The 57671-nt window shown below is 61.8% G+C and carries 44 protein-coding genes, 1 tRNA gene and 2 pseudogenes (1 of these 47 running past the window's edge); 26 read left to right on the top strand and 21 right to left on the bottom strand.

Going from position 1 to position 57671, the window contains the following annotated elements; translation table 11 throughout:
- Positions 1–315 precede the first annotated feature (315 nt).
- Both VGE08_RS18305 and VGE08_RS18310 read right to left on the bottom strand, forming a co-directional pair.
- Positions 316–804, bottom strand: coding sequence for a nuclear transport factor 2 family protein (locus tag VGE08_RS18305; protein ID WP_331069356.1), 489 nt, complete (start codon positions 802–804; stop codon positions 316–318).
- Between the two features lie 80 nt (positions 805–884).
- On the bottom strand, positions 885–1805 hold the full coding sequence (locus VGE08_RS18310; protein WP_331069357.1) for a ketopantoate reductase family protein: 921 nt from the start codon (positions 1803–1805) through the stop codon (positions 885–887).
- 267 nt (positions 1806–2072) lie between these two features.
- Here VGE08_RS18310 and thrS point away from each other — a divergent pair, with 267 nt between their 5' ends.
- From thrS to VGE08_RS18365, 11 genes are all read left to right on the top strand, one after another.
- Positions 2073–4001, top strand: a complete 1929-nt coding sequence (thrS, locus tag VGE08_RS18315; protein WP_331069358.1) for a threonine--tRNA ligase — start codon at positions 2073–2075, stop codon at positions 3999–4001.
- Between the two features lie 3 nt (positions 4002–4004).
- Entirely contained in the window at positions 4005–4529 is a 525-nt protein-coding gene (gene infC / locus VGE08_RS18320) for a translation initiation factor IF-3 (RefSeq protein ID WP_331069436.1), read from the top strand.
- Positions 4530–4666: 137 nt separating this feature from the next.
- On the top strand, positions 4667–4864 hold the full coding sequence (rpmI, locus tag VGE08_RS18325) for a 50S ribosomal protein L35 (RefSeq protein ID WP_116810930.1): 198 nt from the start codon (positions 4667–4669) through the stop codon (positions 4862–4864).
- An 11-nt stretch (positions 4865–4875) separates the two neighbouring features.
- Positions 4876–5244, top strand: a complete 369-nt coding sequence (gene rplT / locus VGE08_RS18330) for a 50S ribosomal protein L20 (RefSeq protein WP_293866559.1) — start codon at positions 4876–4878, stop codon at positions 5242–5244.
- Between the two features lie 190 nt (positions 5245–5434).
- Positions 5435–6463, top strand: a complete 1029-nt coding sequence (gene pheS, locus VGE08_RS18335) for a phenylalanine--tRNA ligase subunit alpha (protein ID WP_331069359.1) — start codon at positions 5435–5437, stop codon at positions 6461–6463.
- 22 nt (positions 6464–6485) lie between these two features.
- A complete protein-coding gene (pheT, locus tag VGE08_RS18340; RefSeq protein ID WP_331069360.1) occupies positions 6486–8855 on the top strand; it encodes a phenylalanine--tRNA ligase subunit beta in 2370 nt (789 codons plus the stop codon).
- 15 nt (positions 8856–8870) lie between these two features.
- Entirely contained in the window at positions 8871–9170 is a 300-nt protein-coding gene (gene ihfA, locus VGE08_RS18345; protein WP_066919939.1) for an integration host factor subunit alpha, read from the top strand.
- Positions 9151–9507 (top strand): MerR family transcriptional regulator, encoded by a 357-nt coding sequence (locus VGE08_RS18350; protein ID WP_129649508.1) that lies wholly within the window; start codon positions 9151–9153, stop codon positions 9505–9507. Before ihfA ends, VGE08_RS18350 begins: the two co-directional genes overlap by 20 nt.
- Before the next feature lie 623 nt (positions 9508–10130).
- The gene (locus VGE08_RS18355) at positions 10131–10346 is read left to right on the top strand and encodes a hypothetical protein (protein ID WP_331069361.1); all 216 of its coding nucleotides are present in this window, start codon (positions 10131–10133) and stop codon (positions 10344–10346) included.
- A 23-nt stretch (positions 10347–10369) separates the two neighbouring features.
- Complete coding sequence (locus tag VGE08_RS18360) at positions 10370–11452, top strand: FecR family protein (protein ID WP_331069362.1); 1083 nt, start codon at positions 10370–10372, stop codon at positions 11450–11452.
- 236 nt (positions 11453–11688) lie between these two features.
- Positions 11689–13680 (top strand): S9 family peptidase, encoded by a 1992-nt coding sequence (locus VGE08_RS18365; RefSeq protein ID WP_331069363.1) that lies wholly within the window; start codon positions 11689–11691, stop codon positions 13678–13680.
- Positions 13681–13800: 120 nt separating this feature from the next.
- Here the strand turns inward: VGE08_RS18365 and VGE08_RS18370 are convergent, their stop codons facing one another.
- Positions 13801–16539: a LuxR C-terminal-related transcriptional regulator gene (locus tag VGE08_RS18370; RefSeq protein WP_331069364.1), complete on the bottom strand. Its 2739-nt coding sequence runs from the start codon at positions 16537–16539 to the stop codon at positions 13801–13803.
- A 225-nt stretch (positions 16540–16764) separates the two neighbouring features.
- Between VGE08_RS18370 and VGE08_RS18375 the strand changes: the two genes are divergently transcribed.
- The 6 genes from VGE08_RS18375 (at position 16765) to VGE08_RS18400 (ending at position 24341) form a co-directional block, all read left to right on the top strand.
- A complete protein-coding gene (locus VGE08_RS18375; RefSeq protein WP_331069365.1) occupies positions 16765–18951 on the top strand; it encodes a TonB-dependent receptor in 2187 nt (728 codons plus the stop codon).
- A 41-nt stretch (positions 18952–18992) separates the two neighbouring features.
- On the top strand, positions 18993–21056 hold the full coding sequence (locus VGE08_RS18380; protein ID WP_331069366.1) for a hydantoinase/oxoprolinase family protein: 2064 nt from the start codon (positions 18993–18995) through the stop codon (positions 21054–21056).
- A gap of 13 nt (positions 21057–21069) precedes the next feature.
- Positions 21070–22863, top strand: a complete 1794-nt coding sequence (locus VGE08_RS18385; protein WP_331069367.1) for a hydantoinase B/oxoprolinase family protein — start codon at positions 21070–21072, stop codon at positions 22861–22863.
- Positions 22864–23382: 519 nt separating this feature from the next.
- Positions 23383–23459 (top strand) — tRNA-Pro (locus tag VGE08_RS18390).
- A gap of 319 nt (positions 23460–23778) precedes the next feature.
- On the top strand, positions 23779–23970 hold the full coding sequence (locus VGE08_RS18395) for a hypothetical protein (protein ID WP_331069368.1): 192 nt from the start codon (positions 23779–23781) through the stop codon (positions 23968–23970).
- Positions 23967–24341, top strand: coding sequence for a helix-turn-helix transcriptional regulator (locus VGE08_RS18400; RefSeq protein ID WP_331069369.1), 375 nt, complete (start codon positions 23967–23969; stop codon positions 24339–24341). Before VGE08_RS18395 ends, VGE08_RS18400 begins: the two co-directional genes overlap by 4 nt.
- 279 nt (positions 24342–24620) lie before the next feature.
- On the opposite strand, the gene VGE08_RS18405 is transcribed toward VGE08_RS18400, so the two are convergent.
- Complete coding sequence (locus tag VGE08_RS18405) at positions 24621–25484, bottom strand: phage integrase N-terminal domain-containing protein (protein ID WP_331069370.1); 864 nt, start codon at positions 25482–25484, stop codon at positions 24621–24623.
- Positions 25485–26216: 732 nt separating this feature from the next.
- Here VGE08_RS18405 and VGE08_RS18410 point away from each other — a divergent pair.
- The gene (locus tag VGE08_RS18410) at positions 26217–26720 is read left to right on the top strand and encodes a hypothetical protein (protein WP_331069371.1); all 504 of its coding nucleotides are present in this window, start codon (positions 26217–26219) and stop codon (positions 26718–26720) included.
- 518 nt (positions 26721–27238) lie between these two features.
- Here VGE08_RS18410 and VGE08_RS18415 read toward each other — a convergent pair.
- The 9 genes and pseudogenes from VGE08_RS18415 to VGE08_RS18460 form a co-directional block, all read right to left on the bottom strand.
- Positions 27239–28537 (bottom strand): tyrosine-type recombinase/integrase, encoded by a 1299-nt coding sequence (locus VGE08_RS18415; RefSeq protein ID WP_331069372.1) that lies wholly within the window; start codon positions 28535–28537, stop codon positions 27239–27241.
- Positions 28538–29019: 482 nt separating this feature from the next.
- On the bottom strand, positions 29020–29523 hold the full coding sequence (locus VGE08_RS18420; RefSeq protein ID WP_331069373.1) for an arsinothricin resistance N-acetyltransferase ArsN1 family B: 504 nt from the start codon (positions 29521–29523) through the stop codon (positions 29020–29022).
- Positions 29524–29644: 121 nt separating this feature from the next.
- On the bottom strand, positions 29645–30085 hold the full coding sequence (gene arsN2 / locus VGE08_RS18425; RefSeq protein WP_331069374.1) for an arsenic resistance N-acetyltransferase ArsN2: 441 nt from the start codon (positions 30083–30085) through the stop codon (positions 29645–29647).
- Positions 30082–30546: an ArsI/CadI family heavy metal resistance metalloenzyme gene (locus VGE08_RS18430; protein ID WP_331069375.1), complete on the bottom strand. Its 465-nt coding sequence runs from the start codon at positions 30544–30546 to the stop codon at positions 30082–30084. The genes arsN2 and VGE08_RS18430 overlap by 4 nt, the downstream gene beginning before the upstream one ends.
- A complete protein-coding gene (locus tag VGE08_RS18435) occupies positions 30543–30911 on the bottom strand; it encodes a metalloregulator ArsR/SmtB family transcription factor (protein WP_331069376.1) in 369 nt (122 codons plus the stop codon). Before VGE08_RS18435 ends, VGE08_RS18430 begins: the two co-directional genes overlap by 4 nt.
- Before the next feature lie 264 nt (positions 30912–31175).
- Positions 31176–31388 (bottom strand): annotated as a pseudogene (locus tag VGE08_RS18440) (Fic family protein); the annotation flags it as partial.
- 137 nt (positions 31389–31525) lie between these two features.
- Positions 31526–31728: pseudogene (locus VGE08_RS26405) on the bottom strand (ArsR/SmtB family transcription factor); the annotation flags it as partial.
- The gene (locus VGE08_RS18455; protein WP_331069378.1) at positions 31725–32936 is read right to left on the bottom strand and encodes an NnrS family protein; all 1212 of its coding nucleotides are present in this window, start codon (positions 32934–32936) and stop codon (positions 31725–31727) included. The pseudogene VGE08_RS26405 and the gene VGE08_RS18455, both read right to left, overlap by 4 nt.
- A 190-nt stretch (positions 32937–33126) precedes the next feature.
- Entirely contained in the window at positions 33127–33693 is a 567-nt protein-coding gene (locus VGE08_RS18460) for a YceI family protein (protein WP_331069379.1), read from the bottom strand.
- A gap of 182 nt (positions 33694–33875) precedes the next feature.
- On the opposite strand from VGE08_RS18460, the gene VGE08_RS18465 reads away from it, so the two are divergent.
- Positions 33876–34226, top strand: a complete 351-nt coding sequence (locus VGE08_RS18465; RefSeq protein WP_331069380.1) for a hypothetical protein — start codon at positions 33876–33878, stop codon at positions 34224–34226.
- Positions 34227–34280: 54 nt separating this feature from the next.
- On the opposite strand, the gene VGE08_RS18470 is transcribed toward VGE08_RS18465, so the two are convergent.
- Complete coding sequence (locus VGE08_RS18470) at positions 34281–35456, bottom strand: PLP-dependent aminotransferase family protein (RefSeq protein WP_331069381.1); 1176 nt, start codon at positions 35454–35456, stop codon at positions 34281–34283.
- Between the two features lie 808 nt (positions 35457–36264).
- On the opposite strand from VGE08_RS18470, the gene VGE08_RS18475 reads away from it, so the two are divergent.
- Both VGE08_RS18475 and VGE08_RS18480 read left to right on the top strand, forming a co-directional pair.
- Positions 36265–37206 carry a hypothetical protein gene (locus tag VGE08_RS18475; protein WP_331069382.1) on the top strand — a complete coding sequence of 314 codons (942 nt, stop codon included), beginning with the start codon at positions 36265–36267 and terminating at the stop codon, positions 37204–37206.
- 132 nt (positions 37207–37338) lie between these two features.
- Positions 37339–38859 carry an aldehyde dehydrogenase family protein gene (locus tag VGE08_RS18480; protein ID WP_331069383.1) on the top strand — a complete coding sequence of 507 codons (1521 nt, stop codon included), beginning with the start codon at positions 37339–37341 and terminating at the stop codon, positions 38857–38859.
- Positions 38860–38878: 19 nt separating this feature from the next.
- Here VGE08_RS18480 and VGE08_RS18485 read toward each other — a convergent pair whose 3' ends face one another.
- Positions 38879–39571 (bottom strand): GntR family transcriptional regulator, encoded by a 693-nt coding sequence (locus tag VGE08_RS18485; RefSeq protein ID WP_331069384.1) that lies wholly within the window; start codon positions 39569–39571, stop codon positions 38879–38881.
- Positions 39572–40201: 630 nt separating this feature from the next.
- Here VGE08_RS18485 and VGE08_RS18490 point away from each other — a divergent pair.
- Positions 40202–41440 (top strand): acyltransferase family protein, encoded by a 1239-nt coding sequence (locus VGE08_RS18490; RefSeq protein WP_331069385.1) that lies wholly within the window; start codon positions 40202–40204, stop codon positions 41438–41440.
- A gap of 29 nt (positions 41441–41469) precedes the next feature.
- On the opposite strand, the gene VGE08_RS18495 is transcribed toward VGE08_RS18490, so the two are convergent.
- The gene (locus tag VGE08_RS18495; RefSeq protein WP_331069386.1) at positions 41470–41823 is read right to left on the bottom strand and encodes a RidA family protein; all 354 of its coding nucleotides are present in this window, start codon (positions 41821–41823) and stop codon (positions 41470–41472) included.
- Positions 41824–41893: 70 nt separating this feature from the next.
- Positions 41894–44095, bottom strand: coding sequence for a glycogen debranching protein GlgX (gene glgX / locus VGE08_RS18500; RefSeq protein WP_331069387.1), 2202 nt, complete (start codon positions 44093–44095; stop codon positions 41894–41896).
- Between the two features lie 215 nt (positions 44096–44310).
- Between glgX and VGE08_RS18505 the strand changes: the two genes are divergently transcribed.
- Entirely contained in the window at positions 44311–46671 is a 2361-nt protein-coding gene (locus VGE08_RS18505; protein ID WP_331069388.1) for a DNA polymerase II, read from the top strand.
- Here the strand turns inward: VGE08_RS18505 and VGE08_RS18510 are convergent, their stop codons facing one another.
- The 4 genes from VGE08_RS18510 to VGE08_RS18525 all read right to left on the bottom strand — a co-directional run bounded on the left by VGE08_RS18510 (position 46672) and on the right by VGE08_RS18525 (position 50737).
- Positions 46672–47433, bottom strand: coding sequence for a FadR/GntR family transcriptional regulator (locus tag VGE08_RS18510; RefSeq protein ID WP_331069389.1), 762 nt, complete (start codon positions 47431–47433; stop codon positions 46672–46674).
- A 48-nt stretch (positions 47434–47481) separates the two neighbouring features.
- Positions 47482–48111, bottom strand: coding sequence for a 2-dehydro-3-deoxy-6-phosphogalactonate aldolase (locus VGE08_RS18515; RefSeq protein WP_331069390.1), 630 nt, complete (start codon positions 48109–48111; stop codon positions 47482–47484).
- Positions 48112–48129: 18 nt separating this feature from the next.
- Complete coding sequence (locus VGE08_RS18520; protein ID WP_331069391.1) at positions 48130–49059, bottom strand: 2-dehydro-3-deoxygalactonokinase; 930 nt, start codon at positions 49057–49059, stop codon at positions 48130–48132.
- Positions 49060–49204: 145 nt separating this feature from the next.
- The gene (locus VGE08_RS18525; RefSeq protein ID WP_331069392.1) at positions 49205–50737 is read right to left on the bottom strand and encodes a D-aminoacylase; all 1533 of its coding nucleotides are present in this window, start codon (positions 50735–50737) and stop codon (positions 49205–49207) included.
- Between the two features lie 596 nt (positions 50738–51333).
- Here VGE08_RS18525 and VGE08_RS18530 point away from each other — a divergent pair.
- The 3 genes in view from VGE08_RS18530 to VGE08_RS18540 are tightly spaced (at most 23 nt apart) and all read left to right on the top strand, a layout consistent with a single transcriptional unit that may run on beyond the window.
- A complete protein-coding gene (locus VGE08_RS18530) occupies positions 51334–53283 on the top strand; it encodes a tetratricopeptide repeat-containing diguanylate cyclase (RefSeq protein WP_331069393.1) in 1950 nt (649 codons plus the stop codon).
- 23 nt (positions 53284–53306) lie between these two features.
- Complete coding sequence (locus tag VGE08_RS18535) at positions 53307–54524, top strand: dipeptidase (protein ID WP_331069394.1); 1218 nt, start codon at positions 53307–53309, stop codon at positions 54522–54524.
- 15 nt (positions 54525–54539) lie between these two features.
- Positions 54540–57671 carry the 5' portion of a hydantoinase B/oxoprolinase family protein gene (locus VGE08_RS18540; protein WP_331069395.1) on the top strand. 501 nt of this gene lie beyond the right edge of the window, so the window shows 3132 of its 3633 coding nt (coding positions 1–3132); it begins with the start codon at positions 54540–54542; its stop codon lies off the right edge, out of view.

A 57671-nucleotide genomic window follows, 5' to 3' on the forward strand; every position in this document is an offset into this window, starting at 1 on the left:
ACGCTCAACAGCTAAAGCTCATCGCCCAACGACACCTGCGTGTGATCCAGCGATCACGGCGACGAGTTCGCAACTACTTCAAGCATCGTGAGATTTGCTACGCTGCATAGTAGTTCAGGTACAAGCACGCCGGGTTAATAATTCCTTGATGCCTCGCGAATCAGTCAGTCATCGTTGGCCACTCTAAGCCCCCGAATCAGCAAACTTATTTCAGCCTTGACATGGTAGGGGTCACAGGTTCGATCCCTGTCGCGCGCACCAACTTTTCTCAGTGATTTGAGGCGGTTACGCCTGCCGATCATCGCGGATGGCACGCTACCCCGAGTCAGCCTGCTGGCCATCATCGCCAGTCGTCTGCGCTCTCCCGCACTGGCAGGCGCTGCATCCCTTGTCGAACACCACTTGCCATGCTCCGTCGGGGGCGCGGCGCCAGATCGAATTGAAAGTACCGACGCGTTTGCCATTCGGGTCGAACACGGGACCGCTGCTGTGAGCGAGCGTACCGGAGTCGAGCACTTCCACGGTTTCGGGTGACCAGGAGAACGGCGGATTCGCGCCGTCGAAGAACGCTTTCCACGCGGACGCTATTGCCGCCTTTCCGCGGATCGCTTTCTCACCGTTGAAAAAAACGGCGTCGTCGGCGAGATGGCGTGTGAATGCGACGTGATCGCGCGCCGCCATGGTGTTTGCAAATGCCTGTTCTGCGTCGCGCACCTCTTGCGAGAGTGTCGTGCGGTCGGCGGCGGCAACGGCAGTGATATAGGCGAGAGCGACGACGCAAACCAGTGCGATCTTATGAGCCATACGCGGTACTCGTGAACAGGTCGGAACGAACGATACGCGCAATCTCGTTGCAAGGGTGCACGTAGAAGCCTGCTCGACCTCTACGTCCGCGGCCGGGCAGAGTGGACCGACAGATTCGCATACGCGGCGCTCAGCAAGGGCGTAGACAGCCCAGCGTTACGCGCGCGCTCGACCAGGTTGCCGACGATCTGCTCGGACTCGATGGGATAACCCTGTTGCAGATCGCGGTACATCGACGATGTCAGCGTGGACTTCGGGTCGGTGAGTTGTGCTCGGATGATCGAGCTGTACTTCTCGGTGGGCGCCACGCCGACGGTTTTCACGACCGACAGCACTTCATCGAGCAAGGCGTTGGCGAACTCCTGGCCGCCGGGCGCGCGTGCGACTTCACCGATGCTGCCCCTCATCAGGCTGTTGATTGCGCCGAGCGACGCGAGGAAGGTCCACTTCTCCCACATTTCACGTTGGATAGCCGGCGAGATACGCGCAACGAAGCCGGCGTCTCGCATGAATGCGTCGAGCTGTGTCATGCGCTCCGAGGTGCTGCCGTCCAATTCGCCGTAAGCGATCTCATGAAAGTTCGCGAGCTCGATGATGCGGCCCTCGTCATCCAACGTGCTGGCAATCTTGCAGATGCAGCCCGCTACATTGCGAGTGGCGAATCGGGAGGTCAGGACATCCATGTGCTTCATGCCATTCAGCACGGGCAGGATGATCGTCTCCGCACCGACCGCCGGCGAGAAATCCTCAACGGCCTGCTCCAGTGCATAAGCCTTCACGGTCAGCAGCGCTACATCGAACGGCGACTCGATCTGGTCGGCCGTCAGCAGCTTGGGTGCCAGCGTGAGATCGCCGCTGGGACTGACGATCTGCAATCCCGTCTTTCGGAGTTGCTCCGCTCGCCGCTGACGCACCAGAAACGTGACATCCCGGCCAGCCGCGGCCAGCCGGCCGCCAAAATAGCCGCCGGTGGAGCCGGCACCTACGACGAGCATTCGCATCTACTGCTCCAAGAACGACGCGTATTCGCGAGAGGCTACCACACGGCTATGAGCACACGGCCGGCGCGCCCTGCGCGGTGCCGCCAGCTTTGGGCTCGATTGGATTAGCGAGCTGCCCGGGCCGCCGGTTGCCTGCCTTGCCCCGGCCGGGCATACTTCGCGTCCTTTTTTCTGCCTCTAACGAGTTGAAATCGCTGGCTTGTCGCGTTCCGAAGCGGCCAGAGTGACGGCTCCGGAGGCGCGCCACAGTCAAGTTCTGCTCGCGTCATGCCTGTAATCACCTTGCCGGACGGTAGCCAACGCAGTTATGCGGAGCCCGTGTCGGTCGAGAAAATCGCCGCGGATATCGGTCCCGGGCTGGCCAAGGCGGCCTTGGCCGGCAAGGTCGACGGCCGCCTGGTCGATACGTCGCATGTGATCGACAAGGACGCGCACCTCGCCATCGTCACTGCCCGAGATGCAGAGGGCGTGGACATCATCCGGCATTCGACCGCGCACCTGCTGGCTCAAGCCGTCAAACAGCTGTTTCCCGAAGCGCAGGTCACCATCGGCCCGACGATCGAGGACGGCTTCTACTACGACTTCGCCTACAAGCGGCCTTTCACCACCGAAGATCTCGCTGCCATCGAAGCTCGCATGCATGAGCTTGCCGATGCGGATCAGAAGGTGACCCGCCGCGTCATGAGTCGCAACGAGGCGGTCGAGTTCTTCCGCAATCAAGGCGAGGTCTACAAAGCCGAGATCATCGCCAGCATTCCGGAGAAAGAAGAGATCAGCCTGTACGGGCAGGGCGACTGGGTGGACCTGTGTCGCGGCCCGCACGTGCCGAGCACCGGCAAGCTGAAGGTGTTCAAGTTGATGAAAGTCGCTGGCGCATATTGGCGCGGCGATTCTCGCAACGAGATGCTTCAACGCATCTACGGCACCGCCTGGGGCGATGAGAAGGCGCTGAAGGCGTATCTCACCCGGCTCGAAGAGGCCGAGAAGCGCGATCACCGCAAGATCGGTAAGGAACAGGACCTGTTCCACTTCCAGGAGGAAGCGCCGGGCGCGGTGTTCTGGCATCCCAAGGGCTGGACGCTGTTCCAGACCCTGATTGCCTACATGCGCGAGTACCAGGGCCGGGCCGGCTGGCAGGAAGTGAGCGCGCCCGAAGTCATGGACGTAAAGCTGTGGGATGCCTCGGGTCACCTGGCGACCTTCAGCGAGAACATGTTTTTCACGGAGCTGCCGGACAAGCGCAAGTTCTGCCTGAAGCCCATGAACTGCCCGGGCCACGTGCAGATTTTCAACCAGGGGCTACGCAGCTATCGCGACCTCCCGTTGCGCTTTGCCGAGTTCGGCAAGGTGCACCGCTTCGAGCCGTCCGGCGCGCTGCATGGCCTGATGCGCGTTCGCGCCTTCACGCAGGACGACGGCCACAGCTTCTGCGCGCTCGAGCAGCTGTTCGACGAAGCGGTGAACCTGACCAAGCTGATCCTGGGCATCTACGCCGACTTCGGCTTCGACGACGTGCGCATCAAGTTCTCGGATCGCCCGCCCAAGCGGGTCGGTTCGGACGAGGTCTGGGACAAGGCGGAAGCCGCGCTGAAACAAGCCGTTACCGCCGCCGGCCTCGAATACACGTTAAATCCGGGCGAGGGCGCGTTCTACGGGCCCAAGCTTGAATTCGTGCTCCGGGACGCCATTGGTCGGGACTGGCAATGCGGCACCCTGCAGGTCGACTTGAACATGCCGGGCCGGCTGGGTGCGCAATTCGTCGGTGAAGACGGTCAGAAGCACACGCCGGTCATGTTGCACCGGGCGATGTTCGGCTCGCTGGAGCGTTTCACCGGCATACTGATCGAGCACTTCGCCGGCCGATTGCCGACCTGGCTGGCGCCGGTTCAGGCGGTCGTGATGAACATCACCGACGGCCAGGCAGAGTACGTGCGTAACGTCACTGAAACCCTGAAAAATCAGGGGCTTCGGGTAACTTCAGACTTGCGCAATGAAAAAGTCGGCTTTAAGATCCGCGAACACACCCTGCAGCGGGTGCCGTACCTATTGGTGGCCGGCGACCGCGAGGCAGGTTCAAATTCTCTGGCCGTGCGCACCCGTAATGGCAAAGACCTGGGAGCAATGCAGGTAGACAGCATTGCTCAGAAGCTTGTCGCCGAAGTTACGAGCCGTGGCCGGACCAACTTGGAGGTATGACGCATCGCTGCTCCTATAGGTAAGCGCATCCGGCGCAACGAAGAGATCACCTCGCCGCAGTTGCGAGTGATTGATGCTGCCGGCGAACAGAGGGGCGTCATGAGTCGCTTCGAAGCGCTGGAGATGGCCAAGGCCGCGGAACTCGATCTGGTGGAAGTCTCGCCAACGGCGGACCCACCGGTCTGCCGCATCATGGATTTTGGCAAATACTTGTTCGAACAGAACAAGAAGGCGCACGCAGCGAAGCGCAAACAGAAGCAGATCCAGATCAAGGAAGTGAAGTTTCGCCCTGGCACCGAGGAAGGCGATTACCAGGTCAAGCTGCGTAATCTGATCCGCTTCCTGGAGGAGGGCGACAAGGCCAAGGTGACCATGCGGTTCCGTGGCCGTGAAATGGCTCATCAAGAAGTCGGCCGTGAATTGCTCGGGCGAGTGCAGCAGGACCTGGCGCCATACGCCACGGTCGAGCAGCACCCGCTCATGGAAGGACGGCAGATGGTGATGATGTTCGGGCCCAAGAAAAAGTAAGGCCCGAACGAAACAAGTGACCCTCGCGGGTCACCACAAGCGAACGGCAATGTTTCTAAAGGAACGGCGCCGTCCCGCCTGACGGGGCGCTCTCGCACGAGGCGTACCTCAAGGGCTAACAACAGTAGAGACCAGTAATGCCTAAGTTGAAGACCAACCGGGCAGCGGCGAAGCGTTTTCGCCAGACTGCCAAAGGGTTCAAACGAGCCCAATCGCATCGACGTCACATCCTCACCAAGAAGCCGAGCAAGCGTAAGCGTCAGCTGCGCGCGCCGTCGATGGTCGCCAAGCAGGACTTGGTGCGCATGGAGCAGCTGCTCCCGAACGCGAAGTGAGGAGATAGACAATGGCACGCGTTAAAAGAGGCGTCATCGCTGGCGCACGTCACAAGAAGATTCTCAAGAAGGCGAAGGGCTACTACAACGCCCGCCGCAAGGTCTTCCGCGCCGCGAAGCAGGCCGTCATCAAGGCCGGCCAGTATGCGTATCGCGATCGCAAGACCAACAAGCGCAACTTCCGCGCCCTGTGGATCACGCGCATCAATGCCGAAGCGCGCGTTCACGGCTTGTCTTACAGCAAGCTGATCGCCGGCTTGAACCTCGCGGGTCTGGCGATCGACCGCAAGGTGCTGGCCGATATCGCGATGAACGATCCCGCGGCGTTTGCAGTGATCGCGCAGAAGGCGCGCGACAGTCTGCTGAAACAGGCCGCTTGATCCCGGGCACCCTTTCCGTCGGAAGGGGTGCTTGCAGTGTTGAACGAATCGGGCGTCCATCGTGGCGCCCGATTTGTCTTGAGGGCCTGGAAATCGTGACGTGCTGTCACGCGCAGAGTCCCGCAAAAGCCTGTATTGTCGCGTTCTTAAGTTGTTGGGCTCACGCCTTGGACATGACATTGCTAACGCCATGACCGATACGGTTCAAGATTTGCCAGCGCTGGTTGCCACCTCCCGCAACGAGATCGCGGCGGCCGCGAGCATCGAGGATCTGGAACAGATCCGCGTGCGTCTGCTCGGCAAGAAAGGCTCGGTTACCGAGCTGCTCAAGTCGCTCGGCGCCATGGATCCGGAAGCGCGGCGCACCGCCGGCGCGAAGATCAACGAAGCCAAACAAACATTAACCGCCGCGCTCGAAGAGCGTCGCTCGGCGCTAGAAGCCGCGAAGCTTGCCGCGCAGCTGGCGAGCGATGCCGTCGATGTGACGCTGCCTGGAAGAGGGCAGACGATCGGCGGCTTGCACCCGGTGACTCGCGTGCGCCGTCGCCTCGAGCAGATCTTCCGCAACGCCGGCTTCACCATCGCCGACGGCCCGGAAATCGAAGACGACTGGCACAACTTCACCGCGCTCAACATCCCCGAGAACCATCCGGCTCGGGCGATGCACGACACCTTCTATTTCCCCGACGGCCGCCTGCTGCGCACTCATACCTCGCCCGTGCAGGTGCGTGCGATGGAGCAGCAGCAGCCGCCGATTCGCCTGATTGCGCCCGGCCGCGTATATCGGTCCGATTCGGATATGACGCACACGCCGATGTTCCATCAGGTCGAAGGCCTGGTGGTGGACGAAGGCATCACGCTTGCGAACATGAAAGCCATCCTGCATGGCTTCATGCGCGAGCTGTTCGAGAAGGACGTGAAGATGCGGCTGCGTCCGTCGTACTTTCCGTTCACGGAGCCTTCGGCGGAGGTCGATATCTCCTGCGTTTCCTGCGGCGGCTCGGGCTGCCGCGTGTGCAAGCAAACGGGCTGGGTGGAAGTCTCCGGCTGCGGCGTCGTGCACCCGAACGTGTTGAAGGCGGTGAACATCGATCCGGAGCGTTACACCGGCTATGCGTTCGGCATGGGCATCGATCGGTTGACCATGCTCCGCTACAACGTGAACGACATTCGCCTGTACTTCGAGAACGACCTGCGCTTCTTGAAGCAGTTCGCCTGATTCGGTTCTTGGTACCCCTGCAATGAAGATCAGTCTGAGCTGGTTACGCGATTGGGTGGACACGGGCGATGACGTCCCGGCGCTGGCCCATGCCCTGACGATGGCGGGCCTCGAGATCGAGGGCGTTGCCGCTGCCGGTCCGTCGCTGCCCGGCGTGGTGGTCGGCGAAGTGAAGTCCGTCACCAAACATCCGGACGCGGAGAAGTTGAACGTCTGCGTTGTCTCGACGGGCTCTGAGGAGCTCCAGATCGTCTGCGGTGCGCCGAACGTACGTGCTGGCATGAAGGCTCCGCTTGCGACGATCGGGGCGAAGCTGCCGGGCGGCATGGAGATCAAGCGCGCCAAGCTGCGCGGGGTCGAGTCGGCGGGCATGCTGTGCTCGGCTCGCGAGCTTGCGATCAACGAGGAAGCCTCGGGTTTGTTCGACCTGCCCGCGGATTTGCCGGCGGGGCAGGACCTGGTGAATGCGCTCGCGCTCGACGACACCATCTTCGAAGTGAATCTCACGCCGAATCGCGGCGATGCCATGAGCGTGCAGGGCATTGCCCGCGAGGTTGCTGCCACTCGCGGCACTCCGCTGCATCCGCCAAAGATCGAGCCGGTTGCGGCGACGATCAAGGATACGTTTCCGGTTCGGATCGAGACTGGCGAGCCGGTCGGCTGCTACAAGTTCGTCAGCCGCATCGTTCGCGGCGTTCGTCCGAACGCGGCGTCTCCTTTCTGGATGCAGGAGCGCCTGCGTCGCGTTGGCTTGCGTCCCATCAGCGCCGTTGTCGACATCACCAACTACGTGATGCTCGAGCTCGGCGCCCCGATGCATGCGTATGATCTCAACCGGCTCAGTGGCAGCATCATTGTTCGCTTCGCGAAGCAGGGCGAGAAGCTGAAGCTGCTCGACGGTCGCGAGATCGAGCTGACACCCGACGTGCTTGTCATCGCAGACGAGCGGTCCATTCTCGGCATGGCCGGTGTGATGGGGGGTGAAGACTCTGGCATCTCGGGCGACACGGTCGATGTACTGTTCGAGTGCGCATTCTTTGATCCAAACGACGTCGTTGGCCGTGGTCGTCGCTACGGTTTGATCACGGATGCTTCGCAGCGCTTCGAGCGCGGTGTTGATCCAGAGCTGCAGGAGCGCGCAATCGAACGTGCGACTCGGTTGCTGCTCGATTGCGCGGGCGGCAATGCGGGTCCGCTCGTCGTTACTCGCGCGTCGCGTAGCTATCCGGCCCCGTCGGCCGTTCGGCTGCGTCATTCGCGCGTCGAGCACGTGCTCGGTGTGAAGATCGATGCATCGCTGGTGCAGTCGTTGCTCACTCGTCTTGGCATGACGGTCAACGGTGGGGCAGGTGAGTGGCAGGTCACGCCGCCCACATGGCGCTTCGACATCCACATCGAGGAAGACTTGATTGAAGAAGTCGCGCGCCTGTTCGGCTTCGACAATATTCCCGAGCAGCCCGAGATCGGCGCCCACGAGATTGCGCCGTGGACCGAGACTCGCGTTCGCAACGAGCGTGCGAGCGATCTGCTCGTCGATCGCGGTTATCAGGAAGTCATCAACTACGCATTCACGGATGCCGCCGTTCAAGCAGCGCTGTGTCCGGAGCCGGCGGTCGCGCTGAGCAATCCGATCTCGGCGGAACTCGCCGTCATGCGTGTGTCGCTGTGGCCGAGCTTGCTTCAAGTGCTCGGTAGCAATCAACGGCGTCAGCAACCGCGCGTTCGCCTGTTCGAAGTCGGCCGTCGCTATTCGGCGTCAGACGAAACGGAAGTGATCGCGGGCGTCGCTACCGGCTCGGTGCTGCCTGAGCAGTGGGGCGCCGAGACGCGCAAGGTCGATTTCTTCGACGTTAAGTCGGATGTCGAAGCGCTGCTCGCTTTGACCGGCGAGCCGGACGCATTCCGCTTCGTCGCCGAGCCTCATCCGACACTGCATCCCGGCCAATCGGCGCGTATCTATCGCGGTGATCGCGCGGTGGGTTGGCTGGGTGCTGTCCATCCGGAGCATTTGCGCCGTCTGGATTTGACATATCCGGTGTTCGTGTTCGAGCTGGAAACCGCCGGGGGCCTCGCGGCCCTGGTGCCGCAGTTCGAGGAGATCTCCCGATACCCGGCCATCCGACGCGATATTGCGGCGATCGTCGACGAAGGACTCCCGGTCGAGGCCGTCCGTGACGTGGTCCGGAACAGTGCCGGCAGCCTGCTCAAGCGCCTGACCGTGCTCTCCGTGTACCAGGGACAGCAGTTGCAGAAAGGCAAGAAAAGCATAGCCTTAGGCCTGCATTTGCAGGATACTTCCCGGACGCTGACGGACAACGAAGCCGACGCCCTCGTGGCGCAGGTCGTCGAACAACTGGGCCGCCAGCTGAACGCCACCCTCCGGGACCAATGAGCGGGACGAGAGCCAATGGCACTGACCAAAGCCGAGATCGCAGAAGCATTGTTTGACCAGCTGGGTCTCAACAAGCGCGAAGCTCGCGAACTGGTTGACCTGTTCTTCGAGGAGCTGCGCGCGTCGCTCTCGACGGGCGAGCAGGTGAAGCTGTCCGGCTTCGGCAACTTCGATCTGCGTGATAAGAACCAGCGCCCCGGGCGCAACCCAAAGACCGGCGAGGAGATCCCCATCAGCGCCCGTCGCGTGGTGACTTTCCGCCCCGGCCAAAAACTGAAAGCCCGAGTCGAGGCCTATGCTGGAAGCAGGCAATAACTCCGAACTGCCGGCGATTCCCGGCAAACGCTACTTCACCATCGGTGAGGTGAGCGAGCTGTGCGGCGTGAAGCCGCATGTGCTGCGCTATTGGGAACAGGAGTTTCCTCAGCTCAAGCCGGTGAAGCGGCGGGGCAACCGTCGTTACTATCAAAGACAGGATGTGCTGGTGATTCGGCAGATCCGGTCGTTGTTGTACGAGCAGGGTTTCACCATTGGTGGTGCCAGGAATCGGTTGCAGGGCGATGAGGCGAGGGATGACCTGACTCAGGCGCAGCAGATTGTCAGGCAGATTCGGGTGGAGCTGGAGGAGGTGCTGCGGATCTTGCGGCGGTGAGGGCGTCTAATCCGCATACGCAACTGCAGGCATATCAAGCGTTACAACGCCTCACACGCTTTTTGTTCACCCGCCGACCTTCCCGCCGCAGCATCACGTCGAGGTGATCTGCTCGTCAATAAACTGATCGCCGGCTCGGTGGAGCGAGAGCGAAGCGGCAGGAAGCGATCCAGCCATTACGCATCGAGCCGTAACTCATCCGGTTCGTATCGTTCGACCAGCGCACAAAGTACGGAGCACGTCCGATTGTTCTGGTGCGCGAGCGTGAAATAACAGGGCCGGAACGGAAGGCGCTGCAGCATTTTTTGAATCCCTCACCAGGCGTGGCCGCCGCAGCTGCGCTGGGCCAGACGTCCCGATCACGCGAAGCCTTGCATACAAACATTCCTTCCCGGCGCGTTGTCAGGCGACTATGCGCACTGCCCGTTTTTTTTTCTGCCGTTTCATTGCAAGGCATTGCGACAAAAGCATTTTTTTGATCTGACAGGGGGAAAACGTGGTCATGAACCGATCGACTACAGTGGTATCCCCTCTTTGCGTAATGCGTGCCGGCCAGGATACAACTAGGCGCGCGACCGGACGTATTACAACAAGAGTGGCGAGCCCCGATTCGTCTCCTGGGAATGCGTGTGATCAATCGCAGGAATGCTGGGGAAACAACGCCTCCTTCGAATGCGCGCGCGGTGGACGTGCGGCAGGTGCTGCAGCGAGTGAACGAGGGGTTGGCCTATGAGCAGATCGCGGCGCGGCTTGCGTTGTCGCCGCGCGTCGTGCTCGGAGAGCTGTCTCGCGCCTACAGTCAATTGTGCATCAGGATGAAACGGGAAGACATCAAGTGACGGACACACACGAGGACATTGACATGTCCCTGGACTCCCACCGCGCGGAGATCGTGGCTGAGCAAGCCATGTATTGGGTTTGCCGCTCGGATGAGTCGCGCATGACACTCAACGAACGGACGAGATTTTTCCACTGGCTCAAGCGCTCGCCAGAGAATATCTCGGCGATTCTTTGGATCGTGCGCTTGGACGGCAGGCTCAAGCAGCGAAAGTTGCGAGACTGCGCTGACGTCCTGGAGACGTCGAACGTCATTGAAGCTGATTTTGGCGCAGGTTCCGGCCGGCACGACTACCAGCCGCGCGAGCATGTCAGTGCCGAGGTGCCGAGAAAGAACGAGGTCGGCGAGAAACCCTCGTGGAAGAACGGGTGGATGTGGGGTATGGCGGCCGCTCTGACGGCACTCACGTTGGCTGTGCTCTTTGCATTCTTCGGGCTCAACAGAACGCCCGACGGTGTGGTGGAGACGAGGGCGGCGCAGTGGCAGAAGATGACGCTCGACGATGGCAGCATTGCTTATCTGGATGCTCGCACTCGCATCAAGGTCGAGTTCACCGCGGAGCGGCGGATTGTTCGTCTCTATCATGGCGCCGCGGTATTCGAAGTAATGAAGGACAGCCGCCGGCCATTTGTCGTGAGCACCGATGACGTCGATATTACGGCGGTTGGCACGCGCTTTGGCGTGGTGATCGACAACGGCGTCACGACGACCGTCTCGGAAGGCATGGTCGAGGTCGCGCCACGGGATGGACCGGCGGGATCGTCTGTTCGCTTGCACAAGGGCCAACAACTTCATGTGCGGCCCGCCCGCGCATCGATTCTCTCAGTGGCCGACATCGCTGAAGTGGACGCCACGCGCGAGTTGTCATGGGTTACTGGCCGGTTGGAAATGAGGGACACGACCGTCCGCGAGATCGTGCGCCAGTTCAATCGTCGTCACAAGGTGCAAGCCGAGATCGAGGACGCCGAGCTGGCCGATCAGAAGATCGACCTGGCCTTGATGCAGGTCGACAGTGTGAAGGATTTCATCGAGGTGATGGAAAGCCGGGGCGTCACAGTGATCATAGAGGGCTCGAGGCTGATACTGCGTACTACACCGGCCAAGTAGTTGCGCGCTCGGGTGCGCGTTTCGCGTGAACACGCGCCTGCCAACCTGTTTCGAGCATTCGAATCAGCCGATTCTGACCCAATCCCATTCGTGGGTTTTGCGCCGCGGTGGCGATTCCAGACACTTCTGTACGGAAGCGCCAGAGCTGTTGTATGCTGCGTCGAACATACAGTGGTTAGAGACTGGCAGCCGGACTCGGCAGCGCCGCCAGTCACCGATCGCACCCAGGACTAGCCGTGATCACCGATCGAGACATTCGACACACAGAACTGTACGGAAAGGTCTGCGACTATTTTCTGGACCTGAACGGTGTTGGACGCAACGCGATTGTCGATGCCGCGGACATAACCGCGACATCCGACGGGCGACGGGTGGCGTTCACCGGAACATTGCATGAAGACCTGGCGCGCGCTCCGGTCACTCGCGTTTGCTTGTTGGACCTCGGTACTCGTGAGCTCACGCGCGTCGCTCCCGGCAATGGCAGTGATCGTTTGCCACGTTGGTCGCCAGACAGCACGCGGCTCGCGTTCATTTCTGATCGAGCCCAGCCGGGTAATTTTCAGCTCTATCTTGCTGACGGCGATGGCGGCGATGTGCGCGCCGCCCCTGCGGTCGACGGCATCATCGAAGCATTGCAATGGTCGCCGGACGGTCAGCGTATTCTGTTGCTGGTAGCGGGATTCGGTGCGGACCTCGCGGGCTGTCAGGGCGGCAGCACGACTATTGGCCAGCCACAGGACGAACAGTTGCCCCCGTGGATGCCTTCGGTCGACACCGGCGATGCGGCCAATCTGTGGCGCCGCTTGTTCGTACTGCGAGTGGATGGATTGGAGATGAGCGCGCTACCTACGGACGGCATCAATTGTTGGGAAGCGACTTGGGTGGGCGATGGGCGCATCGCCGCCGTGACCTCGCGTTCTCATAGCGAAGGATCGTGGTACCGCGCGCAATTGACGTCGTTTGACTTGCGAGGTGGCGAGCTGCAAGTGTTGTTCACGCCGTCAGATCAAATGGGGGTGCCAGCGGGCTCACCGGCGGGACGCACGATTGCGCTGATCGAGGCGGTGTGCAGCGACCGCTTGATCGTCGCTGGCGAGTTGCGGCTGATCGATGCGGCGACCGGAAAAGTTCGCAAGATCGATACCGCGGGCGTCGATGTCACCCACGTCGCGTGGCGCAGCGAACGTCACTTGATGTTCGCCGGGCATCGTGCCTTCGAGACCGTCATCGGAGAGGTGGACGTCGAGACCGGCACGATAACGGAGCAGTGGGTCAGTATCGAACGCACATTTGGCAACTGGTATCCCGTGATGTGGCCATTGGCCTCGGGCGGTTGTGTTGTCGTGGGCGAAGCCTACGAGGTTGCACCGGAGCTCGTGCTGATTCGCGACGGCCGTTATGAGGTTGTTCTTTCGCTCGACGCGCGACAGAAGCGCGAGCCCACCAAGGCACACATCGCGCCGGTCCGGTGGCGAGCGCGTGATGGCCTGGAGATCCATGGCTGGCTCGTGAAGCCCGAGATCGATGGACCGGTGCCGGTGGTCATGGATATTCACGGCGGGCCGGTCTGGAGCCATCGCAACCGGTGGCAAGGTCGCCTGCGGGGCACCAAGCTGTTTACCGACTACGGCATTGCTGTTTTCTATCCCAATCCCCGAGGCAGCAGCGCGCGCGGGCTCGATTTCGCACGACAAGTGGCCGGGGATATGGGCGGTGAGGACACCTACGACTATCTGACCGGATTGGATGCGCTCGTGGAGAGTGGCGTCGCCGATCCAAAGCGTCTTGGGGTGACCGGCATCAGCTACGGCGGCTTCATGTCCGCTTGGCTGATCACGCAGGACACACGTTTTGCCGCCGCGGCCCCCATCAGTTGTGTCAGTAACTGGTACAGCCAGCACCGCACGTCGCAGATCCCGCACTTCGATGCGATGTTTCTGAAGGGAAGTCCGGATCAGCCGGGCGGCCTGTACTTCGAGCGCAGCCCGGCAATGTTCGCCAGCCGCGTTCGCACTCCGACGCTACAACTCACCGGTGCGCTGGACCAGAACACACCGCCGACCCAGGCGCTGGAGTTTCACCGCTCGCTGCTGGAGCACGGCGTCGAATCGGTGCTGGTGACCTATCCCACCGCTGGCCACGGCATCCGATCGTTTCCGGAGGTGCTCGACGCGACCACGCGCTATGTCGGCTGGTTCCTCAAGCACTTCGGTGTGACGCTCGAGTGAATCTCAGCTGGGCGCGAAAGCGCCGTCGAAGGGTCGCAAGTCGAGGTGACTCCTTGGGATCAGGCGTCAGGCTCTCGCGCTGATTGTCTCCGGGTCCGTGGATGAACCGGCACGGGATGTTCAGGGAAGAACGCCGCGCTTGTGAGCTTCGGCCACCACGGTGGTGCGCTTGCGCACGTCCAGCTTGCGAAAGATGTTCTGGACGTGAAACTTGACCGTGGGCTCGGACAGGCCAAGCTTGCGTGCGATGACCTTGTTGGAATGGCCCAGGCTGATCTCGATCAGCACCTCGCGTTCGCGCGCGCTCAGAAGCGCTGGCGCGGCGGGCTTGCTGGTGCCCATTCTCTTGCTCAACAGCGCCTGAAGCTTTGCAGCGAAGCTCTGCAGATGTTTCTCGATCGGCACGGTGCGGCTTGCGAGCAGCCCATCGAGCGGCCGCTGGAGATAGCGTCGCATGTCGAGGAACGTTCGCCGATACTCGTTCGCCGAGCCGATCTCGAATGCGGCGATGAGTGCGGCATGCGCGGCATCGTGCTGATTGTTGGAATGAGCCAGCGCACTCTTCAATACGAGCGCGCGCACCCAGGTTCGCTTCCGTCCACGACGGCTCGCATCCGACTCCAAACGTTGCAGGATCGCCGCGGCATCCGTCAGCCGACATTCGTTCAGAGCGAGCTCCGCCAGCGACACGCCGATGAGATCCCACTCACGCCAGGCAAACTCCTCCGGGCTGCCGGGATCATTCCAGCGGGCGGCGAAATCATGACGACTGCAGATCTCCGCGGCGCGCTCATCGTCCTCGTTGAGCAGGGCAAGACGCATGCGCAGGGCCGGCAGGAAGTTGTGCAGCAGCTTGTTCGAGCGTGGAATGCTCTCGAGTCTCGCCAGCATCGGCTCGATGCTCGCTGCGCCATTGAGCGTGTAGGTCGTCAGAGCGACGGTCTCATATAGCGAGGCGAGCATTTCGAACCAGGCTTCGACGTGCTCGACGGTGTACATGGCCTCATCGATCTTGCTGCGCGCTTCGTTGAGATCGTCCAGTTCGTAGTCGATCTCGGCCAGCAGCACTTTGGTGAGGCTGAAGAACGTCGGCTCCTGTTGAAACTCCTCGCGCCACTGTCGTTGGCCGGCGCTGAAGATGCGGCGCGCTTCGGCGAGGTTGCCGCGTGCCAGCGCGACCGTGGCGAAGTGCTGCTTGAGCCAGAGCGCTTCCCATGCCGAGTATTCTTGTGCATTGGAGCGCTCGGCTTGCAGCAAGGTGTCGTGGGCGAGATCCAGATCGCCGCGCATGTGCTGATACAGGCCGAGGAAGATGTAGATCATCGTCGAGCGGCGCGGCTGCACGCCGCTGATCAAGGTCAATTCCTCTCCAAGCGCTTTCAGTCGCTCCGCAGACAGCGTGCCGCCCAGGTAGAACTGCATCAAGCAGCGAACCAGCAGAGCGTCCGCCTGGAGTGCAACGCTCGCAGGGCCGCCACGTTCGGTGGTGAATCCTTCCGTGACACGGCTCAGTTCATCGAACATCTGCTGCGCTTCGCTCTGCAGCCCTTGTTTGAAGTCGACAAAGATCCTGGCCAGCCGGAGTCGGGGCGAGGCGCGAAGGTGATCCTCGGGAAGCAGATCGAGCACGCTGCGTAGCGCGTTATCTCCATGGCTGATGCCGAAGTTCAATCCACCGGCATCTTCGATCGCTCGCGCGGCGGCTTCTGGAGTGCCGGCAGCGATAAAGGCCACCACGGCCTCGCGCAGGGAAGCGTGCTTGACGAGCCACAGTGCCGCGCGGCTGTGTAGCGCGCTCGCATCCAGGTCGCGACGGCTCTGCAGCAGCCGATACAGCACGCGTCTCACCAAGGGCGGAACCGCCCACGAGCCATTGGCGATCTCGATGCACTGAAGGAACGTGCTGCGCGCCGCAAGATCATCCAGCATCGCTCGGCTGTCTTTACGTTGACGCACGGCATCCGCGAAATCCGGCCGCAGCACGTCGGTGACCGATGTCTCGATGAGAAATTCCACCAACGGCGCATCGAGGTCGGCCAGCAGTTCGGTGAGCACGAAATCTTTCACGAGGCTCGCGAACGCGGGAACGTGCTCGAGGGACGTGCCCAAGCGGCGCCAGTCTTCGCCGCACAGCTGCGCGAATCGCAGCATTGCGGGCCAGCCCTCGCAGATCGCGTAGGCTTCTTTCAACTGAGTCGGTGTGAATGCCGAGGCGAACAGCGCCTGTGCTTCCTTCTTGGTGAAGGCGAGGGCGGCGCGTTCGATTCGTTGCAGCCGCCCCTGCAGGAGCAAACGGGACGATGCCAGTCCGATCGCCAGCCGACTACTGATGGCGACCTTGATGTTGGTCGGCAGGCGAACGAACAGAGTATCGAGCACCGCAGCGACCTCGGGCGTGTCCACGTTGTGAAAGTCATCGAGAATGAGGAGCAACTCGGCGGGATGGCGCGCGGCGGTGGTGAGGAGCCCATCGAGCGCATCCAGTGCGTCCTCGTGCAGGTGAGACACCGGGCGCTCGGCGCCGTGCGGCATGACCTGAGCAGATGCAAGAGAATCGGTGAGCGCGGCGACGAAGGCCCGCTTACCGCGATCTGCCTTCGTCAGATTGATCCATGCGACAGTGGAACCGGCCGCCCGTGCGGCGTTGGCCCATTGCGCGAGGGCGTAGGTTTTGCCGTAGCCAGCAGGCGCCTGCAGCAGCGTCACGCTCCGAGGGGGCGCTGCTACAAACATTGCATGGAGATCCGAGCGCTCGACGGGGGTTTCGAACCCCACGTTGGGAACGAATCGATACGGCGCCCCTGCCGGCCGGTTCGTTGCCGGCGGCGCGAAGTGGACGACGAGCGATTTGTCGGTCATTGCGGTTGAGAGTGCCACCGCATCGTACCCGGGGCAAGGCGCGGTGCCCGGGCCGGACGCTCGTGCCGGTGGCACCCCTATCCAAACGAATAGGTCCGACCTGTCCGTGCCTCGTTCTTCGGCGGCGCCGTTCCATCCTCCGAACGCATTGAGCGCCTGCGTTGCGTCTCGTTAGTCTGTTCGCGTCTTCGAGAATACCAAGACTGGCCAAGACACGGGGGCACCATGATTCGAGCACGAACCTTTCCAGCCACGGCCGTCCTGTTGGGGATGACGGGAGTCGTGCTGGCTGACGAGCCGGCGCAGCCGCAATCGATGGAGCCGGGTGCGGTATTACAAACGGTGGTTGTGACCGCGCGACGCCGCGAGGAAAACCTGCAGCGGGTGCCCGATCCCGTCACCGCGATCACGGCGGATCGGATCGAGGCGGCAGGCATCACCCAGGTGGAGCACTTCATGTCGAAGGTGCCCAACCTGACCTTCCGCGATGGCACGGGTTATCGCAGCGGCTACGCATTCATTTCGATGCGCGGCATCGGTAACGGCCAGGAGGGCTGGGCGCCAGTGACCTTCATGATCGACGGCGTGCCGTCCAGCTCGCTCGACAGCATCAAGAGCGGCTCGCTCGACGATATCGAACGCATCGAGGTGCTGCGCGGCCCGCAAAGCGCGTTGTACGGCGCTGGCGCCATTGCCGGTGCCATCAACGTCGTCACGCGCAAGCCCGATGACGAGTTTCGTGCCAGGCTGCGGGCGGCCTACGCCAACGGCAACGATCGCAGCGTCGCGGGCATGGTGTCCGGACCGCTGCGTGAAGAGCTGTTGCGCTTCCAATTGCAGGCCAGCTATCGCGATAGCGATGGCCTGATCTCCAGCCAGAGCAACGGCCTCGACCTGGATTTCGAGAAGAAGCGAAAAGTCGCCGCGCGCTTCATCTACACCCCGAGCGCGAACGTGGAGCTCGATCTGCGCGGCGAATACGTCCGCGAGGAGAATGGCTCGACCTATCAGGACAAGCTCACGAGTCCCGACCTGATCGATGATTTCGGCCGCGATACCCGGCCGCGACGCCGTTTCCCCGGCGAGGACGATCGCGAGCTCGGCAATGTTTCCTTGCGCGCCACGTTCGATTTCGGCAATGCCTCGCTGATCTCGGTAAGCGGCTACAGCGACATCCAGCAGGAGATCGAATCGAGCCTGTGTTACGACGATCCGGACGATCCGGCCATCGACGATCCGAGTCTGCCGGGCCTGCAGGCGTCCTGCCTGCTGGGTCCCGCGTTCGGCTCCAGTGCAGGACCGGGCCAGCCCATCGACGATCTGTTCAGCGGCGTGGACGATCTGCAGACCTTCACCCAGGATCTGCGCATCGTCTCGAACGGAGACGGCCGTATCCGCTGGCTCGCCGGTGCTTCATATCTGCATCGCAAGAGCCTGAACGGCTTCGATGCCAGCTGGATTCTGCCTCCCGACAACAGCCTGCTGACCTTGTTTCCGCTGTGGAACGGCAAGAAGGACGAATGGTGGGGCGTGTACAGCCAGATCTCCGGCGACCTCACCGACCGGATGGAGCTGACCGTGGCCGCTCGCTACGACGAGAACGACTACACCAACACTACCTACACCGATCGACACAAGACCACGATCGTGCAGGTGCCCGATGAGAACGGCGTGCTGGTGAACTCGCAGCAGGAGTCGGCCAACAAAGTGCAGCCGAAGGTGCAGCTGAGCTATCGCTGGACGCCGGACCTGATGACCTATGCGACCTGGTCGAAGGGCTTCCGTGCCGGCTTCTTCGCTTCAGGGGGATTCACCCGGCCCGAGTCGACGCGCAACATCGAGATCGGTCTGAAGTCGACGCTGTTCGGCGATCGAATGGTCGCGAACCTCTCGGCATTCCACATCGACTACTCGGATCAGCAGTTCTCCACGGTCATCCCTCAACCGCCGTATCGTCAGCCGGTGACGCTGCCCGAGACGGACATCGACGGCGTGGAATTCGAAACGTCCATCGTATTGAGCAGCGCGGTGAGCCTGGATGCGGGCTTTGGCTATCTCGACTCGCGAGATGTCGAAGGTTTCCGTTCGCCGTTCGCGCCGAAGTTCACCGGCAACATTTCGTTGAACACGCGCCATCCCCTCGCAGGCGAATGGTTCGCCATCGGTCACGTCGATTATCGACACAACTCCTCGATGTATCTCGGCCGAAACGAGACCTCGCGCATTCCCTCGAAGGATTTCGTGGATGCCCGGCTCGGCGTCGAGAGCGACAACTGGCGGGTGGTGGCGTTCTCACGAAACCTGTTCAGCACCCGCCAGTCCGAGGTGGAAGTGCCGCAACTGGCCGGCGGTTACCCACGCATCTCGAACAAGCCGCGCAGCTACGGCATCGAGTTCACGTACAGCTACTGATGCCTCGTTGAAGATCAGCAATTGAGGACCGGAACACATTCATGGCCACACAGATGCAAAGCGCCGGCACCCGTTTCGCGATCGACACGGGAGGAACCTTCACGGACATCGTCGTGCTCGATGAAGGCGCCGGCACGTTCACAATGGACAAGGCGTCGACCACGCCGCACAACACGCTCGAAGGCGTGCTTGCGGCCATCGACAAGGCCGGCGTCGATCTTCGCAAAGTCGACCGCTTCTTCGTGCACGGTTCGACGACCGCACTGAACGCGTTGTTGGAACGCAAGGGCGTGCGCACGGCGTATCTCACGACGCGGGGCTTCCGCGATGTACCGGAGATCATGCGTTACAACCGACGGGAGATGTACAACCCGAAATATCACAAGCCGCCGCAGATCGTGCCGCGTGAGCTGCGCTTCGAAGTCACGGAGCGCCTCAATACCCACGGCGAGGTGATTGAACCGCTCGATGAGGCGGAGCTGCGAGAAATCGCGCGGAAGATCAAGAAAACCGACGTTACAACCGTCGCCGTCTGCTTCCTGCACTCGTTCAAGAATCCCGCGCATGAGCGCCGTGCGCGAGAGATTCTGCTCGAAGAGCTTCCGGACGTGTCGGTCGCTATTTCGTCTGCGGTGGTGCCGGAGCACCGCGAGTTTGAACGCAGCATGACCACGATTCTCAATGCCTATCTCGCGCCGGTCGTCGAGCGCTGGATCAGCAACTTGCAGAACGAGCTGACCCGGCGCGGCTTTGCTGGAGAGATCGTGCTGACCAAGTCCGATGGCGGCGGCATGACGGCGGAGGCCGCAAAGGGCAGTCCGATCAACATGCTGTTCTCGGGCCCGGCGGGCGGCGTCATCGGAGGCGTGTATCTCGCCAATGTGCTGGAGCGTCCCAACCTGATCACGATGGATGTCGGCGGCACGAGCTTCGATATCGCGACCATCAAGTCGGCCACGGCGGGGACGCAGCGCGAGCTGCAGGTGAACGGTTATCCCATCCTGATTTCGACGCTGGATATTCGGACGATTGGGGCCGGAGGCGGCAGTCTCGCAACAATCGACAGCGCGGGTGCGCTGCACGTAGGACCTCGCAGCGCGGGCGCGGTGCCCGGCCCGATTTCGTATCGTCGCGGCGGCACGCAGCCGACGGTCACGGACGCCTTCGTCGTCAACGGTTTCATCGATCCGAACAACTTCCTGGGCGGCAACATGGCGCTGGATGTCGAAGGCGCGACGAAGGGAGTTAGCGAGCAGATTGCCCAGCCTTTGGGCCTGGACGTGCATCGCGCGGCGAGCGGCATTCTGCGCATCGTGATGAGCAACATGGCCGAGGCCATCAGAAGCATGACTTCGGAAACCGGCGACGATCCGCGGGACTTCAGCATGCTGTGCTTCGGCGGTGGTGGCGCGATGTTCGGCGCTCATCTGATGGACGAGCTCAGCTTACCGGCAGCCATCATTCCCATCCTGCCGTCGGCTTTCTCGGCATGGGGCATGCTGATGGTGGACCTGCGACACGATGTGGTGCAGACCATTGCCAAGCGTCTGGATGGCATCGACGCCAGTACGCTCGAAGAGCACTTTGCCACGCTGGAGAAAAAAGGTTGGGAGCAGCTGATGCGCGAAGCGGTGCCGGAGGATCGACGCCAGCTATTTCGTAGCGCCGACATGCGCTATGCCGGGCAGGAGCACTCGGTGTCCGTACCGGTACCAGCTTCGCTCAATGGGCCCGACAGCCTGCAGAAGCTCTACGAAGCATTTCAAACCGTGTACGAATCCGTATACGGCTATCGGCTCAGCGCGCCCGCCGATATCGTAACGTTGCGTGTGAAGGCCATTGGAAGAATCCCGGCACCGTCGCTGAAACCCATCGAGCGTGGCGGCCCCGACCCGGAAGGCGCTCGCAAGGGTCGTCGCAAGGTCTACGATTTTCTGGAGAGCGAGCCGCGAGAGTTCCGCGTGTTCGACCGCGCGCGACTCAAGGCGGGCAATGTCATCGTGGGCCCGGCGCTCATCGAGGAGGCCACGACTACCACGGTCGTGCGCCATCACCATACCTGTGCCGTCGACAGCGTCGGCAACCTGATCATTACGCGACGTTGAGGATTCCTGCGCCATGAGCAAAGCAGCCACTGTCGAGTCGATCGCCCAACGCGAGCCGGGCATGCAAAGCGCGTCCGAGGCGCTCGATCCCATCACCGTCGAAGTGATTCGCAGCTTCTATCAGTCCACGGCGCGCCAGATGCGCAACACGCTGGTGCGTGCCTCGTTCAATCCCATCATCTACGAGATGATCGATTTCAGCCTCGGCATCTACAATCGCGATGCCGAGCTGATCGCCGAAGGACCGGGTATTCCGTTCTTCATGGGCACGCTGACGTTCACGATCCGCCACGTGGTCGAGTACATCGGTATCGAGAACATCGAAGAGGGCGATGTGCTGCTGTCGACCTATCCGTACTGGATCGGCTCGCACTCGCAGGACGCGGCGGTGATTCGTCCCATCTTCGTCGACGGCAAGATCTTCGGCTATACGGCGGCCAAGGCGCACTGGATGGACCTGGGCGCCAAGGACATCTACGGCACGGATACCACGGACATCTGGCAAGAAGGGCTGCAGCTTTTCGGCGTGAAGGTCATGAAACGCGGCAAGCTCGATCGCGAGATCGTCGATATCGTGCGCGCCAACTCGCGCATGCCGGACGGTGTCGTCGGCGACCTGACTGCGCAGATCTCCTGCTGCAATTACGGCGCACAACGCATCGGCGATCTCGTGAAGAAGTACGGCGCCGCGACGGTCGAGGCGGCCGTGGTCCGCATCCTCGATCATGGTGAGCGCATCGCGCGGCAGGCGATCGCAGCGATGCCTGATGGCGAGTGGTCGGTCGAATCCGCGATGGACAACGACGGCATCCGCCAGGACAGCGTGCCGCTCAAGGCCACCATCCGCATTTCGGGGGATGAGATCACGGTGGACACCACCGGGTCGGCCCCGCAGCAGGTGGGACCAGTGAACTCACCGTTTCCCTCGACGGTGTCGGCGATACGTCTGGTGATGAAGATGATCATCGCGCCCAACTACGACGCCAACGAGGGCTTTTTTCGTCCGTTGAAAGTCATTTCGCCGCAAGGCTCGATATTCAACCCGAGAGCGCCCGCGCCAGTGTTTCTCTATGGCTGGTCGGCCATGATCATGGGCGAGTCGCTGTTCCGGATCATCGCCAAGATCGCCCCGGAACGATCCGTGGCGCGCTCCGGCGGCGATCTCGGCGGCGTACTGTTCTCCGGATATCTCCCGGACGGCACGTTCTTCGCCGGTGGCGCCGATGAAGGTTGTGGGCAGGGTGCAAGTTGCGATCAGGATGGCGAGAACGTGCTCATCATGTACTCGCTCGGCGAGTCTTCCAACGTGCCGGCGGAGATCATGGAAGAGCGCTGGCCGGTGGTCATGGAGAAATATGAGTTGTGGCAGGACTCGGCCGGCCCGGGCAGGTTCAGAGGCGGGCTCGGCGTGCGCAAGCAGTGGCGGGCGCTCGCCGATCTCAAACTGATCGGCACCATCGAGCAGACCAAGTCGCCGGCCTGGGGCGTGGATGGAGGCAAGGAAGCCCAACCGAACGACATGTTCATCAGTGCGGGGCTGCCGCACGAGCGGCGCATCGGCAAGGTGAGCGGCTGGATCTTGCCGGAGGGCGAGCGGCTCTTGATTCAAACCGGCGGCGGTGGTGGTTGGGGCGATCCACTCGAGCGCGATCCGTCGCTGGTATTGAAGGATGTGATCGGGGGGTATGTAAGTCTGGAGAGCAGCCTGCGAGATTACGGTGTGGTGATCAGTGGCAGCGAAGGCTCATACGCGCTGGATGCCACAGCGACCGAGGAGACTCGCCGCAAGCGACGACGGGCGGCGTGAGGCCCGACTCACGTCTCGCCGAACGGCAGGCGCTGGACCGATTGGGCCGATCAAAGCTCGCTCGTCCGGAATGGTCTTGCCGTTTTCCGCGGCGATGAACAGATCGCAGGGCAAGCCGACGAGGAGGCTTGCCCATGCACGCTTGTTATCGCCAATCGAAGGAACTGATGCGTGGCCTATGGAAGGCATGTCATCGCCGAGCTGCACTGTGCCCGACACCCGCTCCTTCGCGTTGCTTGTTTGTATCGTTGGAGTATTGGCAAGCTCTAGTGCCTGGACCAACGTTCGAGCGACTACGAGCAACGTGACCGATGCCGATCTGCGGAGTCGGCGCAATCGGGCGCAGTTTCCGCGCAGGCGCAGCTCCCATTCGCATCTTGACTGCGAGGTCGCGACTTGCAGGTGCGCGTGGAACCGGATGGTGGGCGGGGCGACTCTGGAAAAACCTCGGAAGAACAGGTAGTTAGCGTAGCGAGTTGTCGCAAGATGGAGCAATGTGTAGCATTCGCGCCCTCAAGTCGGGACGTGGCGCAGCCTGGTAGCGCACTTGCATGGGGTGCAAGGGGTCGCGAGTTCGAATCTCGCCGTCCCGACCAATCTAAAAACCCCGTAAAAACAAGCCTCTAAGCACCTTCCTGGCGCTTCCTCTCCGCGCTTCGAATCACCAGTTTTCTGTTTCCGGCTACAGTTCCGGCTACAGCCAGCTCTCAGCAAGAGCGGACCGCCGCCGGTGGTGAGACACCGACGACGGCCCTGACCACAACTTGATCCCTTGGAGATCAGAGTCATGGCTGTGCCCATTATCCCGCGCGTCGAGCGCGGTCGTCTGTACTTTCAGACTGCTGATATTTCAGTTCCTGCGCCCATTCTGGCAGCTGTCTGCTGCCCGGCATTCGTTGCCAAGGACGGCGCGCGATGAACGCCCGCCAGAAACCGACGCCCAACGCTGAAATCCGAAGCCTTCAGCGCATCCAGGCGCTGCTGATCTGCATCCAGCACACCGCCAACGAGGGCGTGGAATTCGATGTCGCCGATGCGTTGCTCGTCATCATCGAGTTGCTGGATCAGGCGATGGTCCGCGTCGACGAGTTGGGGGTGCCGGCATGAACGCCCTCAAGGTCGAATCCCGGCGGTACTTCGCGGCGCTAGGCACGCATATCGGACTGCTGCGCAAGGAGCGCGGGATGACGCAGTCCGAGCTTGCCCGCGCCCTTGGGGTGAGTCAGCAGGCTGTGTTCGCCTATGAGTCGGGCGAGCGGCGCATCTCAGTGTTGCTTCTCTCCAAGCTCGCGGCGGTACTTCACACCTCGGTCGAGTCGCTGATCGGCATGGCACCGCTCAAGCGCGTGCCGAATCGGCGTCTATCGCCCCGAGCGGCGCGGCATGCGCAGCGGCTGCAGGCGCTGTCGAAGACCCAACAGCGATTCGTGGTCAGGATCATCGACGTTCTGGAAACCAGCAACACAACGAAGCACTAACGGCGATCCTGTAGCCGTCCTGCGGTGAGCCCGGCTCGGTGCCGGGCTCTTTTCTGAGGTGGTCTCAACAATCGCGAGCGGCAGCGCGAAACCTCTTTCTCTTGGCGGGGTGGCGCCGCACCGCCGCCGCGACCCTTCCCAGCGACGCTGATACGCGTGCTGACGCGTCATCATCCTGCAAAACCTCTTGCAGCCCGGCGCGGCGTGTTGACAGTGTTAACACCCGACAGAAACCGCCCGAGCCCGCCCTTGCCCGCCAACGAAGGAGAGCATGGTCTGCTATCGTCCAAGATAGACCTTGGTGATCTCCACTCGTCCGTGACCAAGCTCCCGGCTGATCGTTTCGCGAGCTTCGAAATCTGCAAGGCGCTGAGAGGCAGTCAATGACTGCATCGATGGTCCACCCGCCACCGGTGATTTCCAGCCTGTCAGGGCTTCGTAGCGCGTTTGCGCATACGCGTGCCGCAATCCATGCATGCGCTTCAACCCGGCCGCTTTGCACTCGCGGTCGTAGACGTGGCGCTGTTCGATGTATGTCTTTTCGGCCGGGATCAATGACCGTTCGCCGACGAGCCTGTGTGCGCGATCGAGCGTCGCGCGCTGCTCCGGCGAGGTAATCGGAATGACGCGTGCGCGACCACCTTTCGTCCACGAGCCTTTGATTCTCAGGTGATCGCCCTGGTCGGCATAGCGCGGCTGGAACTTGATGGACTCCTCGCGCCTCAATCCAAAGGTCCGCTGCAGTTCCAAGCTGGCGCGAACATACGGGTCGCTTACCCTGTCTAACTTGTCTGCAAGCCCTGCCGCTTTGTTCTCGTTTGTGACGAACACTCGTTTCGGGACATCGAGCTGGACGTTGCTGGACGCTATCAGTCCGTCCTTGCCGACTTTCTCGGCCCACCAACGCAGATGCGCAAGGCGGTTCTTGAGCGTGCCCGCCGACAGGCCGTCGTTTCGCCAACGTTCAAGCAGCGCATCTACATGCTTCCCATTCAACGACGTGGCTTTCAGCTGCCGGAAGCCAGCCTCCTTGAGCTGTCGAGCCATCAATTTCAAACAGCTCTCTCGGTCGCCTTGCGTGGCATGACTCCCGTCCCGGTTCCGGTCGCACAATTGACGCAACGTATAAGTCAGATTGTCCACCGTGTTCCTCCAAAGGCCGTTAAAAAAATGCTGCTGAGTGACGCGTGGTCAGTGTTGATGCCAACTCGCGTCAAGCGAGATCCCCCGAAGGGGCAAGGGCCAGGCGCTCAGCGGAGCCTGTTGCCTCGTCTGAGGCTTCCGCCGTGCCTTCTGTGGAAAGCTCGGGCGGAGGTTTTGCATGGATGGAAAACGATGCGGGTTTGCTTCGATAAGTTGCCTCCTGTGGCGAAGTGGTGAAGGACGGCCACCGATCCCTGCCATGGCGGCAGGGATCGGCGCCGAGAGTGACGACGCACGATGACGCTTGCGGAATGTCTAATAAAAATGGCCCAGCCTCCAGGGGGAGGGGGGCGCGCTAGTGGGCCTGTCGCGCCTGGGTGGAGCGGCCGATTGGGTCCGGCATCAGCGGCTTGGTGGTCGCATGATTTGGCGCTTGGTGCCCCGGCGCCAGGTTGCCGGTGATGTCTCCGCCGGCAGATCAGTCGAGGACGAGTCTGCCCGGTGGCTATCATGTGAGCGACATTAAATCCGAAACGGCGCCCGACCGGATTATTGCTGCAGTTTCGCGGGCCGTCACTGCGGCGTGCAGTGACGGCCTGGGGTTCAAACAGAATTGCAGCAGCAAGATTTCGGCAATCAATGACCACCTGTAGCAGCGCGCGCTGCTAACCTGTAGAGTAAGTCTTCAAATGGCGTTCAATGACCGAATGGGCTTGGCTCAGGAGAGTGCCCATGCGAATTCTCGAGGTACTCATTGGCACCCTCGCGCTGGCGGCACTGCAGCAGATCGGAGCTGCCGCCGAGTGGACGACGCCGGTTCCCGATAGCTGCCCAGTCACTCGATCGGCGCCGGAGACACGCTTCACGCCATCGCCACCGGCGCGCGCCGATGGACTTGGCGAATCGATGTTCTGGTACGGCTCTGACTCGCTCTACACGCATCTGTACTCCGATGGGCGCTGGCGTGGAATTACCTCGAGCACGGGCACTCGTAATAAGTCATTCTGGTATCGCAAGGATGCAAACTGGCTCCATGAGAATCCTTATCAGCTCATGGTAACTGCGAAGCAACTCGACACCGATGGACCCATGCTCAAGTTTCCAGGTGTCACGAACGCAATCATGGGAAAGGAAGTCGCAATGCTTCTGATGCTCGAGCTACCGAAGCGGGGTTGCTGGCAAGTGACCGCGAACTACAAGAACGCCTACGTGTCGTTTGTTACCTGGGTAGATTGAGCCAGCCACCAGGCACAAGGAGCAGCACTGCTAAGCCCGTCGTGCGGCCTTGCCTCACACGAATGCGAAACGGGACTGCGGGAGCAGAGCAATTCCCGTCGTGGTATTTGGACAGGGAGGCGTGCACTCGCCGGGCCGGAGGACGATGGCTGCTAGCTCGTCATGTTGGCGGGCGCAGGCATTGCGAAACTGAGTCGAGATATCGACGGATTGTGGATCTGCGCCATCGATGCGCAGAGCCGAGCCTGCCTGGCACGTCTGGCGGCGGAAAGCGGCCGCGCGCGACCAGCTCCGATATCCATCGACGGGTGTACCCGGTTGCCCGCTCCACGTCGCGCGTTCTGATAAATCCATCCAGTTCCTCGGCGATCTGCTCCGGCGTCGGGCCGCGGGAATGCGTCAGCATGTCTACTGCACCACTTTTGAAGGTGGGCAGACTGTGCCGGTACGCATCGGCTAATCGCGAGTAACAATGCGGACCGACGCCAAACTGTATTGTTTTGGGCCAGCTCGCTTGGTTATCGCCGTGATCCGCTTGCTCGCGCTATCGGCACGATCTTGCTCGGCTTGCCGTCGATGATCGAGCGCAATTCCGCTTCCCATGCGGCGAGAGCACGTTGTTTCTCGTCCCAGTAGCCGTAGCGGTCATAGACAGCGGTGATGTCGCCGCCTTCGCTGTGATTCAAAACTTTGCCGACGTGCAAACGCTGGATGCCGAGCGTGGTCATGTGCGTAGCGGCCGTGCGGCGCAAGTCGTGTGGCGTAAATGGCTTGCAGCCGAACAGCTTCTCGTCCATATGATTGTTTCTCAGCGCTCGCGACAGGGCACGCTCGCTGATCGGTTCGGCTGGCTTGAGTGTCGAATGAACTGATGGCAACAGATGCGGCCGACCGTTCGAGACTCTGCGCAGCTCCTCGATGATCTCAATCGCCAGGTCGGTGAGCGGCACGCTGTGCGGGCGTTCGCTCTTGTTGTCTCCGATACGCCAGAGTCGTTGGGCAACGTCAAAATCATTGAACTTCGCCTGCGTCACCTCGCCGGGGCGCTGAGCGGTGACGAGGATAAGTTTCAGTGCGAGACGAATCGGCGGCGAGATCTTCGTCTTCGCATCGTCCAGCCCCCGCCAGAACTGTCTGATCTCGTCCCGGTTGAGACTGCGTTCCTTTGCCTGCTCCTGACCGCCGGGCTTCTTCAGAAGGCCGGCGGCCGGCGAACTCGGGATCAGGTCGCGCATGGCCGCGAAGTTGAATACTTGGGCCGTTAGGTCGCGGATTCGATTCGCCATGACAGTGCTGCCGCGCGCCAGGATCTTGTCGATGATCAGCACCAAGTCGCGCTTCGTGATGTCGCTCGCCGGCTTGTCCTTCACCGGCGCTTGCAGGAGATGGGCTCGCAGCAGTCGTACCGCCTCGCGCGGCCGTTTACGGTGACGACGAGCGTGGTGCCACGCCCACTCAGCGATAACGTTGCGGACCGTGACGGCCTCCGTCAGCTGACGCGCTTCTTCCTGGCGCTGGCGCTCGATGCGCAGACGTTCGCGCTCGACCTTCGGATCAAGGCCCTGCGCCAACTGCTTGCGGACTTCGCCATGCGCCTCGTGCGCTTGGTCGAGCGTCATCGCGGGATACTCGCCGAGCGTCAGCCACACCGGCTTTCCGCTGCGCTGATAACGAACCAGCCAGACGAGAGCGCCACCTGTTCGGTGACGCAGGATGAAGCCAACACGGCCAGCCTCGCTGTACGTTGTGTCCTCGGCAGGAGGGCTGTCGAGCAGAGACTTCAGCCAAGTCGGAGTAAAGCGCTTCTTCGCCGGCATGGTGCGGGCCTGGTCCGGCAGGCCTACGACATGGGAGGCGTTCGAGCCGGCTACAGTCCGGCTACAGTTTATTTGTTTCTAAGCACTTCCGCAGCACTGTCCGGAAGAGTACGATACAGATCGCTGAAAGGCTGGTTTTACCGGTGTTTCGTGGCTCGGAAGAGTGATGAACTAGGCGGGTGCTAAAGAGGCTTTCAAGCGCATGGGGTGCAAGGGGTCGCGAGTTCGAATCTCGCCGTCCCGACCAATCAAAACAGTAAATTAGAACGACAGGCCTGCGGCGGTATCTTTCAAGGATACAGCTAAGGGTACAAAGTCGTCCGCTCCTGCCTTCATCCACTTCGTAGCAGGAGAATGTCCATGGAACTCGCTGATTTTCCGTGCCTCGCCGCCGACCAATTCCCCCACCGAACGCTCGACGTCGTCGTATGCGCCTGATCTCGAACCACGGCACCCACGCTCGGAGCCGACAGGAAAGGGAATCAAAGAGTCAGCTGCCAGTACGTCACATCGATCCAGCGGTTGAACTTGAAACCGACTTCCTTGAAGTGGGCGACCTTCTCGAAGCCGAACTTCTGGTGCAGCCGCAAACTCGCCTCGTTCGGCAGCGCGACTCCGCCAATAACTGCGTGTGCCCCGACTGCCTTCAACGCAGCAAACAGCCGCGCGTACAGCCGAGACCCGGTTCCTGAATTGCCGAGTCCGGTGCGCACGTAGACCGTCACTTCCGTGGAGTATCTGTAGGCAGCTCGGGCCTTCCATTTGTGCGCGTAAGCAAAGCCAGTGACTCGATGGTCGCGCGTGGCTACGAGCCAAGGCAGCGGCGTCGCTTGGATCTCGGAGATCCGCTGAGTCATTTCAGCCGGCGCTACCGGTTCCTCTTCGAACGTGATCGTGCTTGTTAGCACGTAGTAATTATAAATCTCCGCAATCTGCTCAGCGTCATCGAGAGTTACGGGGCGAATTGACTCGTCCAAGACTTCCATGCAGGTTTCCCAAAGAGACGGCAGGCGCGTAGTCGAATGGCGGAGCCGATATGTTCTGCCAGCCCGGCATTCATAATCAATCGACTGATGCAGGAATCGCCGGAGACGGAACCGGCACGGCTCAAGCCAGTCGTTTCGACATGCACACGGCAGACGCGGGACACAGTGAGCGAAACTCGGCGGTGGCCTGAATCGGTACCGGAACGCTTGAACGCTCGATGCGGGTGTAACCGTGGCGAGTAAAGAATTGCTCGGCCGTTTGCGTGAGCAGCACCAGCTCGCGAATGCCCAATGCGGAGGCATGGCGCTCAAGCGCGCCGAGCAATGAGCTACCGAGCCCCGCTCGCTGCCGGTCCTTGGCGATCGCCACAGAACGCACGAGCGCCGCATTTCCAAAGGCCTGCACGCCGCCGGTCCCGATGAGCTCGTCGCCATCTTCGATGACGACGAACTCCGGCCGGCAATCGGCAAGGTCCGACGTCGGCAGATCATTCGCCTGTAACAGCGCGATGATCCGAGCCGAATCGTTTTGCGTCGCTGTTCGGACCTGTGTCGTCGTCATGCGCAGCACTTCTGGGCGGGCTTCGATTGCACAACGGACCTCGGCTCACAGCAGGCGCTAGGCGCTGCCGCGTGCGTTTGGTCACCGCCACCGTACTCCGTGCTTTCGCCCGTTGTGAGAAACGTTTCCCACTGAATGCCTTGGGGATCGGCGATCCAGCTCTTTTCGCTCTGCGCGTAGCAACACGTGGTCGCGCCGTCCTCTCGGATCGGACCTTCAGCTTGCTGCAGGCGTTCGTAGACCTCGGCCAATTCCGGCTTATTCTCGACCTGGATGCCAAGATGCTGAATGCCCGCGTCGGAGCCGCGCTTACTAATCGCGAAGTTCACGCGTGGATCTTCGAGCATCCACTTGGCGTAATCGTGCTTCACAACAGCGGGTTCAGCAGCGAACAGCGCTCGGTAGAAGCGGATGGAGTCTTCGATGTCGTTGACGCTGACATGGACGTGAAGGCGTTTCATGCGGTTCTCCGAGTCTTGCGAGAAGTTGCGAGTCGTTCGACCGGCGCGGGCGCGCACTTCGAGCCGCAATCGGCCGATGCGCTGCCCGCGCAGCAGTTTTCGGTGAGATAGCCGACAAGGTCATTCATCGTGTCGAAGTCGGCCGCATAGATCAGCTGTCGGCTCCTGCGCTGCTGCGAGATCAGTCCGGCGCGCTGCAAGGATTGCAGATGAAAGGTCAGCGATGACGGCGCCAGCTCCAGCCGCGTCGCAATCTCGCCGGCCGGCAATCCTTCGGAACCAGCCTCCACCAGCATTCGGTAGACGGCCAGACGATGTTCATGCGCTAGAGCGGCAAGAGCAGTGACGGCTTCCGGTGATCTCATGACTATCCGACAATTCGAGGATTGTCGAAATGATGAACCGTGCCCCGTCGGACTGTCAACTATAGTTTGAGGCTCAGGCGACGCGGGGGACCGAGGGCTGCCGAGCAGCATCTGAAATCTCGTGGCGGCCCCAGAGGGGCTCGTTGGCTCGGCTACCGCGGCCTCGCGAAAGGGAATCAAGATATCGCCGGATTGTGGATCTGCGCCATCTATGCGCCTCGCACGTCCGGTGGTGGAACTGCCCTCGCGCAATCAATTCGGATAGCGTTCGATCTTCTTTTCCAGCCGGTCTTTTTGCTGTTTGAGTGCCGTCAGGAAGAAGACCGCCCACGCTTGCCAGTCCGGTTTCTCGCTGCGGATTGTCCCCTGCGTGCGGCGCAGGGCGAGGTAATAACTCTCCTTGCTGCGCTCGATCACGCTTTCCAGAGAGCTGTAGGGTACGTAGGCATAGCCCGCTCGCAACAGCAAGAGCGTCGTGAACCCATCCGATTGTCCATCCAATTCCATCCGATTCTGAGTCAGTCAACGGTTCAGCGGAGATTCCGGCTCGAAGGTGCGGTCGGTCGAAAGCGGCTCTTAAAGTGCAAGCCTCATAAGTCTGCTTCGGACGGATTCAGTCCGGCCCGGTGCAGCGACTGCAAATGAAAGGTCAGCGACGATGGCGGCAACTTCAGCCGCGCGGAAATCTCGCCAGCGGGCAATCCTGCCGGACCGGCCTCCACCAGCATTCGTAGACGGCCAATCGGCGCTCGTGCGCCAGGGCGGCAAGGCCGGGATCGAAGCAGAGGCCACCGATGAGGACACGGTCTGAGCTCATCCCGGTTTTCCATCCACCCGTGGTCGCAACAGAATGGGCGAATAGGCTGCGAGGTAGAGCGCGAATGCAGCGCTGGAGAGCAGGCCGGCGGCAAGCACGCTGCCGCGATAATCAACATGACTCCAAACTGGCGCGAACACTCGGGCGACCACCGCCGCGGTGAGGATTAAATAAGAGAACGTAGTCGTGCGGCTCACGACTTGCGGGCGTCCGGTGTGACCGAGCGGCACGCGCGTCATGACTGCCAGGATCATCGTGCCGCAAGCGCCGAGGGTGAGTGCATGCAGCCAGTGCGCGCTCCAAGTAATTCCGGCGAGCAGCCACAGAGCCTTGAGGCAGAAGCCGATAGGCAGCCAGGCATATCCAATATGCAAGATCCACAGAATGGGTTCTCGCCACGTGTGCCGGCCACGCCATGCGGACAAACGCAGTGAGTGGGTGACAGCCGCGATGGCTGCCAATGCGCCGCTCAGTGTCGAATCGGGCCATGCGATACCGGTCAGCGCAATCGCGACCATTGTCATGATGACTAGACGATCGAGCCATGGCCGAGTGATGAGCTGTACTGTTTCGCCGCGGCGGCGTAGTGCACTCAACGTGAACGAGGGAATGATGCGGCCGCCAATCACCGTCACCAGCACCAAGACAAAGTCGATGGCAAAACGTAGCGCACGCTGAGCGATCAACACATCGCCAGAACGCACCGCCATGACAAACGCTACGTCTGCAAGCCAGAGCACGACGATCACTGCAAGCAGCGGAGTATTCCGATTGCGAGAGCGCAATAGTGGTGGTGCCAGCAACGCACACACCGCGGGCAGGAACGCCAGTTCCAAGACAGCGGTGAACCATAGCGGCAGGATTGCAGCGGTGGCCATGGCAAAGCGTCCCGCGAGCCAGAGGGAAACAAGAAGGACCAAAGGAAACCCACCAAATCCCCGCAATCGGGTCCAGCTTGGAACAGCCGTCAGAAGAAATCCCGCGATCGCTGCACCGATGAAACCAAACACCATTTCGTGTCCGTGCCACAAGTGCGCTGGCAGGCCGGGCAATGGTGCCAGGCCTTGCGTGTAAACGAACAGCCAGACCGGCACGGCGAGGAGTGCGTAGAGGCCAGCCAGGAAAAAGAACGGACGAAATCCATAGGCGAACAGAGCGAAGCGTCGCGGTCGCGACGCGGCTGTCGAAACAAAGTCTCTGTCGTACATCAGCGCGGCTATGCCTTGCCGGGCCGCCCGAAATGGCCGTTCATGACGAGAGTTTGCCGTTCATTTCCGTGCGCGGCCCTGATGTGGATCAGGTGCCGCCTCTTACGACAAACGGATGGATTGAACGGCGGCGGAGGCACTTGAACGGCGCGCCGTAGCGTCGAGCTTGAAATCAAGCAGGCAGCGCGCGTTACTCCTGCTCTCTGGCCGCCTCGACCTCGATATCGAGTGTGATCTGGTCCTTCACTGCCGGCAGGGCATAGGTCAGTCCGAAGTCCGAGCGATTGATGGTCGCCGACGCGTTGGCGCCGCAGGCGGGGACCTTCAGCATGGGATGCTGGCCGCAATGAAATGACGTAACTTGCAACGTCACGGGCTTGCTGATCCCCTTGATCGTCAGATCGCCGGTGACCGAAGCAGGAACGTCACCTTTGAACGTGATCTTGCTCGCTTTGAAAGTAGCCGTCGGATGCGTCTCGACTGCGAAGAAGTCCTTGCTGCGCAAGTGATCGTCGAATTTCTTCACGCCGGTCGTGAGCGCGGCGAGATCGAATACCACATCAACCTCGCCAGTCTTCTTCTCGCGATCGAGACTGATGGTGCCGCGCTGCGACGGGATCTTGCCGTGGAAAGTGGAGAAGCCGAGGTGCTGGAAAGAAAAGGTGGCGTGAGTATGCGTCGGATCGATGCTGTATGTGTCTGCAGCGCTGGCAGCCACGCCGAATGACAAGAGCACCGGGATCAGGAGGTGTTTCATGGCGGCTCCGGAGCGATGAGGACTGAGTCAAACTGCAGTCAAACGATCCATGGGAGCAGGGGGTTCCATCGGTTTGCTCCGGGCGCCGCGCAGGCCGGGCGGCCCCGTTGACCTAGGTCAAGGCTCACCCTCCGGGACTCGTCACAATGAGGATGAGAAAAGCATTCCTAGGAGGACGAGCCGTGCGTACCGTTGGAATATTTTCAGTGGCTGCCGCGTTCGCATGCCTCGCAGCCCCCGTAGCATCGCATGCGGATCGAGCGAGCGCTGCCGTGGATGCGTGCGTCAAATCATTCATCGAGTCGAACTTCGCCGAGGATCGCGTCGTTCATGTCCGCAAGCGGCCGAAAGCGACCATGTATCCGCAATCCAAATATACGATCGCGCTCAAGGCGCGGGGCGCTCGCAGTGGCGAGGTACTCGCGCAGGCACGATGCGTTGCTGGATCGCGGGGCAACGTCATTGTCCTGGATAGCCCGCCGTTCGATAACTTACTCGCGAACGCGGACTTCAAGGTCACGACCGGCCGATAGAGAGCGCAGCGAGCTGATACGCAGCTCGCGCGCGCTCGGTTTGTCCGCTGGGGGCTAGCTCAGCTCGCGTTTGAGCAGCGCCCCGAGCACGGCGACGCCGTGCTGAATCCGTTCGGGCGGGACGGTGACGAATGACAGCCGCATAGTGTTCTTTTGCGGTTCGTTGGCAAAGAAGGGCGCACCGGGAACGAATGCAACGTGCTCGGCGATCGCCTTTTCGAGCAGTTGAGAGCTGTCGACGCTCGTCGGTAGCGTTACCCAGATGAACATGCCGCCTTCCGGGCGATTCCAAGTGACGCCTTTCGGGAAGTGCTCGCGCATGGCCGCCAGCATCACCTCGCAGCGCTGGCTATAGAGCTGGCGGATCTTGGGAATGTGTCCGTCGAGGAAACCGTCCTTGACGCTTTCATGCACGATACGTTGTGTGAACGAAGGGGTGTGCAGATCCGCCGCCTGCTTGGCTTGCACCAGCTTACGATGCAGAGCCTGCGGTGCGATCAGATAACCCACTCGCAGTCCGGGCGTCAGCACCTTGGAGAACGAGCCCAGATACACAACGTTGCCCGGCATCAAGGAGTGCAACGACGGCAGCGCCTCTCCTGTATATGAGAGTGCGCCATACGGGTCGTCCTCCACGACGAGCAGTCCCGCTTCCGTGGCGATCTGCGCCAGTCGCTCTCGCCGCGCCAACGGGAGGCGCCGCCCGGTGGGATTCTGGAAGTTGGGCAGGCAGTACATGAAACGCGCACCGTTCAATAGATCGGGCGTCAGCATTTCGGGTTGCACGCCGTTCTCGTCCGAAGGCACAGAAGCGAAAGCCGGCTCACTCAGCGAGAACGCCTGCAGCGCGCCCAGGTAGGTTGGAGTCTCCACGAGGACGCGGCTGCCTGGATCGATCAGGACCTTGCCGAGCAGATCCAACGCTTGTTGCGAACCCGTGGTCACCAACACGTCTGCCGGATCAATCTGCAACGACCCGGTGGAGTGCCGCGCGGCGATCCATTCGCGCAGTGGCATGTAACCTTCGGTCGGGCCGTATTGCAGCGCTGGCATGGGCGCCGTGTTGAGAATCGTCTCGGTGCTGGCCCGGATGCGTTCGACCGGAAAGGTCTCGGGCGAGGGCAGGCCGCCGGCGAAGGAGATGATCTCGGGCCGTTCGGTGACCTTCAGGATCTCGCGGATCGCGGAGCTGCTGAGCTTCTGGGCACGTTGTGACAGGATCAGTCGCATGAATATTCACTCTTGTCGGGCGTCTTGGCAGACGCTGGTATCAACCGGGAGAGCAGACCAGACTTCATGTGCAGCAGAGCAACGCGCAGCCCACCGTGCCAGTATCGACGAAGCACCGCACCCACTCCATGAACACCCACCCATGATTTCTTACCGTACAGCTGGCACTTCGACCCTTCCGGGCGATCCGGCAGCCCCCTTCAAACAGACTGACAACAGGCCAGCGATCGTTCGATTCTTTCATCGATGACATGATGAACGCGGCCCTGGTGCCGCTGATCGGTTGCGGCCGTTGGCACTGCGAGTTCACGGCAAAGACAAGCGCATTCGGCAATCGCAAATCGATAATCTGTTGCGCTCGCTGCAGAAAGTTGTCCACACATCGCGGCCAGCATCGATCACTCGACGGCACAGGCGTGGGCCGGGCTTCGTCCTCGAATGGTCTACCGCGCATCAGTCCGGCCGGCCGCGGAAAGTTGATGGATGACGAGGTTCTTGGGCCTGAGTAGTGAAGCTCCGGGCCAGCGTCAATGGCAGCAGACTGGCGAGTTGATGGGATCTTTCCTTGCGGCCCTCCCTTTGGAATGCTGTAGATTTTATCCAATATTGAGGCTGATCGATAGCCTGTAATAGATCCAGTGAAAGGTGCCGACCTGGCCTGCGGCGAAATTAACTCAGGAATGACCGCACAAATCAGAGTTCTGGGCGCTGAAAGCTGGCCCTGGGCATTTCGGGTGGCGGCCGGTAGAATGGCTGCCCTTGCCCTGTTTTGTATCCAATTATACAAGAATACCTGTAGGTTCAGCCGATGCCCGTGCATTTCGATAGCGCCGCCTTGAACCGCCTGTTACCCATGCCGGCGCTGATCGAGCAGTTGGCGAAGGCGTTTCAGCGACCTGCGAACGTGCCGCTGCGCCAGAACCTCAAGGACGGTCTGAACCACGAGTTGTTGGTGATGCCCGCGGTCGCGAACGGCCTGGCCGGAGTCAAACTGTTGACCGTCGTGCCGGAGAATCGGGATTCGAGCCGGCCAGTGATCGACGGCATCTTCGTTCTTCTGGACATGAAGCACGGCGGAGCGGTGGCCACCATGGATGCGAGCAAGCTCACTGCCCGGCGCACGGCCGCGATTTCCGCTTTGGCGGCTCGTCACCTTGCTCGCAGCGATGCGAGTACATTGGTCATCGTGGGAGCGGGGCATCTTGCGCCCTACATGGCGGAGGGTCACGCGAGCGTTCGCCCCATTCGGAACATTTTGGTGTGGGCGCGCAATCCGGATAAGGCAACGCGATGTGCCGATGAAATTCGCCGGCGCTTGCCGGAGCCGAGGGTCGAAGTGGCACGCAATCTTGCTACCGCCGTGGCCGAAGCGGACATTGTTTCAGCAGTGACGCGTGCGACGGAACCGGTGATCAAGGGCGAATGGCTGCGCCCGGGCGTGCATGTAGATTTGGTTGGCGGCTACCGCCCCGACATGCGCGAGATAGATGATGACGGCATCGCCGCCGCAGACATCTATGTCGAGAATGTTGAAGCAGCGCTGGCGGAAGCTGGCGATCTGCGCTCTCCCATCGAGCGAGGTATCATCGCGCGCGATGCAATTCACGGCTTCGCGGCGTTGCTCGCCCGAGAGCCTGCAACTCGCACCCAACCGGTGACATTGTTCAAGTCGGTGGGCAACGCGCTTGCCGACCTGGCGGCCGCGGAATTGGCCTGGCGTTCCCACCATGGAGGGTACGATGGACAATGATCCGCGCTCGCATGGCTTGTGCGAGATCACAGCGCCGCCGGCGCACCGTCAAGGAAGCTTGCTACGAAGTGGGCGCCCAGTTCGCGCATTTCACGGCGCACGCATTTAGCAATTCACACGAGGTCTTCTTTCATGGCCACCGAGTTACGTACCGAGACTCACACCCTCCTGAAACAGTTGGGAGTCAACACCGAGTTGCTGCAAGGGGGCTCGCTGGTGGTTCGCTCGCCGGTCACGGGCGAAGCGATCGCGGAAGTTCGCGAGACCAGTGCCGCGGAAGCCGAACAGCAGATCGCGGTAGCGGACGAGGCATTCAGGCAGTGGCGCCTGGTGCCAGCGCCGCGACGCGGCGAGTTCGTGAGACAGCTCGGTGACGAGTTGCGACAACACAAGCAAGCGCTAGGCAGACTCGTGTCGATCGAGGTCGGCAAAGTGATCTCCGAAGGCTTGGGCGAAGTGCAGGAGATGATCGACATCTGCGACTTCGCGGTGGGGCTATCGCGCCAGCTGTATGGCTTGTGCATTCCCTCGGAGCGACGGGATCATCGCATCACCGAGCAATGGCATCCGATCGGCCCGGTCGCGGTCATCTCCGCATTCAACTTCCCCGTGGCGGTCTGGAGCTGGAACGCCGCGCTAGCCTTCGTATGTGGCGACAGCGTGCTCTGGAAACCTTCGGAGAAAACGCCGCTGACCGCCCTTGCCGTGCATGCGTTGGTGGACCGAGTGATGTCACGATTCGGCGAAGATGCACCGCGCGGTCTGTCGAGCGTATTCATCGGCAACCGTGCGATTGGTGAGCTCCTGGTCAATGATTCGCGCATTCCTGTCGTGTCCGCCACCGGCTCGACCCGGATGGGACGCGAGGTTGGGACGCGCGTCGCGCAGCGTTTTGGCCGGGCCATTCTCGAGCTCGGCGGCAACAACGCCTCCATCGTGACGCCCTCGGCAGATCTGGATCTGGTGTTGCGAGCAGTGGCGTTCGGTGCCATGGGAACGGCGGGGCAGCGCTGCACAACCCTGCGGCGGCTCATCGTGCACAAGGACGTCTACGACAAACTCGTTCCTCGACTGATCGGTGTTTATGAAAGGGTCAGTGTGGGCGATCCGTTGAGCACGGATGCGCTGGTGGGGCCGCTGATCGATCGCGCCTCTTACGAAGCAATGACCAGAGCGCTAGAGAACGCGCGCGCCGCCGGCGGCCGCGTCCATGGCGGCACGCGCGTCGATGTGAACGGTCCGGACTCCTTCTATGTCCGCCCCGCGTTGGTGGAGATGAAAGAACAATCGCCGTGCATGCGTGAGGAAACATTCGCGCCCATTCTTTACGTACTGAAATACGAGAGCCTCGATGAGGCGATCAAGTTGCACAATGCCGTGCCGCAGGGATTGTCGTCGTCGATTTTCGCGACCGACATGCGCGAAGTGGAGCAGTTCTTGTCCGCCCGGGGCTCCGATTGCGGTATAGCCAACGTGAACATGGGAACCTCGGGCGCGGAGATCGGCGGCGCGTTCGGCGGCGAGAAGGAAACAGGCGGGGGCCGCGAGAGCGGTTCGGACTCCTGGAAGGCGTACATGCGCCGTCAGACCAACGCCATCAACTATGGCCGTTCGCTGCCCCTGGCGCAGGGAGTCAAATTCGACGTCGATTGAGGCGAGTGGCGCGGCGACGTCATGGAGCGAAGCCGCGCTTGTCCAGCAGCATGATCAACTCGTCGCCGTTGGTCTGGATGTGGTCGCGCGTGAGTGCCACTGCTTGATTCACTTGACGTTTGCGGCAAAGATCGAGCAGGGCGCCATGTTCTTCCAGTGCCCTGGCGAAGGATTTCCCCAGGGTCAGCAGCACCTGCGTATAACGATCTGAGTTGATCAGCAGGCCGCGCACGATCTCGAGCGTTCGAGTGCGACCCGACGGCGCATAGAGCACCATATGAAAGCGCCGGTTCAACTCGCCCCACGAATGGATGTCGTCGGCAGCGATGGCATCGTCGAACTTGCGTAGCAAGGTCGCTGCCTCGGCGTGTACGGCATCGGTGAAGTTCGGAATCGCAAGGCGGATCAGCTCGGGTTCGAGCATGGCGCGCAGATCGAACAGCTCCTGGATCTCGGCGCGAGACAGGCCGGTGACCACATAGCCCCGGTGCGGAAAGCTCGCGACCAATCCCTCGCTTTCCAGCCGCGACAGGGCTTCACGGACTGGAATGCGGCTGGTGCCCATTTCTTCGGCGAGCGCATCCTGGCGCAGCGGCGAGCCGTCTTTCAGGGCGCCGGACAGGATGAGGCGGCGCAACTGCTCAGTAACGGTGTCCACGACGGTTACTCGCGTCACCGGTTTGGGAATACGTTTCGTCGCTTCTTTGGCCACGCTGCATCCTAGGAACAAAACATTTCACGCAGCATACCGTCGCCTCTGAGAGCCAGCAATTGGCCAGGGCCCGGTAATCGGCAAAGTGGCCGACGGCGAGAACAGCGCCGCAGATCATGTGCGCATGCAGGCGAATTTCATCCGATGCTTTTTCAATGCTGTCTCTGGGACATCGCGACTCGGGCCTTGCGCAAGATCCGGGGCGGCAATCTCGGAGGGTGGCCGAGCAAGTCTGGCGCTGACGGCTCGCATGCCGTTGGCCCTAGGGGCAACGGTGTGTGCTGCGGCGGAACTTTCCCGTTGCACGTCCCATTGCATTCACGACGGCCCAGACCCAGACCGCAGATTGCCATGACGACCATGTACCCACTGCTCCCAATCAGCCGATTCCGCCTGTTACGGCGGGAACAGTTGCGCGGCGGTCAGTGGCGCAGACGCAAGCACGGCTACAGTTGGCGCGTGCCGAAAGTTGTTCGCGGCGCTATTCGCTGTGCAAGAGTGCACGTCACCTCGATGGCGTCCAATACCTGCAGCAAGGCTTTGCTGGTGCAAGGTACGACTGACGCTCCCACCTAGATTTTCCGTCCGTATCAGTACCAGCACGTCCGCCTCCTTCGACAGGAGACTGTCATGCATACGCATATCGATGCGTCGGCATCGGTATCGCTTGCGGGGTCGGGGACGGCCGCTCCGGAGGCGATACATCAAGCGAAGTCGAGTCCAATCCGGGTCAAGCAGCGCATTGTCGCAGTCGACGCAGCGCGCGGTTGCGCAATGCTGCTGGTTTGCCTCAGTCACATCAAACCGCACTTCGAAGTGTCGGCGCCGGAGATATACACGGCGCTGGTGATAACGACGCGCGTCGCGACGCCGACATTTCTCATGCTCAGTGGCTTCGTCATCGGCCATCTGCTCCGGGGCAATGCTCGCGAGGACGTGCGGTGGCTGCTGGTGGATCGCGGCCTGTTCCTGGTGCTGGTCGTGCACTTCCTGCTGGGCTTGAACGAGCTGAGTTATCTGCCTTTCTCGGATTGGGTCTTTGGCAAAGTGATGATCACCGACGTGATCGGTGTCGCGCTGTGTGTGGCGGTGGTGATTCGTGGCGCGTCCACAGCGGCGCTGTTCGCCGCGGGGGGCGCTCTATTCGTGATGTCCTGGATCGTCGCGATGACGCTAGTCCCGGAATCGGAAGGGATGCAACTGCTGGGAGCGGTGCTGTTCCATTTGCACAGCGCTCCCAATCGCCTCATCGATATCGCGTTCCTTCCCTATCTGGGCGTGTTTCTGATGGGCATGGGCCTGAGCAGCTATTGCCGCGAGGCTTTGCAGAACGGCGAGACCGGCTGGCTTGCGCGGCGTCTGGGCACCATGGGGTTGATCGCGATCGGCCTCGTGATCACGGGAATCCTGGCGTGGCACTTCTTCAAGCATGCGCTGCCTGAAGGATTGCGTGAGCCACATGTAATGTCCTTGCTGCGGGCCACCCTGCATCCCGGCTACAAGGCGCCGCCGAGTCCGGCGTACTTGCTGTTCTATGCGGGAGCTGGACTGGTGATGACCGGGCTGTTTTTCCATGGCCGGCCGCGATGGCTGGCGAGCATGACCGGCAAGGCCGCCGTGATCGGCAAGGCGTCGCTGTTGTGCTTCATCGCGCAGGACTGGCTGCTGTTCCTGATTCCACAGCTGCTCGGCTTCCACCAGCTCACGTCCGTGCCGTTCTGGTTCGGGTATCTGGCGCTGGTCGTGCTGATCCTGTTCTACTTGTCCAGGCAGTGGATCCGGCTGGACGGCAATCGTTTCTTCACGGTCGGCTTGAAACGATTCATGCGGCGACGGCGGGCAACCGCGCAAGTCCTCACGCAAGCGTGACGTTGCACTGAAGCCCGCCGCAGGCGCGACTATTGAGCCGCGGTCACTCGAATCTCGACCGTGAACTGGGGTGCAGCCAGCTTCGCTTCCACCGTGGCGCGCGTCGGCGTATTGCCAGGGCTGACCCACTTGTCCCACACCGAATTCATTTCGGCGAAGGTGCCGATGTCGGCCAGCCAGATGGTCGCCTGCAGGATCTTGGTCTTGTCGCTGCCGACCGAGGCGAGGGCCTTGTCGATCTGTTGCAGGATGTCCTCGGTCTGCGCGGCCACCGACTGCCCGGCGGCGGAGTCCGCGACATAGCCGGACAGGTACACCGTGCCGTTGTGGACCACGATGCCGCTCATGCGCGGGCCGACCGCATAACGTTCGATTTTACTCATTGTCGTTCCAGATGATCCGTCGATTGCAGGGGGCGCGTAGTTTCCACGTCTGCACCCGGCTCGGCAACTGTCAGCGTCGAGTCGCCGGCTTGCGCGTCGATTTCTTGCCCGGTTTCATGGTGCGATCGATAGCGGTATCGGTCTGGGCTTCGAGGCTGAAGAGCAGCAGCGAGCGGCCGGTAACGCCATACGCTTCTCCTTGCTGGAAGATCGCTTTGTGGCCCGTGGGCAGATCGGGCAGGTTGGTGTCGATCAACAGCGTCCAGCGCGCGTCCGGCGAATCGCCGGGCAGCGTGAACTCCACCAGGTCATGGAACGCGTTGAACACGATCAGCAGCGTGGCGTCGTGGCCCCGCTGGCGCAGGCCCGTGGCTTGCGCCCGGCCGTCGAGCAGCATGCCGAAGCACAGCATCCCTGCGTCGGTCCATTGCTCGTCTTCCATCTCGTTGCCGCTGGCGTTCACCCAGGTGATTTCCTTCAGGCCGATGCGCGGATTCTCCTCGGCGGAAAGGAATCGATTGCGACGCAGGATGGCAAACCTGGCCCGCAGCGCCGTCATCTGCTTCACGAACTGCACCAGCGTCGCGTTCTTTTCGGCGAGCGACCAGTCTACCCAGCTGATGTCGTTGTCTTGACAGTAGGCATTGTTGTTGCCTTGCTGGGTGCGTGCGAATTCATCGCCGGCCAGCAGCATGGGTGTTCCCTGCGACAGGAGCAGGGTCGCGAGAAAGTTGCGCATCTGCCGCGCGCGCAGCGCGTTGACGCCTGCATCTTCGGTCGGCCCTTCTTCGCCGCAGTTCCACGAGCGGTTGTGCTCGTGACCGTCCTTGTTGTCTTCCTTGTTGGCCTCGTTGTGCCGGTGGTTGTAGCTGACCAGGTCGTTCAAGGTGAAGCCATCGTGCGCCGTGATGAAGTTGATGCTGGCCCACGGGCGGCGGCCGAATTTGTTGAAGATATCTGCCGATCCGTGCAGTCGAGGCGCCAGCTTTGCGGCCGGTGCTTCGCCTCGCCAGAAGTCGCGCACGGTGTCGCGATATTTATCGTTCCATTCCGCCCAGCCCGGCGGGAACTCGCCGACCTGATAGCCGCCCGGACCGCAATCCCAGGGCTCGGCGATGAGCTTGACGCGGCTCAACACCGGATCCTGCGAGCACGCCTTCAGGAAGCCGCTGCGATTGTCGAAGCCATTGGGCTCGCGGGCCAGGATGGTGCCCAGATCGAAGCGGAATCCGTCCACATGCATTTCCTGCACCCAGAAGCGCAGACTGTCGGTGACCATCTGAATCACGCGCGGGTGACTCATGTCCAGCGTGTTGCCGGTGCCGGTGTCGTTGATGTAGTAACGTTTCTGCTCGGGCATCAACCGGTAGTACGAAAAGTTGTCCACGCCTTTGAAACAAAGCGTGGGGCCGCGCTCGTTGCCCTCGGCGGTGTGGTTGTAGACCACATCCAGAATCACCTCGAGTCCGGCGTCGTGGAAGCGCGCCACCATTTCCTTGAATTCCTGCACGCCGCGCCGCCGGTCGATCACGTAACGCGGATCGGGCGCGAAGAAGCCGATGGAGTTGTAACCCCAGTAGTTGGTCAGGCCCTTGTCGAGCAGCAGGCGGTCGTTGATGAAGGCGTGGACGGGCAGCAACTCGACGGAGGTTACGCCGAGGGACTTGATGTACTTGATGACTTCCGGCACGGCGAGGCCGCTGAACTTGCCGCGCAACTCGCGCGGCACAGCCGGATGTTTCATCGTGTATCCGCGCACGTGCGTCTCGTAGATGATCGTGCGATCCCAGGGCACCAGCGGGCTGACCGACTGGGCCCAGTCGAAGTTGGAGTCCGACACGACGCACTTGGGCATGAAGGGCGCGCTATCGCGCTCGTCGAAGGTGAGGTCATCGCCTTCGGCACCGATCGTGTAGCCGAATAGAGCGTGATCCCAACGCAGCTCGCCGACGAATTCGCGCGCGTATGGATCGATCAGCAGCTTGTTCGGGTTGAAGCGATGGCCGGCCTCGGGCTCGTAGGGGCCATGGACTCGATAGCCATAGACCGCGCCCGGCCCGACATCGACCAGATAACCATGCCAGATTTCATCGGTGTATTCGGGCAGCTCGATGCGCTCCAGCTCGGTGTCGCCGTCGGCGTCGAACAGGCACAGCTCCACCTTGGTGGCGTAGGCCGAAAACAGCGAGAAATTGGTGCCTTTCCCATCCCAGAACGCACCCCGGGGGTGGGGCAGACCCTCACGCAACTGCGACGCGAAGCTTCGGCTCAAGATGACACCTGATGGGAGCGGGAGGAGGCAACAGGTGCAACGCTCCGCGTTTGGGAACGTTCCCCGGAACGGCTCGAAAGGTCCCTGGCCCGGCGCGCTCAGCGCCTCTTCGCGGCGCGCGGGTCTGACTTCGGCGACGGACGCTGGTCACGGCCCAACGGGAGCATCGTTCCCGGCCACTCGCAGCGGTTGGTCAATTAGCGCACAATTCGCCCGTGACCAAGCTGCGCGGCTTCATTCTCCAGGCCAGTTATCGTGTCGTCTCCGGGCCAGCCGGAACGCGCGTCCCTGTCATTCATATTTACGGCAGGCTGGAGGACGGCGGTACCTTTCTGGTGCGCGACGACCGGCAGCGTCCGCATTTCTATATCCGTGCCGCGGATGTGGAGCGCGCGAGCCTGCTGACATCGCAGCAGTCCATCATCATTGACAAGCGCACCTTCAACGGTGAGCCGGTCGTGCGTTTCGACATGGAAACGCCCACCGATGTGCCCGGCCTGCGCGATCGTCTGCACGACGCCGGGATCGAGACCTACGAAGCCGACGTTCGATTCGCGATCCGCTATCTGATCGAGCGCGGCATCAAGGGCGGCTGTGAAATCGAAGGTGAAGCGACGGCCGGCGAGGGCATCACGTGGATCTTTGACAATCCGGTCATGAGACCGGCCGACGTGCGCATCGAGCCGCGGGTGCTGTCCTTCGACATCGAAACGGATGGCAAGGGCGAGCGGCTGCTGGCGATCTCGATGTATTCGAACGAGATCGACGAGGTGCTCATCGTCGATGGCAGCGATCGTGCGATGCCGGAGAAGGCGACGCGCTGCCCCGATGAGTATTCCGCGCTGAGCGCGTTCTGCGATCGGGTGCAGCGGCTCGATCCCGACGTCATCACGGGCTGGAACATCATCGACTTCGACTTGACGGCGCTACAGCGCATGGCTCAACGCCTGCGTCATCCTTTCAATCTGGGGCGCGATACCGGAGCCATCCGCATTCGCAAGGCCGAGGGTTATTTCGGCAGCGGCCAGGCGAGCATCCCTGGTCGTCTCGTGATGGATGGCATTGACCTGCTGCGCGGCGCATTCGTGCGCATGGACGACTATTCACTCGATGCCGTCGCCCGCGAAATCCTCGGCGAGGGCAAGGCAGTGTACGGCGATGTCCGTGATCGGCTTGCGGAGATCATCCATAACTATCGCCACGACCTGCCGGCGTTCGCGCTGTATGCTCGTACCGATGCGCGGTTGGCTTACGAGATCGTCGCGAAGTTGAATTTGATTCCATTGGCAGTGGCGCGCAGTCAGCTGACCGGGATGACGCCGGATCGAGTCGCGGCCAGCATTGCTTCGTTCGACTTTCTATATCTGTCGGAGTTGAAGCAGCGGGGCATCGTCGCGCCGTCCGTGCGCTCGAGCGATTCGCGAGTCTACGACGCCCAGCAGGGCGGTCACGTGCTGGAGCCGCTGACCGGCCTGCACAAGAATGTCTGGGTGTTCGACTTCAAGAGCCTGTATCCGAGCATCATTCGCACATTCAACATCGACCCGCTCTCGTTTGTCGCGCACCCGGCACCCGGGCAGGATTTGATCGAAACGCCCGGCGGCGCATTTCGCCGCGAGCCGGCCATCCTGCCGCAGGTGCTCGATGAGTTGTTTCCACGGCGCGACGTTGCCAAGAAGAACGGCGACGATGTGGCCGCGCACGCCATCAAGATCCTGATGAACTCCTGTTATGGCGTGCTCGGCACGCCCGCGTGCCGCTTCTACAATCCGGCACTGGCGAATTCGATCACCGGCACGGGCCGGGAAATCCTGCTGTGGTCGAAGCAGTGGTTCGAGAGCGCGGGCTACACGGTGCTCTATGGCGATACCGACAGCTTGTTCGTTCGTGCCGGCATGGCCGACTCCGAAGAAGCACGAGCGCGTGGCAAGGCACTTGCTGGGCAGTTGAATCAGGACATCGCCCGCTACATCGCCGAGCAGTGGCGTGTGACCAGCAGGCTCGAGCTGAAGTTCGAAAAGCTGTACCTGCGATTGTTCCTGCCGAGGGCGAGGGGAAGCACGCGCGGCGCGAGCAAGCGCTACGTCGGTTTGCTCAACGCCAACGACATCGATGGCGTGCAGTTCGTGGGCATGGAAGTCGTGCGGCGAGACTGGACCGCGCTCGCCAAACAAGTGCAGCGGGAGCTGTACCACCGGCTGTTCACGGATCAGCCCGTTGACGTGTATCTGGCCGATGTCGTCGGGCGGGTGCGCGATGGAAAGCTGGATGATGCGCTGGTGTATCGAAAGAACCTGCGCAAGGACACGGAAGAGTACACGGCCACTACGCCACCGCATGTAGTGGCCGCTCGCAAGTCAAAGCAGCCGCCAGGCAGGTTGATCAGCTATGTGATCACGACGGCGGGACCGGAACCCATCGACAATGTCCAGCATCCCTTGGACCGTGAGCACTATGTGATCAAACAGATCAAGCCGGTGGCCGAGCCGGTGCTCGCGACCTTGGGCCTGGATTTTGAACAGGTGATCGGCGACAGCCGCCAGATGGATTTGTACGCGCTGCTCGACGGGCGGTAGTCAAGCGCTGCGTCGACGCGACGAGGCGGCACGACCGCCGGGCGTGGCAGCCGCCTTTGCTTTGCGCCGCGCCTTGCCGATCAGATCCAGCACTTCGGTGATGATGTTCTCCATCGCCGCACGAGCCTGGTTCGAATCGCGAGCCGTGATCGCATCGAGCACCTGCTGGTGAAGATCGACGTCAGCTTGTGCCACGCCTTTCATGGAGTTGGTCAGGCGAATGGAAAAGCGCAGCGCGGCGTTGATCATATCCTCGAGCTGGGCGTAAAACCGATTAGCCGTGGCATGCAGTACGGCCACGTGGAATGCGATGTCGGATTCGAGCGGATCGTCTTCACCCCTGGCGGCGCTCTTCATGCGTTCCACGGCGCGTTCGATTCGCGCCAAGGCTTCTGGCGTGGCATTACGCGCGGCAAGCGCCGCTGCCGACGGCTCGATGGCAAATCGAATCTCGGCAAACTCGGTGAGCAGTTCCAACGAGAACTTTCTCTCGAGCAGCCAGCGCAATACATCCGGATCGAGCAGATTCCAATGTTTTTCCGGCTCCACCCAGGTGCCTTGCCGCGGACGGGCGCTGAGCAAGCCCTTGGCCGTCAGCATCTTGACCGCCTCGCGCAACACGGTCCGGCTGGCGCCGAATTTCTTGCACAGCTCCGCTTCGATGGGAAACGGCTGGGCATCGCCATAGGCCTGGGTGACGACGGCTTGCCCCAGCTCTTCGACGATGGCGAAGGTCAGGTTCTGTCCGCTGGGTTTGCGCATGCCTGGCTGGATGATGACCGCTGATGATTGGAGAGCAACATATCACGCTCAGACGCTGCTCGAGCCTCTCGCCTGACGCCAGGCGGTGACGATGGCCGCCGCGCGTGCACCGACATCGGCCGCGGGCCGCCCAGGCGCATAGATATCCGAGGAGAAGCCCACGCCATCGATGCCGCCATCGGCCCATTCCTGCAGCGTCCGGGCGCCGACGCCGCCAACTGCAAATATCTTGATGGGAGGCAGCACTGCACGCAGTGCTTTGAGGTGGGCAACGCCGTAAGTCGATGCGGGAAAGAGCTTCAACGCGGTCGCGCCGGCGTCGAGCGCCTCGAAGGCTTCGGTCGCGGTTGCGAATCCCGGCACGACATGCAGCCCAAGCTCTACGCTGCGCGCGATGACGGGTGCACTGATGTTCGGCGTGACAATCAGCTTGCCGCCCGCATTCGCGACCTCGTCGACTTGCGCAGCTTTCAGCACAGTGCCCGCGCCGCACAGACATTGCTCGCCATAGCGCTCCGTCAGGCGGCGAATACTCAGCAAAGGCTCGGGGGAATTCAGCGGCACTTCGATGCCGCGAATGCCGCTGTCGATCAATGCCGCGGCGACTTCCAGGATTTCATCGGGGCGAATGCCTCGCAGAATGGCGATCAGAGGCGGCAGGTCATGACCGGATGGCACGGGGCAGCTCCGCGAATATCAATGATGAGCGAGGGCGTTGAGACCCGCGACAGTGAGCGCCGTCGCGTCCAACGGTTCGGCGTCGATGCCATGTGCGGACAGCGCGGCGGAGTAAAGCGCCGCGAGCTGCGGTGCGCCGATGATGGGAACGGAGGCCACCGTCCGCAATGTTCCATCGAACAGCGGCAGGGCGCCCAACACATCCTGTCCGATGATGAGGCCGGACAAAAATGCCGAGGCATCGGCGTGCGTCATGCCCTGAATCAATTGGCGTGCGCGCACTTCGAACAACAGATGGGTGAGCGGCACGGTGCGCAGCTCCCGGATACGTTGCAGACCGGCATCGAAGCCGCGTTGCTCCGCTGCGTCGTTCGCATCCGCGGTTGATGCCTTGAGCAACGTGCTGCGGTCTCTCAGTAGCGCATACAGTTCGCCGGATAAACTGGTCTGGAACGTTTGCAGTTTGCCGTCTTCGATGATCGCCCATTTGGTGTGGGTGCCGGGCAGGGCGAAGATGTGTCGGCCCCGGCCGAGCTCGGGCCGCGTGGCGATAGCGCCGAGAATCTGAGTCTCCTCGCCACGCATCACGTCCGGTGCACCGAGCGGATTCGTGCAGGAAACGCCTGCGCCGATGATGATCTCGTGACCGCGGGCGCTGAATCGCAGCATCGACTTTCGCAACTCGGTCACGCCGGCAGGACACGATGCATACGGCACCTCACGCCACCCATTGCGCGATCCGATCATCCCTGCGAGCCAGATGGGCAGCGGCCCGTAGTTGCAGGACCAGGGCTCGATGGCGTCGAACAACGCCGCTTCCGGGCTCGCGGACGGCGCGCCGATGCCGGGGCCGTCGACTTTTTCGAGGACTGTCGCGCCCCGGCACAGATGCAGCCGCAAGTGCGTCGTGCCCCAGTCGCCGGCGATATGGGTGGGAGAGTCGGTCATGCGCGGGAGTCCATTTGGGGGCTTTTATATGATTAATATTCTTCCTCGTAAAGACCTCTCCCTCGTAAAGCCCGAGCCGGACAAATGTCGGCGTGGCCGGATTGGGACGCGCCCGCGTTGTCCCATCGGCTATGCGTGCGGACCGTTATGAGCCGGCGCCCTTTGCTGCCCGCACGATCACACCAGGCCGCACACCGGTGGTGCGGCGTTCCTGGAAGACCAGCTTGCCGTTGACCCAGACCTTTTCGATGCCGGAGGACAGTGTAGTGGGCTTCTCCAGGGTGGCGCGATCCATGATGGTTTCTGGATCGAACAGCACCAGGTCGGCGGCACTTCCAGGGGCGAGCGTGCCGCGGTCGGTGATGCCGAGATGTTTCGCGGCCAGGCCGGTCATCTTGTGCACGGCTTGTTCCAGTGTCATCACTTTTTTCTCGCGCACGTAGTGGCCGAGAACGCGAGGGAATGTGCCGTGACCGCGCGGATGGCCGAGCGACATGCCATCGGAACAGATGTTGGAGTGTTCCCAGGTCATGAAGCGAATGATGTCGTCCTCGTGCATGCTCTTGCCGACGATTGCTTCCACGCGCTCTTCGTCAGGATGTGCGTTTTCGTAGTCGATGACTTTCTTCATCAGGTCGAGATAAACGTCCACGGGATGGCCGCCGCGTTCTTTCGCGATCTCCGCCAGAGTCTCGCCGACCACAGTGGGGTCGGGTGCGTACTTGACGAAGTGCAGCCCGTCCGGTGGTGTCGATTCCATGAGCATGAAGGCCAGGCCCTTGCGATCGCTGTAGTCCTGGTGAGGAAACATCACGCGCATCGTCGACTGCCAGTACGTGTATGGATAGACATCCGCAGTGATATCGACGCCGGACGCCCGGGCGTCGTTCAATAGCGTCAACACTTTGTCCGACGTGCCCCAGAGCCTCTTCGCGGCAATCTTCAAATGCGAGACATGCACCGGCATGCCGGTCTGCCGACCGATCTCGATGACCTCTTGCAACGCGGGCATCAGCTCGAAGCCTTCGTTGCGAATGTGGCTGATGTAACGGCCGCCGTGGCTGGCCGAAACTTTCGCGAGCGCCAGCACCTCGGCGGGCGTGGAGAAATTGCCGGTCTCGTAGACCAGGCCCGTCGATAGTCCAAAGGCGCCAGCTGCCAGGTCTTCTTCGAGCAGCTGGCTCATGCGGGCGACTTCTTCATCGGTGGCCGCGCGCCGAGCGGCATTCATGCCTTGCTCGCGCAGCGTGTTGTGCCCCGAGTAGGAGCCGATGTTGACCGCGATCGGCGATTCGTCGATCTTGGTGTAGAAATCGGCGAGCGGCGAGGGCGACTTGCCGTCCTGACCGACGATGATGGTCGTCACGCCCTGGCTGGTGACCGCGACCATGTCTCGCGATTCTGCAATGTCGGCGTCATGATGACTGTGCGTGTCGATGAAGCCGGGCGCCAGCACCTTGCCGCCGCCGTCGATGATGATTTCATTCTTCTCGGGGAGGAGATCGCCGACCGCGACGATCCGATTGCCGGCAATCCTGACGGCACCCTTGCGGGCCGGCGCACCTGTGCCGTCGACGACAGTGACGTTGGAGATGATCGCAGTGGTTTCCGGCGGAGACTCTGCCGCCCAGGTGAGCGCCGCAGCGGTCACCATCAGCAATGCGAGCAATCGTTTCATACGCGGTCTCCTCCTTGGCGGGAGCCCGCGTCATTATGCGACCGGCCCAGCGCAGCGGCCAGAGGTGTAAGAGCGACAGGCATCTGAGTCCGGAAGCGAGCGCCGAGCCGGCATGGTGAGCGCCGAGCTGCAATTGCTGCAGGTCCATTCTTCGAACCTGGCCATTCCGTAGTCTTGAAGACGAATGAGTGTGGGAAGCGGCATGGTCGCCGACGATGTGAAGCAAATGGAGATCGCGCAGATTTATCGTTGAGCCGCGCATCATCAGTGCGAGCACCGAGCTCAAGTCTGATTCCTTGTTCGAGTCCAATAAGTCGCGCAGCTGCAGGAAGCGGCGTTACCCGACTGTGACCTCGTTCCGCGTTGGAGCACAGCCGGGCGGCGGAGGTCGCATGTATCGACCTGCCCGGCGCATCGGGGTGCGGGCCAAGAGGCCCCAGGTGACTTAATCCGACAACCGTCCGCGCCAAGGTAGTGCGCCGGCCAGTTTTCATAGGGATTTTTCGAATTACCCTCACAGCCGCGGTGGATTCCGGGGGTACGAAGCCGATACCATCAGCGCTCCGGCCCACCGACTACTCGACGAATTCACCGGCTTGCGATTCCTCATTCTTACCCGCACGGCGTGCCTGTTTCTGGCCGCCGCCTTCTTGGCCGTAACAGGGACGGCGCGGGCAGCCGAGGAGCACCCGATAGAAACGCATCCGGCACAGGAGTACATCGACCGAGCCGCGGCGGCGGTGCGCAGCAGCCCGGAGGACAGCGTCAAGGACCTGCGTGCGGCGCTGGACATCCTGGTCAGCCAACCCCACCCCGATTTGGAAATCCGCGCCAGGCTCCTGTTGTGCGATCACCTCTCCGAACGCGACCGGCCGGCGGCCGAGATCGAAGTGGCGAAAGCGCGGGCGCTGCTCCCCAAGGCTACTCGCCGCGGATTGGAAGCTGGGGTGCTCGGCTGCGAGGGCACCATCTTGGAAACCAGCAGCGAGAACGCGCGTGCGCGCCAGCTTTACGAGCAGGCGGTCGCTGTCGCTACTCGTAGCCAGGATACGGAGATGCTGGCCCAGGCATTGTTTCAGCGGGGTTACCTGCTCGGTCTGCAGGGGCAGTACGCCACCGGTCTGGCCGATCTGAAGCGGGCCGAGGCGCTGTTCGAAGAAATCGCGCTCCCCGATCATGCACTCACGGCAATGAACGGTATCGCCATCCTGTACAACCGGATGGGCGACTATGCTCAGGCGCGTTACATGTACGACCGGGCGCTCAAGGCCCAGCGCGATGCCGGCATGTATCGCGAGCAGAGCGTCACGTTGCACAACCTCGGCCGAGCTCATGAGAACCTGCTCGAATGGGATGCCGCTCAGGGGGCTTTCCAGGAGTCGTACGAGATCAGCCGACAACTCAAGTACGCCCGCGGCGAGGCCTATGCGCTGCGCGGTCTCGCCGCCGTCAAGAATGCAAAAGGCGATCCCGTAGGCGCGTTGCAGATCCTCGAGCAGGCAGCAGTACTCCAGAGCCGAACTCCCGACGCGCGATTGAACGCACAGATCCACCTGGCGCGCGGTGTGGCGCTACACCGTTTGAAGCAACTGCCCGAGAGTGCCGAGTCATTGCGAACGGCGCTCGAAGTGTTCCGCCAGGCCGATTCGTTGAACGAGCTACGGGCAACGTACAGCGAGCTGGCATCCGTGCTCTCGGACATGGGCAACTGGCGCGAAGGCTACGCGTATCTGGCGAGCGCCCACGAAACCTCCGAGCGCATGTTCCGCAATCAGGTCGACCAGCGCTTCGCGACCTTGAAGGTCGAGTTCGACACTGCAGCCAAGGAAAAGGAGAACGCGCTGCTGGTCCGCGAGAACAACGCCAACCAACTGGCCCTGGCGCAAAGTCAGCGCGCGCGCAATCTGCAAACCGCGGTCATCTTCCTGACCATTGCCTTGGCCATCCTGCTGGCGACCCTGGCCATCCATCAGTGGCGCTCCAAGCGCAGGATGCGAACCCTGGCCATGACGGACGAGCTGACCGGCGTGCCGAACCGTCGCGCCGTGCTGTCGCGACTTGCGCCACTATTGCAACAGCCGAATCCGCCCAGCTGTGCGATGCTCATCATCGACATCGATCACTTCAAGAGCATCAACGATATGCATGGCCATGCCGAGGGCGATGAAGCGCTCAAGGCGGTGGCCCGGGAACTGCGCGAAGAGGTGCGGGAGCCCGCGTTCATCGGCCGGCTGGGCGGCGAAGAATTCGTGGTCGTCATTCCCGGTGCCGACTTCGACAAGGCGTATCGTCTGGCCGAGCGCTTCCGCGAAGGGGTCATGAGCATCGATACCCGGCGCTGGCTTGCGGACCGCCGCATCACCGTCAGTATCGGCTTGACGATGTCGAAGCCATCGGGCGACACGCCGAGCACCATGTTGCAGCGGGCGGATGCCGCCCTTTACGACGCCAAGCGGTCTGGTCGAAACTGCGTCAAGGCGCAGGTGCCGGCGCTCGAGAGTGACGTGCGGGCACCCATACCGCCGGCGCGAGTAGAATACGCCTGAGCACCAAGCCAGTAGGAGACATGATGAGGACATTGCGAAGAGGACTGTTGGTCGCCTGCGGGCTGGTGACGTTCGCGGTGATGAGCACGGCGGCTCATGCGGACGAGGACGAGGCGCTGGCGCATGCGCGTCAGCTGCTGAAGAAGGTCATTCTGGTCGACGGGCACAACGATCTGCCCTGGGCGATCCGCCTCGACAAGAAAGCGCCGGGCGATGTTGCCGCGTATGACTTGAACGGCACGGTGTCGGGCCAGACCGACCTCAAGCGCCTGGAGAAAGGCGGCGTCGGCGCGCAATTCTGGTCGGTGTACATCCCGGGCGAAATCGGCACGGGCTACGCACGCACGCAACTGGAGCAGATCGATATCGCCCGGCGCATGATCGCGCGTTATCCGGAGTTCCAGTTCGCGACCTCGGTGGCGGACATTCGCGCTGCTCATCGTAAAGGACGCCTGGCCTCGCTGTTGGGCATGGAGGGTGGCCACGCCATCGAGAATTCGTTGGGCGCGTTGCGTGCGTACTATGACTTGGGCGTGCGCTACATGACGCTCACCCACAACGTGAATCTGGATTGGGCCGACTCCGCCGCCAAGCCGCCCGAGCACGGTGGTCTCACCAAGTTCGGTGAGGAAGTGGTGCTGGAAATGAACAAGCTCGGCATGCTGGTCGACCTGTCGCACGTGTCCGAGGGCACGATGGACGACGCGCTGCGCGTTTCCAAAGCACCGGTGATCTTCTCGCACTCATCGGCTCGCGCGATTTGCGATGTGGCGCGCAACGTGCCGGACAGCATCCTGAAGCGGCTGCCGGAAAACGGCGGCGTGGTGATGGTGACGTTCGTGGCCGGCTTCATCGATCCGGAGGTCGCCAAGATCCAGATCCCCGCCATCGCCGAGGTCGGTCGCCGCAGCCAGGGCAAGTCGCCGGAGGAAGCCGAGAAGATCGCCGAGGAAATCATGGGCAATCTGAAGCTGCCCAAGACCAGCATCGCGAAAGTGGCCGATCACATCGAGCACATCCGCAAGGTGGCCGGCGTGAAGCACATCGGCCTGGGCGGCGACTATGACGGCAATTCCGATTGGCCGGTCGGGTTGGAGGACGTGTCCACTTATCCCTTGCTGTTCGCCGAGCTGATTCGTCGCGGCTGGAGCGATGAAGACCTGACGCTGCTCGCCGGCGAGAACGTGCTGCGCGCCCTGGCCAAGGCCGAGGAAGTCTCGCGCCAGCTCAGCAAGAGTTGATGTGGATGAAATAATGTGAGCGAGGCGACGGACCGCTGGCAGTTTTGGATCGATCGTGGCGGCACGTTCACGGATGTGATCGGCCGCCGTCCGGACGGCGAGCTGGTCACACTCAAGTTGCTGTCCGAGAATCCGCAGCGTTATTCCGACGCTGCGGTTCAAGGTATTCGCGAGCTGCTGCGGCTCGATCCCGATGCGCCTATCCCGTCCGAGCGCATCGATGCCGTGAAGATGGGCACGACGGTCGCCACCAATGCGCTGCTCGAGCGCAAGGGCGAGCGTACCGTGCTGCTCATCACTCGCGGTTTCGCCGATGCCTTGCGTATCGCATATCAACATCGTCCCAAGTTATTCGTTCGGCACATCGAATTGCCGTCGATGCTCTACGAGGAGGTCGTGGAGGTCGACGAGCGCGTGGGTGCCGATGGTTCCGTCGTAGTTCCGCTGGATTGCGCTTCAGCGGAAACGTCTTTGCGGGAGGCATTCGGCCGCGGCATTCGCAGTTGCGCCATCGTGTTGATGCACGGGTATCGGTATCCCCAGCATGAGCAACGGCTGGCGGAGATCGCGCGTCGTATGGGCTTCACGCAAGTATCGGTGTCGCATGAAGTGAGCCCGCTGATGAAGCTGGTGTCGCGAGGCGATACGACAGTTGTGGATGCCTATCTATCGCCGGTATTGCGGCGATATGTGGAGCAGGTGGCGTTGCAGTTGCCCGGCGTGCGGTTGCAGTTCATGCAGTCGTCGGGCGGCCTCACGGATGCGCATCAGTTCCAGGGCAAGGATGCGATTCTCTCCGGGCCGGCCGGTGGCATCGTCGGCGCCGTTCGCGCGGCGAGCGAGGCGGGTTTCGAGAAGATCATCGGCTTCGATATGGGTGGGACGTCCACGGACGTTGCTCACTACGCCGGTGAGTACGAGCGCGCGTTCGATACGGAAGTTGCTGGTGTGAGATTGCGTGCGCCGATCATGCAGATTCACACGGTCGCCTCCGGCGGCGGCTCCGTTTGTCGCTTCGATGGGGTGCGATTGCGAGTGGGACCCGAATCCGCGGGTGCCGATCCCGGGCCGGCGGCTTACCGGCGAGGCGGACCGCTGACGGTGACCGATGCCAATGTTCTGCTTGGCCGTATTCAGCCGGACTTCTTCCCGGCGGTGTTCGGGCCGGAGGGTGATCTGCCGCTCGACGCCTCGATAGTGAAGGAGAAGTTTGCGGCGTTGGCGGCGGCCATCGATCCGTCGGCTGGTGCATCGGCTCACACCGAAGAAAGCATTGCCGCGGGCTGCATTCGCGTTGCGGTCGAGAACATGGCGAACGCCATCAAGAAGATCTCCGTACAGCGCGGCCACGATGTTACCGGGTACACGCTGGTGTGCTTCGGAGGCGCGGCTGGCCAACACGCGTGCCTGGTGGCGGACGCGCTGGGCATGCACACGGTTTACATTCATCCGCTGGCAGGCGTGCTATCGGCATACGGTATCGGGCTCGCGGATGTGACGACAATCAAGCAGCAAGCCGTCGAGGCGGAGCTGAGTGATGCTACGCTCAATGATCTGCAGCCCGGATTCGCCGCGCTCGAAACATCTGCCCGTGAGGCATTGCTTGCACAAGGTGTCGCCGCTGAGCGCATTCGCATCGAGCGCAAGCTCGCCATCAAGTACGCCGGTACGGACAGCACGCTGCAACTATCGCCGGGCGAATCCCAACTGGCAGCACAGTTCGCCAGCCGGTTCTACGAAGAGTATCGACAGCGCTATGGCTTCCTGATGTCCGGCCGCGCGCTGGTGATTGAGGCTATCCGCGTGGAAGCGATCGGTGCCTCGTACCAGGTGCCAAGTGGGGCGAGTGGACATGATGCGGTCACGGCGGCATTGCCGGCGCCGATCGACACGCGGCCGGTGTACTTCATCGATTCATGGCAACCGACTCCATTCTTCGAACGCACGTCGTTACATTCAGGCATGCGCCTTCCCGGACCTGCGGTGATCCGGGAGCAGAACACGACCATCGTGATCGAGCCGGGCTGGCAGGCGGAAGTCACGCCGCTGAATCATCTGGCCCTGCGACGAATCGAGCCGTTGCGTCGCGAGCATGCAATCGGCACGCAGGCCGATCCCGTGCTGCTGGAAGTGTTCAACAACTTGTTCATGGCCATCGCCGAGCAGATGGGCGTGACGTTGGCCAACACGGCGACTTCGGTGAACATCAAGGAACGCCTGGACTTCTCCTGCGCGCTATTCGACGAAGCGGGCCACCTGATCGCGAATGCTCCACACATGCCCGTGCATCTGGGTTCGATGGGCGAGTCCGTGCAGGAGATCCTGCGCCGACGGACGACGACAATGCGACCCGGCGACGTGTTCGTATTGAACGCACCGTACGCGGGCGGAACGCATCTGCCGGATGTCACTGTGGTCATGCCGGTATTCATCGGCGACCAGCACGACAGCAGTGCCAGGCGGCCGACCTTCTTCGTCGCCGCCCGTGGCCATCACGCCGATATCGGCGGCTCGACGCCGGGTTCGATGCCGGCGACTTCGACGCACATCGACGAAGAGGGCGTGCTGCTCGATAACGTGCAACTCGTTGCCGACGGCATCTTCCTGGAAACAGAGCTGCGTCAGTTGCTGACGTCCGCCAAGTTCCCTGCACGCAACGTCGAACAGAATCTCGCGGACCTTCGGGCGCAAGTGGCTGCGTGTCAGAAAGGTGCGGCCGAGCTGGAAGCGATGGTGGAGCATTTCAGCCTGCCTGTCGTGCAGGCCTACATGCAGCATGTGCAGAACAACGCCGAAGAAGCAGTGCGACGAGTCATCGGCGCGTTACGCGACGGCGAGTTCACCTACGCGATGGACAATGGCGCGAGCGTCAAAGTCTCGATTCGAATCGGTGCCGATAAGCGCTCGGCCGTCATCGATTTCACGGGCAGCAGCGAACAGCAGTCGAATAACTTCAACGCACCAGTCTCGGTGACGAGAGCTGCCGTCTTGTACGTGTTCCGTACGCTGGTCGATGACGAGATCCCGATGAACGCCGGCTGCCTGAAGCCGCTGCAAATCATCGTGCCGCCCGGTTCCATGCTGAATCCTCGTCATCCAGCGGCGGTCGTCGCTGGCAACGTCGAAACATCGCAAGTCGTCACCGAT

Origin of the sequence: Steroidobacter sp., from assembly GCF_036406195.1 — a bacterium.
In the GTDB taxonomy this organism is placed as follows: domain Bacteria; phylum Pseudomonadota; class Gammaproteobacteria; order Steroidobacterales; family Steroidobacteraceae; genus Steroidobacter.

Coding starts and splice junctions, on each gene's coding strand:
- VGE08_RS18305 (WP_331069356.1), bottom strand. CDS start 804: ATGGCTCATAAGATCGCACTGGTTTGCGTCGTCGCTCTCGCCTATATC.
- VGE08_RS18310 (WP_331069357.1), bottom strand. CDS start 1,805: ATGCGAATGCTCGTCGTAGGTGCCGGCTCCACCGGCGGCTATTTTGGC.
- thrS (WP_331069358.1), top strand. CDS start 2,073: ATGCCTGTAATCACCTTGCCGGACGGTAGCCAACGCAGTTATGCGGAG.
- rpmI (WP_116810930.1), top strand. CDS start 4,667: ATGCCTAAGTTGAAGACCAACCGGGCAGCGGCGAAGCGTTTTCGCCAG.
- rplT (WP_293866559.1), top strand. CDS start 4,876: ATGGCACGCGTTAAAAGAGGCGTCATCGCTGGCGCACGTCACAAGAAG.
- pheS (WP_331069359.1), top strand. CDS start 5,435: ATGACCGATACGGTTCAAGATTTGCCAGCGCTGGTTGCCACCTCCCGC.
- pheT (WP_331069360.1), top strand. CDS start 6,486: ATGAAGATCAGTCTGAGCTGGTTACGCGATTGGGTGGACACGGGCGAT.
- ihfA (WP_066919939.1), top strand. CDS start 8,871: ATGGCACTGACCAAAGCCGAGATCGCAGAAGCATTGTTTGACCAGCTG.
- VGE08_RS18350 (WP_129649508.1), top strand. CDS start 9,151: ATGCTGGAAGCAGGCAATAACTCCGAACTGCCGGCGATTCCCGGCAAA.
- VGE08_RS18355 (WP_331069361.1), top strand. CDS start 10,131: ATGCGTGTGATCAATCGCAGGAATGCTGGGGAAACAACGCCTCCTTCG.
- VGE08_RS18360 (WP_331069362.1), top strand. CDS start 10,370: ATGTCCCTGGACTCCCACCGCGCGGAGATCGTGGCTGAGCAAGCCATG.
- VGE08_RS18370 (WP_331069364.1), bottom strand. CDS start 16,539: ATGACCGACAAATCGCTCGTCGTCCACTTCGCGCCGCCGGCAACGAAC.
- VGE08_RS18375 (WP_331069365.1), top strand. CDS start 16,765: ATGATTCGAGCACGAACCTTTCCAGCCACGGCCGTCCTGTTGGGGATG.
- VGE08_RS18380 (WP_331069366.1), top strand. CDS start 18,993: ATGGCCACACAGATGCAAAGCGCCGGCACCCGTTTCGCGATCGACACG.
- VGE08_RS18385 (WP_331069367.1), top strand. CDS start 21,070: ATGAGCAAAGCAGCCACTGTCGAGTCGATCGCCCAACGCGAGCCGGGC.
- VGE08_RS18395 (WP_331069368.1), top strand. CDS start 23,779: ATGAACGCCCGCCAGAAACCGACGCCCAACGCTGAAATCCGAAGCCTT.
- VGE08_RS18400 (WP_331069369.1), top strand. CDS start 23,967: ATGAACGCCCTCAAGGTCGAATCCCGGCGGTACTTCGCGGCGCTAGGC.
- VGE08_RS18410 (WP_331069371.1), top strand. CDS start 26,217: ATGCGAATTCTCGAGGTACTCATTGGCACCCTCGCGCTGGCGGCACTG.
- VGE08_RS18415 (WP_331069372.1), bottom strand. CDS start 28,537: ATGCCGGCGAAGAAGCGCTTTACTCCGACTTGGCTGAAGTCTCTGCTC.
- VGE08_RS18420 (WP_331069373.1), bottom strand. CDS start 29,523: ATGGAAGTCTTGGACGAGTCAATTCGCCCCGTAACTCTCGATGACGCT.
- arsN2 (WP_331069374.1), bottom strand. CDS start 30,085: ATGACGACGACACAGGTCCGAACAGCGACGCAAAACGATTCGGCTCGG.
- VGE08_RS18430 (WP_331069375.1), bottom strand. CDS start 30,546: ATGAAACGCCTTCACGTCCATGTCAGCGTCAACGACATCGAAGACTCC.
- VGE08_RS18435 (WP_331069376.1), bottom strand. CDS start 30,911: ATGAGATCACCGGAAGCCGTCACTGCTCTTGCCGCTCTAGCGCATGAA.
- VGE08_RS18455 (WP_331069378.1), bottom strand. CDS start 32,936: ATGTACGACAGAGACTTTGTTTCGACAGCCGCGTCGCGACCGCGACGC.
- VGE08_RS18460 (WP_331069379.1), bottom strand. CDS start 33,693: ATGAAACACCTCCTGATCCCGGTGCTCTTGTCATTCGGCGTGGCTGCC.
- VGE08_RS18470 (WP_331069381.1), bottom strand. CDS start 35,456: ATGCGACTGATCCTGTCACAACGTGCCCAGAAGCTCAGCAGCTCCGCG.
- VGE08_RS18475 (WP_331069382.1), top strand. CDS start 36,265: ATGCCCGTGCATTTCGATAGCGCCGCCTTGAACCGCCTGTTACCCATG.
- VGE08_RS18480 (WP_331069383.1), top strand. CDS start 37,339: ATGGCCACCGAGTTACGTACCGAGACTCACACCCTCCTGAAACAGTTG.
- VGE08_RS18490 (WP_331069385.1), top strand. CDS start 40,202: ATGCATACGCATATCGATGCGTCGGCATCGGTATCGCTTGCGGGGTCG.
- VGE08_RS18495 (WP_331069386.1), bottom strand. CDS start 41,823: ATGAGTAAAATCGAACGTTATGCGGTCGGCCCGCGCATGAGCGGCATC.
- VGE08_RS18510 (WP_331069389.1), bottom strand. CDS start 47,433: ATGCGCAAACCCAGCGGACAGAACCTGACCTTCGCCATCGTCGAAGAG.
- VGE08_RS18520 (WP_331069391.1), bottom strand. CDS start 49,059: ATGACCGACTCTCCCACCCATATCGCCGGCGACTGGGGCACGACGCAC.
- VGE08_RS18525 (WP_331069392.1), bottom strand. CDS start 50,737: ATGAAACGATTGCTCGCATTGCTGATGGTGACCGCTGCGGCGCTCACC.
- VGE08_RS18535 (WP_331069394.1), top strand. CDS start 53,307: ATGAGGACATTGCGAAGAGGACTGTTGGTCGCCTGCGGGCTGGTGACG.